Here is a 54181-nt window from a genome sequence, read left to right as displayed (position 1 = left end):
CTGCCAATCGACGCCGCGTTGGCGTTCTTCGAGGCGCTGTCGCTGCCGGGCTGGCGCGGCGAGATCGCCATCAAGATCGTCAAGGAGATCCGCGAACGCCTGGGCTTCCTGGTCGACGTCGGCCTCGATTACCTCACCCTGGAGCGCAAGGCCGACTCGCTCTCCGGCGGCGAGGCGCAGCGCATCCGCCTGGCCAGCCAGATCGGCGCCGGCCTGGTCGGGGTGATGTACGTGCTGGACGAACCCAGCATCGGCCTGCACCAGCGCGACAACGAGCGCCTGCTGGGGACGCTGACCCGGCTGCGCGACCTCGGCAACACCGTGCTGGTGGTCGAGCACGACGAGGATGCGATCCGGCTGGCCGACTACATCGTCGACATCGGCCCGGGCGCCGGCGTACACGGCGGCGAAGTCGTCGCCCAAGGGTCCCTGGCCGACGTGCTGGCGGCGCCGCGCTCGCTGACCGGGCAATACCTGTCGGGCAAGAAGGCGATCGAGGTGCCGGCGCGGCGGCACGCGCCCAACCGCAAGATGCTGCTCAAGCTGAAGGGCGCGCGCGGCAACAACCTCAAGGACGTCGACCTGGAGATCCCGGCGGGGCTGTTCACCGCGGTCACCGGCGTGTCCGGGTCGGGCAAGTCGACCCTCATCAACGACACGCTGTACGCGCTGGCCGCCAACGAGATCAACGGCGCCTCTCACACGCCCGCGCCGCATCGCGAGGTGGTCGGCCTGGACCTGTTCGACAAGGTGGTCGACATCGACCAGTCGCCGATCGGGCGCACCCCGCGCTCCAACCCGGCGACTTACACCGGCCTGTTCACGCCCTTGCGCGAACTGTTCGCGCAGGTGCCGGAGGCGCGCGCGCGCGGCTACTCGCCGGGCCGCTTCAGCTTCAACGTGCGCGGCGGTCGCTGCGAGGCCTGCCAGGGCGACGGCCTGATCAAGGTGGAGATGCACTTCCTGCCGGACGTGTACGTGCCCTGCGACGTCTGCCAGGGCAAGCGCTACAACCGCGAGACGCTGGAGATCCTCTACAAGGGCTTCAGCATCCACGACGTGCTGGAGATGACCGTCGAGGACGCGCTGGACCTGTTCGCGCCGGTGCCGAGCATCGCCCGCAAGCTGGAGACGCTGATGGACGTGGGCCTGAGCTACATCAAGCTGGGCCAGAGCGCGACCACCCTGTCCGGCGGCGAGGCGCAGCGCGTGAAGCTGTCCAAGGAGCTGTCCCGCCGCGACACCGGGCGCACGCTGTACATCCTCGACGAACCCACCACCGGCCTGCACTTCCACGACATCGAGCACCTGCTCGCGGTGCTGCACCGCCTGCGCGACGACGGCAACACGGTCGTCGTGATCGAACACAACCTGGACGTGATCAAGACCGCGGACTGGGTGGTCGACATGGGGCCGGAAGGCGGGCATCGCGGCGGCCAGGTGATCGCCACCGGCACGCCAGAACAGGTGGCCGCCAATGCGGCCTCGCATACCGGCCGATTCCTTGCGCCTTTGCTCCAAAAATCGGCGGCAAGCTCGGCTGCCCCCGCCAAGCGCCGGAAGAAGACCGCATGAGCCACGTGTTCCGCACCCCCGTCAGCCTGCGCTGGAGCGACCTCGACGCATTCAACCACGTCAACAACTCGCGCTACCTGACCTTCCTGGAGCAGGCGCGCATCGAGTGGTTCGAGACCCTCGACGAACCGTGGATGGACGACCACAGCGCGCCGGTGGTCGCATCGGCGACCCTGAACTTCAAGCGGCCGATCGCATACCCGGCGCAGGTCGCGGTGGAACTGTTCACCGACAAGCTGGGCACCAGCAGCGTGGTGATCGGCCATCGCATCGTCGCCGCCGACGGCACCGTGCATTGCGACGGCCAGGTCGTGGCGGTGTGGGTCGACCGCCAGACCGGCAAGCCGACGCCGCTGCCGCTTGGCGTGCGTCGCGCCTCCGAACGCCTGCTGCCCGCCGCTTGAGCCACGCCACGAGGACACCCGCATGCCCCTGATCGAGACCACCCGCCACGGCGACATCCACGTGCTGCGCATGGCCCGCCCCCCGGTCAATGCGCTGGACCCGGCCCTGTGCCGCGCGCTCACCGCGGCGATCGCCGACGCGCTCGCGGAGGGTGCGCAAGGCCTGGTGCTGGCAGGCGGGCAGAAGGTGTTCTCGGCGGGACTGGACGTGCCGCACCTGCTGTCGCTGGGCGAGGACGGCGATGCCCTGCTCGGCGCCTGGACCGATTTCTTCGAGGCCGCGCGGGCGCTGCTGGGCGCGCCGGTACCGGTGGTCGCGGCGATGGCCGGGCACGCGCCCGCCGGCGGCTGCGTGCTGGCCCTGTGCTGCGACTACCGGATCATGGCCGAAGGACCGTTCCGCATCGGCCTGAACGAAACCCAGGTCGGGCTGGTCGCGCCGGAGGGCATCCAGGCGCTGCTTGCGCGCTGCGTGGGACGGCATCGCGCGGAACGCCTGCTGGTCGCCGGCGCGATGGTCGATGCAGCCGAAGCGTCGCGGATCGGCCTGGTGGACGAGCTCGCCGGCATCGACGAGGTCGAGGTGCGCGCCATCGCCTGGCTCCAGGGCCTGCTGCAACTGCCGCGCACGCCGATGCTGGAGACCCGCCGGATCGCACGCGCGGATGCGGTCGACTGCCTGCGCGCGGCGCGCATCGACCTGCCCCGCTTCGTTGCCGACTGGATGCAGCCCGATACCCAGGCCGGCCTGCGCGCGATGCTGGCGCGCATCGGCAAGTAACCGGCACTTGGCGCGCTAGAGCAGGTCGAGGACCCGTTCGGGCGGCCGGCACAGGCGCACGCCCTTGGGCGTGAACACGAAGGGCCGGTTGATCAGGATCGGCGCCGCGACCATCGCCGCCAACAAGGCGTCGTCCGCCAAGGCCGGATCGCCGAGGCCGCGGGCCGTGTAGTCCGGCTCCTTGTCGCGAATCGCCTCGCGCACGCCGAGCCCGGCCGCGGCGATCGCCGCGCGCAGCGCTTCCACCGACGGCGGATGCGCCACGTAATCGACGATCTCCGGCTCGATCCCGGCCGCGCGGATCAGCGCCAGCGCACCCCGCGCATTGCTGCACGCCGGGCGATGCCAGATCACCACCGACACCGGCTCAGCCCCCGGTCGCCACGGGACGCGCGGGATCGCTGATCCAGCCGCTCCACGAGCCGGTGTACAGGCGCCCACCCTTCAGCCCGGCGCGTTCCATCGCCAGCAGGTTGTGGCAGGCGGTGACGCCGGAGCCGCACATCGCGACCACGTCGCTGCCCGGGCGTTCGCCGAGCAGCGCGCGGAACTCGGCGGCAAGCTGCATCGCGCTCTTGAACTGGCCGTTCGCGAGGTTGTCGGCATACGGTCGGTTGACCGCCCCCGGCACGTGGCCGGCGATCCGGTCGAGCGGCTCCTGCTCGCCACGGAAGCGCGGCGCGGCGCGGGCATCGAGCAACATGCCGCCCCTCGCGAGATGGGCCTGGACGGCATCGGCATCGCACAAGCGCGCCGCATCGAAGCTGCCGGCGTAGGTACGCCGCGCCGGCGCTGAGGGCGCCGAGGACACCGGCAGTCCCAGCGCGGTCCAACGCGACCAGCCACCATCCAGGACCGCAGCCTTCGCATGCCCCAACGCGCGCAACAGGAACCACAGGCGCGCGGCGTGCGCGCCGTCGCCGTCGTCGTAAGCGACCACCTGGATGCGCGGATCGATTCCCCAGCGCGAGAGGCGCTCGCTGAACGCGGCTGCCGACGGCCACGGATGCCGACCCTCGCCATGGCGATCCATGTCCGACAGGTCGCGTTCGAGGTGCGCGTACACCGCACCCGGAAGGTGCGAGGTCAGGTAGGCCTGTTCGCCGGCCGCCGGGTCCAGCAGCGAGAAGCGGCAATCGACGATCGCCAGGTCGCCACGCCCCAGGCCGATCGCCAGGGTTTCGGGTTGCACCAGGGTTGTCCATCCAGCCATCGAGGCACCTCCTCAGGGGGCTCAGCCCCCGGCATGCGCCAGGCGTTCGCGCAGGTTGAACAGGATCGAGGCGGTCACGCCCCAGATCCGCTGTGGTGGGTAACGGTATTGGAGCACGCTGCGCGGCCTCCCGCCGAACTGGAGTTCGATCCGTTCAAGCCGGTCGGGGTCCAGCAGCAACGCCAGCGGGACCTCGAACACGTCGGCGACTTCGGCGGGATCGGGCACCGGCGTGAACTCCGCATCGATCATCGCCAGCACCGGCACCACGCGGAAGCCGGTGATCGTCAGCAGCGGATCGAGGTAGCCCAGCACGGTGGCCTGCACGGGGTCCAGGCCGACTTCCTCCGAGGCCTCGCGCAGCGCCGCCGCGGCGGGATCGCGGTCATCGGGTTCGATGCGGCCGCCCGGCAGGCTGACCTGCCCGGCATGGTGGCGCAGCCCGTCGTGGCGACGCGTCATCAGCACGCTCGGCGCGGAGGGCCGGTCGACCACGCCGAGCAGGACCGCGGCCTCCCTGGGCATGCCCGGGGAAAGCAGGCCTTGCAGTTCCTCGAGGTTCCAGGGATCGCCGCCCGGCGCCGCATCGAGCGGATGGACCGCACGCCGCAAGCGTTCGAGCAGGACCGGATCCGGCATCAGGCCGGCTTCCGCCCCGCCGCGCGCCGGGGCAGCACGTCTTCCATCAGGCGCAGGCGTGCATCGTCGTTCATCAGCGGCCAGTGCGCGATCTCGTCGCCGGTGCGATGGCAGCCCTTGCAGAAGCCGTCGTCGTCGATGGTGCAGATGCCGATGCAGGGGCTGAGCACGGCGCGGTATTGAAACGTCATGGCATTCCGGAAAACGCGATGCGCCGGGCGAACCGGCGCATCGGGAGCAGGCAGGTGCGCCCGCGGGTTACTTCACCGCGCCCAGCTCGACCTGGATGGCGATCGCCTGCTGGTTCAGCTGCTGGTTCTGGGCGCCCACGCCCTTGCCCGGCGGGACCACGATCTCCCAGACCGCGCCCTGCTGCATCAGCGGGATGGTTTCCTTCAGGGCCGGGATCGGCGCGTCGGCGACCTTGAACGGCTGCGGGGTCTGCACGTTGCTGAGCGGCACGCCGACCGCGGCGAGGAAGCTGCGGAACGCGATCTCGACCTGGCTGTTGGCGGTGGCCTTGGCGCCGGTGCCCGGCTTGGCCACGCGGTACATGATGCCGCTGGGCAGGGTGATGACGCCCTGCTGCGCCTTGTACTTGGTCACGAAGTCGGTGGACTGCGCCTGATTGTCGGCCAGCGCCTTGCGGAAGGCGGCCTCCATCTTCTGCTGGACGCGCTGCTGGAAGCCGGCGTAGGCCGCGCTCAGCTGCTCCTGCGTGTACGCCGGCTGCTTCTTGGCATAGGCGTCCTGCAGGCCGCGCACCGCGGCGGCGATGTCGACCGGCTCCTCGGTGTTCGCCAGTTCCTGGCCCAGCTGCCAGCCGAAGGCGTAGCTCGCGTGGCTCTTGTCGACGACCGGCGCGGCGGCGGGGGTGCCGGCCGGCTTCGCCGCGGGGGCCGGGCTGGCCGGCTTGGTCTGCGCCGACGCCAGGCCGACGGTGAGGGTCATGGCCGCGAGGGCGACCGCAAGCACGCGAAACTTCATCAACAACCTCGTCTCAGCTCAAAATTAGGGGCGGCTCGCGCCGCCCTCGAACCGCACGCAGGCCGCCGCGCGGTGCTTCATGTGACCCGCCGACCATGCCGGCAAGACACGCTAGGATACCGGCCACGGCGCTGCATCGCCACCGAAGCCGGTTGCTTGACCCGCCCGTCGCGGCGGAAGTTCCCGGCCACCCGTCCGCCCCCTGAACAAGACTCCGATGACCGAACCGCTGCTCCTCGTCGACGACGCCGATGGCATCCGCACCCTGCGCGTGAACCGCCCGGACAAGCTGAACGCGCTCAACGCCGCCACCCTCGACGCCCTCGACGCCGCCTTCGCCGCCGCCGCCGCGGACGACACCGTCCGCGTGGTGGTGCTCACCGGCGCGGGCCCAAAGGCGTTCGTCGCCGGTGCCGACATCGCCGAGATGAATGCGCTCACCCCGGTGCAGGGCCGCGACTTCTCGCTGCGCGGCACGCGGATGATGCGCCGGGTCGAACGCCTGCCCAAGCCGGTGATCGCGATGGTCAACGGCTTCGCCCTGGGCGGCGGCCTGGAACTGGCGATGTGCTGCCACCTGCGCATCGCCGCCGACACCGCCAAGGTCGGGCAGCCGGAGATCAACCTGGGCCTGATCCCGGGCTTCGGCGGCACCCAGCGCCTGCTGCGGCTGTGCGGCCGCGCGGCGACGCTGGAGCTGTGCCTGACCGGCGCACCGATCGGCGCCGAACGCGCCCTCCAGCTCGGCATCGTCAACCGGGTGGTGCCGGCGGCGGAGCTCGAGGCGGAGACCATGAAACTCGCCGCGCAACTGGCGTCGTCCGCCCCGCTCGCCCTGCGCGGGATGCTGGACTGCGTGAACGTCGGCGGCGAATGCGGGCTGGAGGAAGGCCTGGAGTACGAGGCCGCGCAGTTCGGCCTGGTGTTCTCCACGGACGACATGCGCGAGGGCACCGGCGCGTTCCTGGCCAAGCGCAAGCCCGCGTTCAGCGGTCGCTGATGACGCCCGCGGCCTGCCCGCATTGCGGCTGCAACGCCGACGCGGGCGCGCCGGCGCATGCGTTGCTGGCCCTGCTGGCGATGGATGCCATCGATGCCGCGCTCGACGCGGGGTTGCTGGAGGCCGCCGGCTGCGACGCCTGCCCGCCGGCTTGCAACGCCCGCCTGCATGCCGCCGCGCAGGCGCGCCGCAGCGCGCTTGCCGCCCGCGAACGGCATCGCGCGCGGACGCTGCGGCTGGCACGGCGCAAGGCCGAACGCGAGGCCGCGCGCAGCGCGCCCCTGCCACGCCTGGCCGAGGCGTCGGCGCACGCCGCCCCTGCCCTGCCCACTGCCGCCGCCGACGCGCTGGCGCGGGCCCTGGCCAAGGCCCGGGACCGCCGCGCATGAGCCCGGCGCAACCCGCGCGCGCGGTGCGCGGCAGCAAGCTCACCCGCGCGCAGATCGCCGAGCTGTTCACGCGCCTGCGCGACGCCAACCCGACCCCCACCACCGAACTCAACTACAGCTCGCCGTTCGAACTGCTGGTCGCGGTGGTGCTCTCGGCGCAGGCCACTGATGTCGGCGTGAACAAGGCCACCCGCCGCCTGTTCCCGGTGGCCAATACCCCGGCGGCGATCGTCGCGCTGGGCGAAGATGCGCTGAAGGCGTACATCAGCACCATCGGCCTGTTCAACGCCAAGGCGGCGAACGTGGTCGCGCTCTCGCGCCTGCTGCTGGAACGCCATGCCGGAGAGGTGCCGCGCAGCCGCGAGGCGCTCGAGGCCCTGCCCGGCGTGGGCCGCAAGACCGCGAACGTGGTCCTGAACACCGCGTTCGGCGAACCGACCATCGCCGTCGACACGCATATCTTCCGGGTCGCCAACCGCATCGGGCTGGCACCGGGCAAGGACGTGCGCACGGTCGAGGACAAGCTGGTCCGGCTGGTGCCCGCGGAATTCGCGCGCGACGCCCACCACTGGCTGATCCTGCACGGGCGCTACACCTGCAAGGCGCGCACCCCGGATTGCGCGCACTGCCTCCTGCACGACCTGTGCCGCTGGCCGGCGAAGGCTCCGCTGGCGCACCGCGACAGTGCATGGCGGCCGCATGTCGGGAAAAAGACAGCGCTGTCACAATAACGAAAGATTCACGCCCTAGGCTGCGCGCCAATGCGGCCCTGCGCCGCCTTTCCGACAAGGCCCCTTCCATGCTCCCCATCCGCCGCACCCTCCCGCTGGCCCTGCTGGCCGCGCTCGCCGCGCCCGCCGCCCAGGCCGAAGTGCCGATCGACGTCATCGGCGGTTCCGAAATCACCTTCGAAGGCCTGTTGCAGGCCGATGCCAACTGGTTCAACAGCGACTTCGCCAACCTCAACAGCGACCCGCAGGACGGTCGCGACGCCGATTTCGAGATGCGCCGTGCGGAGCTGGTGCTGAAGGGCAAGGGCCCGGGCAACTTCGAGTGGGTCGTGGGCTACGACGCCAAGGCCGACAAGTGGCTGGACACCAACGTCAAGTACAAGATCGGCGGCAACGGCAACCACTACCTGCAGTTCGGCCAGTTCAAGCAGCCGAACAGCCTGGAGGAGCTCAGCTCCACCAAGAACAACGACTTCGTCGCGAAGTCGATGATCACCAACACCTGGGGCATCGCGCGCCGCGTCGGCATTGGCTACGGCTATGGCGACGCGAACTGGGGCGTCAACGCCGCCTACTTCGACCGCGAGCTGAAGCACGGCCTCGCCGCCGGCCAGGGTTATGGCGTGCGCGGCACCTGGGCGCCGATCAACGAGGCCGGCAAGATCCTGCACCTCGGCCTGAGCTACGTGTCCTACAAGCCCGAACTCTCGACCCTGGGCGGCGCCAACCTCGACGACACCGCGCGCTGGCGCGCCCGTCCTGGCGCCGACCTGGCCGCTGCGCGCCTGGTCGACACCGGCAACCTGGTCGACGCCGACCGCAACACGACCACCGGCCTGGAGGCGTTCTGGGTCGGCGGCCCGGTCAAGCTGCAGGGCGAATACATGCGCACCCGCACCTCGCGCGGCGCCGGCCGCCCCGACTTCACCGGCAGCGGCGCCTACGTGGCCGCGGTCTGGAACATCACCGGCGAAACCTGGGGCTACAAGGCCGGCGTGCCGACCACGCCGCTGCCCAACGAACCCGCCACCGGCATGTGGCAGCTGGGCCTGCGCTACGACACCATCGACCTCGACGACGGCAACCTCGACACCTCCGGCGCCACCCCCGTGGTGACCGGCGTGCTCGGCGGCCAGATGGACACCTGGACCGTCGGCGCCAACATGTACTGGCGGTCGAACTTCAAGTTCGCCCTGAACTACGTGAAGGTCGACAGCAGCCGCTACATCAGCGCGCAGAAGCGCATCGTCGAGGACAACCCCAGCATCGTCGAGTTCCGCGCGCAGTTCTACTGGTAAGCGCGCCAACACCCGCTCGCGATGCCCGAAGGGCGCGGCAACAGCCGCGCCCTTTTTCGTGGCCGCGCGACGCGCCCTGTCATCGCACTGTCATCCCGCGTCCATGCGGGTGTCATGCAACGGTTATGCAATGGGCGCCAGCCGGGCATCGCCCCGGATCGCCCACCAGGAGTCCTCCGTGTCCAAGACCCCATTGTTCCGCCTCGCCGCCCTTGCGCTGGCGACCAGCCTCGCCGGCAACGCCATCGCGGCCGACGCCACCGGCGCCGGCGCCTCCTTCGTGTACCCGGTCATGTCGAAGTGGTCGGCGGACTACGCCAAGGCCACCGGCAAGAAGGTCAACTACCAGTCCATCGGCTCCGGCGGCGGCATCGCCCAGATCAAGGCCGGCACCGTCGATTTCGGTTCCTCCGACGCGCCGTTGAAGCCCGAGGAGCTGGACAAGTTCGGCCTCGCGCAGTTCCCGTCGGTGATCGGCGGCGTGGTGCCGGTGCTGAAGGTCCCGGGCATCCAGGCCGGCGCGATGAAGCTGGATGGCGACCTGCTGGCCGACATCTTCCTCGGCAAGGTCACCAAGTGGAACGACCCGCGCATCGTCGCCCTGAACGGCGGGCTCAAGCTGCCCGACCTCAAGATCACCGTGGTGCACCGCTCCGACGGTTCGGGCACCAGCTTCAACTTCACCAACTACCTGTCGAAGGTGAGCCCGGACTGGAAGGCGCAGGTCGGCGAAGGCACCGCGGTGCAGTGGCCGGTCGGCATCGGCGGCAAGGGCAACGAGGGCGTCACCGCCTACGTGAAGCAGATCAACGGCTCGATCGGCTACGTCGAGCTCTCGTTCGCGTTGCAGCAGAAGCTGACCTACAGCCGCCTGAAGAACGCGGCCGGCAACTACGTCAACCCGAACGACGACACCTTCTCCGCCGCCGCCGCCAACGCCGACTGGGGCAAGGTCCGCGATTTCTACCTGGTCATGACCAATGCCGCCGGCGAGAACAGCTGGCCGATCACCGCGACCAACTTCATCCTGATGCACAAGTCGCCGAAGAACCCGTCCGGCGCGGCCAACGCCAAGGCCTTCTTCGAGTGGGTGTACGCGAACGGCGACGGCCAGGCCAAGTCGCTGGACTACGTGCCGCTGCCGGACGCCCTGGTCCAGCAGATCGAAGGCTACTGGAGCAAGGAACTCAAGTACTGACCCCGCTGACCACGGGTGCATGTGCGGGCGGGCCTCCGGGCCCGCCCTTTTTTGTTGCATGACGCGCGCACCAACGCGGTCGATCGCTGTCATCGGCGTGTCACAAAAACATCATTTCATGTCGCAACCCACCCGAATGCCCGGATTCCCGCCATGACCGCGACCCTGCCCCGCCTTGCCACCCTCGGCCTCTGCCTCGCCCTCGGGCTGGCGGCCTGCAAGCAGGACGCCGCACCGGCCGCCGGCAACGCGCCGGGCGCCGCACCGACCGCCGATACCGCCCCGGCGGGCGACAAGGTCGCCGCGCACATCACCGGCGCGGGCGCGAGCTTCGTGTACCCGCTGATCTCCAAGTGGTCGGCGGACTACGCCAAGGCCACCGGCAACAAGGTCAACTACCAGTCGATCGGCTCCGGCGGCGGCATCGCCCAGATCAAGGCCGGCACCGTCGACTTCGGCTCCTCGGACAAGCCGCTGGCGCCGGAAGAACTGGCCCGGGACGGGCTGGTGCAGTTCCCCTCGACCATCGGCGGCGTGGTGCCGGTGGTCAACCTGCCGGGCATCCAGGCCGGCGCGCTGCGCCTCACCGGCGCCCTGCTCGCCGACATCTACCTCGGCAAGGTCACGATGTGGAACGACGCCGCGATCGCCGCCGCCAACCCGGGCGTGGCGCTGCCGGCGCTGAAGATCAACGTGGTGCGCCGCTCGGACGGCTCCGGCACCACCTTCAACTTCACCAACTACCTGAGCAAGGTCAGCGCGGACTGGAAGGCCAAGGTCGGCGAAGGCACCACCGTCGAATGGCCGGGCAGCAGCGTCGGCGGCAAGGGCAACGAGGGCGTCGCCTCCTACGTCAAGCAGCTGAAGGGCGCGATCGGCTACGTCGAGCTGTCCTACGCGCTGCAGAACAAGATGGCGCATGCCGACATGCAGAACGCCGCCGGCAACTGGGTGCAGCCCAGCGCGGCCTCGTTCGCCGCCGCCGCCGAGAGCGCCGACTGGACGTCCGCCAGGGACTTCAGCCTGGTGATCACCAACGCGCCAGGCGCACAGGCATGGCCGATCACCGCGACCAACTTCATCCTGATGCGCAAGCAGCCGCGCGACGCCGCCGCGGCCAAGGCCGCGCAGGACTTCTTCCGCTGGGCCTGGAAGGACGGCACCGGGCAGGCGAAGTCGCTGGACTACGTGCCGCTGCCGGCGGACCTGGTGCAGCAGGTCGAGGCGTACTGGTCGGAACAGCTGAAGTAACCCAGGCCCGCATCGCCCGCCGAGCACCCGCATGACGACCCTCGCCCCCCCTGCGTCGGCGCGCGACATCGCCGACGCGCGCGCCGACCGCCGCTTCCGCTGGATCCTGACCGCGACCGCGCTGTTCGTCCTGGTCACCCTGGCCGGCGCCGCCCTGTCGATGCTGTGGGGCGGCCGCAGCGTGCTGGCGCACGAAGGCCTCGACTTCTTCCTGTCCAGCGACTGGAACCCGGTCGAGGACAAGTACGGCGCGCTCGTGCCGATCTACGGCACCATCGTGACCGCGGTGATCGCGATGCTGATCGCGGTGCCGGTCAGCTTCGGCATCGCCTTCTTCCTGACCGAGGTCGCGCCGCGCTGGTTGCGCACGCCGATCGGGACCGCGATCGAACTGCTGGCCGGCATCCCCTCGATCATCTATGGCATGTGGGGCTTCTTCGTGCTGATGCCGGTCATGCGCGAGCACCTGATCCCGTGGCTGGACGCGCACGTCGGCCCGCTGCCGGTGGTCGGCGCGCTGTTCCGCGGCCCGCCGATCGGCGCCGGCATGCTGACCTCGGGCATCGTGCTGTCGATCATGGTGATCCCGTTCATTTCCTCGGTGATGCGCGAGGTGTTCCTCACCGTGCCCGCGCGCCTGAAGGAATCCGCCTACGCGCTCGGCGCGACCAAGTGGGAAGTGAGCTGGGACATCGTGCTGCCCTACACCCGCTCGGCGGTGATCGGCGGCGTGTTCCTCGGCCTCGGCCGCGCGCTCGGCGAGACCATGGCGGTCGCCTTCGTGATCGGCAACAGCGTCTCGTTCACCGCGTCCCTGCTGGAGCCGTCCACCACCATCGCCGCGCTGATCGCCAACGACTTTGGTGAGGCCACCGAGCAGTACCGATCGGCCCTGCTGCTGCTCGGCTTCGTGCTCTTCATCGTGACCTTCGTGGTACTCGCGCTGGCCCGCCTGATGCTGCTGAACCTGTCGCGCAAGGAAGGCAACCGATGAGCGCCTCCACCTCGCTCTACCGCCGCCGCCGCTTGGTCAATGCCGTCGCCATCGTGCTGGCCTGCGCGGCCGCGGTGTTCGGGCTGGCATTCCTGGCGTGGATCCTGTGGACCCTGCTGAGCAAGGGCCTGGCCAACCTCAACCTCGCGCTGTTCACCCAGGACCAGCCGCCGCCGCTGGAGGAAGGCGGCCTGCGCAACGCCATCGTCGGCAGCCTGATGATGTGCGGCATGGGCGTGCTGATCGGCACCCCGCTTGGCATCGCGGCCGGCACCTGGCTGGCCGAGGTCGGCAACAACCGCAGGCTGGGCACGGTGGTGCGCTTCGTCAACGACATCCTGCTGTCGGCGCCGTCGATCGTGCTGGGCCTGTTCGTGTACGCCGCCTTCGTGATGCAGACCGGCGGCAACTTCTCCGCGATCGGCGGCGCGCTGGCGCTCGCCTTCATCGTGCTGCCGGTGGTGGTGCGCACCACCGACGAGATGCTGCGGCTGGTGCCGGTGCAGATGCGCGAGGCCGCGCTCTCGCTCGGCGTGCCGCAGTGGAAGGTGACCATGCAGGTGCTGTACCGCAGCGCCCTGCCCGGCATCGTCACCGGCATCCTGCTGGCACTGGCGCGGATCAGCGGCGAGACCGCGCCGCTGCTGTTCACGGCCTTCGGCAACGAGTTCTTCAGCCTCGACCCGACCGGCGCGATGAGCGCGGTGCCGCTGGTGATGTACAAGTTCGCCGGCTCCGGCTACGAGAACTGGGAGCGCCTGGCCTGGGCCGGCGCGTTGCTGGTCACCCTGTTCGTGCTCGCCACCAGCCTGGGCGCGCGCGCGATCCTGCTGCGCAACAAGCCCGCCCATGACTAATTTCCCGCAGGCCCATGCCATGACCGACCTCCACCTCGATGTCGCCCCCCCGGCGCGCGGCGCGATACCGGCGCAGGCGCCCGCCACCAAGATCTCGGCGCGCGACCTGAACTTCTGGTACGACAAGTTCCATGCGGTGAAGCACATCCACCTGGACGTGCCGGAGAAGCGGGTGACCGCGCTGATCGGCCCGTCCGGCTGCGGCAAGTCCACCCTGCTGCGCGTGTTCAACCGCATCTACGCGCTCTACCCGAAGCTCGAGGCCAAGGGCCAGGTGCTGCTGGACGGCGAGGACATCCTCGACCCGAAGTACCCGATGAACCGGCTGCGCAGCAAGGTCGGCATGGTGTTCCAGAAGCCGGTGCCGTTCCCGATGACCATCTATGAAAACGTGGCTTACGGCATCCGCCACCACGAGCGCCTGGGCAAGGCCGAGATGGACGTCCGCGTGGAGCAGGCGCTGCGCCAGGCCGCGCTGTGGGACGAGGTCAAGGACAAGCTCAAGGAAAGCGGCCTGGGCCTGTCCGGCGGCCAGCAGCAACGCCTTTGCATCGCCCGCGCGGTGGCGCTGAAGCCGGACGTGCTGCTGCTCGACGAACCGACCTCGGCGCTGGACCCGATCTCCACCAGCCGCATCGAGCAGCTGGTCGAGGAGCTCAAGCGCGACTTCACGATCATGATCGTGACCCACAACATGCAGCAGGCCGCGCGCGTCTCCGACTACACCGCCTTCATGTACCTGGGCGACCTCATCGAGCACGGCGCCACCGAGCAGATTTTCTCCAACCCCTCGAAGCAACAGACCGAGGACTACATCACGGGCAGGTTCGGCTGATGAACGAGCACAACCACATCGTCAAGAGCTACGACCAGGAACAGGCCGCGCTGCTGGACGAGCTGATCTGCATGGGCGAAATGTCGGTGGCGCAGCTGGAAGCCGCGCTCGACGTGCTGGAGCGCCGCGACGACCGCGCCGCCGAGCGGGTGATCGCCAACGACGACGCGATCGACGCGCTGGAGCACCAGGTCAACCAGGACGTGGTGCGGCTGATCCGCCGCGGCCCGATGGCGACCGACCTGCGCATCATCCTCGCCGCGCTGCGGGTGGCCTCCGACATCGAGCGGATCGGCGACCTCGCGGCCAACATCGCCAAGCGCTCGATGGCACTGAACCTCGCCCCGCCGCTGCCGCACACCCGCGGCCTGGACGCGCTGGGCCGCCTGGCCGCGCGCCAGGTGCGCGAAGTGCTGGACGCCTACGCCCGCCGCGACGGCGAGGCCGCGCTGCGCGTGCGCGCCCACGACGCCGAGCTCGACACGCTGTACACCGGGCTGTTCCGCGAACTGCTGACCTACATGATGGAGGACGCGCGCGCGATCACCCCGTGCACGCACCTGCTGTTCATGGCCAAGAACCTGGAGCGGATCGGCGACCACGCGACCAACATCGCCGAGAACGTGTGGTTCCTGGTGCATGGCGACGATCTGATGCCGCCGCGCGACAAGCGGGACGAGAGCAGCACCACCGTGGTGTGAACGCATCACCCTGCGCCCGCCGCGCTGGCCCGCCGGCCCGGGGTCGCGCTAGGATCGCGTTCCCAGACCCCGACCGCATGCCAGGAGCCGCCATGTCCCGCACCCGCAAGCCGCTGTCCCTCGTCGTCGCCGTTGCCGCCGGCAGCCTGGTCGCCGGCAGCCTGTTCACCATGGAGGCCATGGCCCACGGCTACATGCAGGACGCCAAGCCCGCCGCCAAGGCCGCGGAAGGCAAGTGCGGCGAGGGCAAGTGCGGCGAAGGCATGTGCGGCGGCAAGCAGGCCGCGCCGAAGGCCGCCCACCACGGCATGGCCGACATGGATACCGACAAGGACGGCAAGCTGTCGCGCGCGGAATTCGCCGCGGCGCACGGCGGCAAGGACGACAAGTTCGCCGCCCACGACGGCAACGGCGACGGCTTCATCACCCAGGCCGAAATGGACGCCCACCACGCGCAGATGAAGGCCGGCGAAGGCAAGTGCGGGGAAGGCAAGTGCGGCGAGGGCAAGTGCGGCGCCAAGAAGTGAGCCTGCGTGGCTGAGGCGCTGCCCGCGCGCGCTGCCGGCCTCGGCCTGCGGCGCGCCCTGCTAGATGCATTGATCGAGGCGCCTGCGGGCGCCTTCGATTTTCTGGAGTGCGCCCCGGACAACTGGATCGGGGTCGGCGGCCGCGCCGGCGAACGCTTCGCCGCACTCGCGTCGCGGCATCCGCTGGCCTGCCACGGCCTGTCGCTCTCGCTGGGCGGGCCGGACCCGCTCGACACCGGCTTCCTGCGCCAGACCAGCGACTTCCTGGAACGCCACGACGTCGTCCTCTACAGCGAACACCTGAGCTACTGCAGCGCGGGTGGCCACCTCTACGACCTGCTGCCGCTGCCGTTCACCGACGAGGCGGTCCACCACGTCGCCGCGCGCATCCGCCGGGTGCAGGACGTGCTGGGCCGGCGCATCGCGGTGGAGAACGTCAGCTACTACGCCGCGCCGTGGCAGGCGATGCCCGAAGCCGACTTCGTGAACGCGGTGCTGTCCGAGGCCGGCTGCGACCTCCTGCTCGACGTGAACAACGTCTTCGTGAACGCGGTCAACCACGGCTACGACGCGCGCGCCTTCATCGACGCGCTGCCCGGCGCGCGGATCGCCAGCTACCACGTCGCCGGCCACTACGACGAGGCCGACGACCTCAAGATCGATACCCACGGCGCCGCGGTGAAAGACGACGTGTGGTCGCTGCTCGCGCATGCCTATCGCGCGCACGGGGTGCGCCCGACCCTGCTGGAGCGCGACTTCAACTTCCCGCCGTTGCCCGAGTTGCTGGCGGAACTCGCGCGGGTGCGCCAGCTGCAGGCGGCGGTCGCATGAACACGCTGCAGGCGCAATTGCACGCCCTCGCCGCGCACGTGCGCAGCCCGGCCACGCAACCGGTCCCGCCGGGCATCGAGGATCGCCGCCTGGCGGTCTACCGCGAGCTGGTGTTCAACAACATCGCCGGCTTGCTGGGCCATGGTTTCCCGGTGATCCGCGCCACCCTCGGCGAAGCGGACTGGGCGGCGCTGGTGCGCCGTTTCCTGGTCGAGCACGCCTGCCACACCCCGCTGTTTCCCGCGCTGGGCGGGGAGTTCGTCGGCTTCCTCGCGGAGGCGCAGGTCGATCCCGCCCGCCCCTGGCTGGCGGAGCTGGCGCATTACGAATGGGCCGAGGCCGACCTGCAGTCCAGCGACGCGCCGATGCCGCCGCACGACCCCGCGGGCGACCTGCTCGACGGCGTCCCGCTGCTGTCGCCGCTGGCCTGGCCGCTGGCGTATCGCTGGCCGGTCGACCGGATCGGGCCCGGCCACCAGCCCACCGACCCGCCCGCGTCGCCCACGCTGGTGTTGCTGCGCCGCGCGGCCTCCGGCGAAGTGCGCTTTTCGACGCTGTCGCCGTTGCTGTACCAGCTGCTGGAATCGATCGCCGCGAACCAGGATCTCAGCGGTCGCGCGCTCCTGCGGTCGCTCGCCGCCGGCATCGGCCATGCGGATGCCGAGGCCTTCATCGACGAGGCGCGGCCGATGCTTGCGCGCCTGCGCGAGGAAGGCGTCCTCCCCGGCACGCGCATCGACTGATGCGCATCGATTAACCTGTCGCGATGACAGACCTCGACAACACCCCGGCCGTCGGCCACGACGGCCATTCCGCGATGGCCGCGCGCTTCCGCGGCTACCTGCCGGTGGTGGTCGATGTCGAGACCGGCGGCTTCGACTGGAACCGCCATGCCCTGCTGGAAATCGCCGCAGTGCCGATCGAGCTGGATGCCGAGGGCCGCTTCGTGCCGGGCGAGGTGGCGCATGCGCACCTCGACCCCGCGCCGGGCACCAGCGTGGACCCGAAGTCGCTGGAAGTCACCGGCATCAAGCTGGGGCATCCGCTGCGCTTCGCGGTGGACGAACGCACCGGGCTGGACAAGGTGTTCGTGCCGGTGCGCGCCGCGGTCAAGCGGCACGGCTGCCAGCGCGCGATCCTGGTCGGGCACAACGCGCACTTCGACCTGAATTTCCTCAACGCCGCGGTCGCGCGGGTGCAGCACAAGCGCAACCCGTTCCATCCGTTCAGCGTGTTCGACACCGTGACCATGGCCGGCCTGGCCTACGGGCAGACCGTGCTGGCGCGCGCGGTGCATGCGGCCGGCATTCCGTGGGACGGGCGCGAGGCGCATTCGGCGGTGTACGACGCCGAGCGCACCGCCGAGCTGTTCTGCGCGATCGCGAACGCCTGGCCTAGCCCCGCGGCGCCGGCGGCTGCTTGAACGAACGGACGATGCCGTAGGCGCTGATCGCAACCCAGGTGGCCTCGAGCAGGAACACCGAGATGTTGAAGCTGCCCCACAACGAGACCAGGATGCCGCCCGCGCCGCACAGGTTCATCAGCTGGTAGGTCAGCCGGTTGCCGTGCAGGCGCCCGGCCTGCAGCAGGAAGAAGGCCGCGACCACCAGCACGGTGCCGCCCATCCCGACCCAGTCGTACCACTGCAGGTTCATCGCCTACTCCCCCTTGTCGTCATTGCCGCTGCCGCACCGCTTCGAACAAGGCCACGCCGGTGGCCACCGACACGTTCAGGCTCTCGAACCCACCCGGCATCGGGATCTTGACCAGCTGGTCGCAGTTGTCGCGGGTCAGCCGGCGCAGGCCATCGCCCTCGCCGCCCATCACCAGCGCGACGTTGCCGGTCAGGTCCAGCGCGTACAACGATGCGTCCGCCTCGCCGGCGAAGCCGTAGATCCACACCCCCGCCTTCTGCAGGTCGCGCAGGGTGCGCGAGAGGTTGGTGACGCTGAACACCGGCAAGGTGTCGGCGGCGCCCGCCGAGGTCTTGCGCACGGTGGCGTTGAGCTGGACCGCCTTGTCCTTCGGGAACACCACCGCGGTCGCGCCGGCGGCGGCGGCGCTGCGCAGGCAGGCACCCAGGTTGTGCGGGTCCTGCACGCCATCCAGCACCAGCACCAGCGCGCGACCTTCGGCGGCCTCGACCAGTGCCGGCAGCTCGTGCTCGTCCCAGGTCTTCGCCGCCGCATAGCGCGCGGCGGCGCCCTGGTGGCGCACGCCACCGGCCACGCCGTCCAGCGCCTGACCCGCGACGCGACGCACGTCGATGCCGAGCCGGCGCGCCTGGCTCTCGATCTCGACGATGCGCGGGTTCTTGCCGCCGGCTTCCAGCAGCACCTCGCGCACGTGTTCGGCATCGTGCTCCAGCGCGGAGGCCACCGCGTTCAGACCGACGATCCATTGGGATTGCTTGCTCATGCGCGCATTGTGCCTTCACGGGTGGCCGCGTGCGCAGGCGTGTCGAGCCGCTTGTGCGAACGTCCTGTTCGATGCGCGGACGCCGACCATCCATGGCCGGCTCTCGACACGCCTCGCGCACACGGCCTTGCGGAATCCTCGCGGCTCAATACGTCTGCTTCGGCCGCTTGGCCGGCTTGCCGCGCTCCGGCAGCGGCTTCGCGCCGCCCTCGTCCTCGGCCAGGCGGAAGTCGATCTTGCGGTCCTCGACGCTGGCCTTGAGGACCACGATGCGGACCCGGTCGCCGAGGCGGAACTCGCGGCCGCGCCGTTCCCCGGTCAGGGTCTTGCGCACCGCGTCGAAGTGGTAGAAGTCGCGCGGCAGCTGGGTCACGTGGACCAGGCCGTTGACCTTCGACTCGTCGAGTTCGACGAACAGCCCGAAACTGGTGACGCCGCTGATGGTGCCGTCGTACTCCTTGCCCACGTGGCCTTCCATCCACGCCGCACGGTAGCGCTCGTCCACCTCGCGCTGCGCCTCGTCGGCGCGCCGCGAACGCTCGGAGCACTGCAGCGACAACGCGGCCATGTCGTGCGGCGAATAGACGTACGCCTCCGGCCTGCCGCCGGCCAGCGCATGCTTGATCGCACGGTGCACCAGCAGGTCCGGGTAGCGGCGGATCGGCGAGGTGAAGTGCGCGTAGGCCTCCAGCGCCAGTCCGAAGTGGCCGATGTTGTCGGGCGCGTACACCGCCAGCGACTGGCTGCGCAGGATCACCGACTCCAGCAACGTCGCGTCGGGCCGCTCGCGGATCTTCTCCAGCAGCGCGCGGAAGTCCTTCGGCTTCACCTTGCCCCACGGCGGCAGGCGGAGCGCGAATTCCTTGAGGAACTCCTCCAGGTCCGCGTACTTGGATTCCGGCGGCTTGTCGTGGTCGCGGTACGGCGCGGGGATGCGCGCTTCCAGCAGGTGCAGCGCGGCCTGCACGTTGGCCGCGATCATGCATTCCTCGATCAGCTTGTGGGCATCGTTGCGCTGGAGCATGCCGGCCTGGGTCACCGCCCCCTGCGCATCCAGCACGAAGCGGACTTCGCCGCTCTCGAACTCGATGGCGCCACGCTTGGCCCGCGCCTTGTCCAGCACCCTGTACAACTGGTGCAGGCGCTGGACGTGCGGCAGCAGCGGGCCGATCTTCGCCAGCGCCGCCGCGTGGTCGTCCTCCGGGATGCCCTCGCCTACCGCGTTCCACACGTCGGTGTAGGTCAGGCGCGCGTGCGAGTGCATCACCGCCTCGTAGAAGCGCGACTCGCGCACGCTGCCGTCGCGCCCCACCTGCATGTCGCAGCAGAAGCACAGGCGGTCGACCTTGGGGTTGAGCGAGCAGATGCCGTTACTCAAGGTCTCCGGCAGCATCGGCACCACGAAGCCGGGGAAATACACCGAGGTCGCGCGCAGCTGCGCCTCGTCGTCGAGCGGCGTGCCCGGCCGCACGTAGTGCGAGACGTCGGCGATCGCGACGATGAGGCGGAACCCGTCCTTGTTGGTTTCGCACCAGACCGCATCGTCGAAATCCTTGGCATCCTCGCCGTCGATGGTCACCAGCGGCACGCCGCGCAGGTCGACCCGGCCGGCGATGTCCGCCGGCTGCACCTCCAGCGGCACGGCAGTGGCCTGCGCCAGCACGTCGGGCGGGAATTCGTGCGGGATGTCGTGGCCGTGGATCGCGGCCTCCACCGCCTGCGAGGCGGTGAGCTTGTCGCCCAGCACCGCCAGCACGCGGCCGATCGGCGGCCGGTGCGCATCGGGCGGGGTGGTGATCTCGGCCACCACCAGTTGCCCGGCGCGCGCGCCGTTGCGCGCATCCTGCGGGATCATCACGTTGCGCTGGATGCGCTTGTCGTCCGGCACCACGTAGCCGATGCCGAGCTCCTCCGCATAGCGGCCGAGCAGGCGGGTCAGCCGGCGCTCGAGGACCTCGACGATGCTCGCCTCGCCACGCCCGCGCCGGTCCATCCCGGTGATGCTCACCAACACGCGGTCGCCGTGACTGACCTTGCGCATCTCGTAGGGCGGCAGGAACAGGTCGTCGCCGCCCTGCTCCCGGCGCAGGAAGCCGAAGCCGTCCGGATTGGCGATGACCGTGCCGGGGACGAGGTCGGCGCGCGCAGCGGGCACGTAACCGCCCCGGCGGTTCTGCAGCAGTTGGCCCTCGCGCAGCATCGCCGACAGCCGCTTCTGCAGGGCGTCGAAGCGATCCGGCGCGTCCAGCGCCAGCTTGGCCGCGAGGGCGTCGGCATCCATCGGACCATCCGCCGCGGCGAGGACCTGCAGGATCATCTCGCGACTGGCGATCGGGTTGGCGTAACGCTGCGCCTCGCGCTGGGCATGGGGATCGAAGCCGGGCGCGCGTGGCGGCTGCGGACCGGTGCGCTTCCCTTCCGCGGGGGCCGGCAGGTCGGGCATCCAAGGCGGGCGCCTGCCTGCAGATGCAGTGCCCGCGCGCTTGAAGCCGCTGGGCTTGGGCGCATCGCTGCGCGGACCGGGGCGGTTGCCGCCGGGACCCTTGCCGCGGCTGCCGCCGCGCTTGCTCGGGGGTTTGCTCATGCGGCGATGGTAAACGCCTGCGCGTGCAGGCCACGCGTTTCACCGCGGGCGTTGACAAGCGCCACCTGCATGCCCAGAATGCGCGGCTCCGAACGCCCAGGTGGCGGAATTGGTAGACGCACTAGTTTCAGGTACTAGCGGGTAAAACCGTGGAGGTTCGAGTCCTCTCCTGGGCACCACGTTCGGAACAGAGAAACCCGCCGCTGGCGGGTTTTTTGTTGGGCGATCGCCGGGTCAGGCGGCACCGAGCGGCGCGTCGTAGTTCAGGCGGGGCGCGTCGGCCGCGAGCATCGCCTCGCGCACCGCGGGCTCGCGCCCGTCGGCGACATCGACCAGCACCAGGATGCGGCCGGCGGCGATCTCGTCCTCGAACTGCTGTCGCACCGGGTCCGGCAGCGACGCACCGACCATCGCCGAGGACCAGCCGCCGACCAGCGCGCCGATGGCCCCGATCGCCGCGGCACCCGCGAGAGTCACGCCCAGCGGCGTGAAGACCGTCGCGACCAGCCCGGCGAGCAAGCCCGATGCGCCGCCCACGCCCATCCCGCGCAGCGCGGCAGGCACGGCGTCGGTGTCGGCTTCCTTCATGCTGTCCGGGATGCGCTCGAGTTCGATGTCCGAGCGGGCCACCAGCGAGATCGCCTCGTTGCCGATGCCCTGCATGTGCAGGGTGGAGAGGGCTTCGCGGGCGTGCGCGAGGTCGCGCGTGAGATGGACGTGGCGGGTCATCGGCGTGCTCCTGGGGTGGCGGCAGGTTGCACGCACCGGGGTGAAGCCGGCGTCCAGCGTAGCGCCGGCTGTCACCGAATCGTCATGATGTTCGATAATTCTGGAAGCATGGAAACATCACAGGCCCTCACCGCACTGTCCGCGCTCGGCCACGCCTCCCGCCTGGCCGCGTTCCGCTCGCTGGTGCAGGCAGGCCCCGACGGCCTGAGCGTGGGCGACCTGCGCGAGCGGCTGGCCCTCGCCCCGGCCACCCTCAGCGCCCACCTCAACGTGCTGCGCGCATCCGGCCTGGTGCAGGACACCCGCGAGGGACGGGTGATCCGCGTGCGCGCCGACTTCGCGCGGATGAACGCGTTGCTCGCCTACCTGACCGACAACTGCTGCGGAGGCACCGCGGCGTGCACGCCGCCCGCCTGCCTGCCCTGCGCCCACGAAACCAGCGACGAGGACCACGCCCGATGACCCACCCGCCGTTCAACATCCTGTTCCTGTGCACCGGCAACAGCGCGCGCAGCATCCTCGCCGAGGGCCTCGCGAACCACCTGTCGGCAGGACGCCTGCGCGCCTACAGCGCCGGCAGCCAGCCGATGGGGCGGGTCAATCCACTCGCGCTCGACACCCTGCGCGAGCTCGGCTGCGCGACCGAAGGCATGTCCAGCAAGTCCTGGGACGTGTTCGCGACGCCCGATGCGCCGGCGATGGACTTCGTGGTCACCGTCTGCGACAGCGCCGCGGGCGAGGCCTGCCCGTACTGGCCGGGCGCGCCGGTGACCGCGCACTGGGGCTTCGCCGATCCGTCGCACGTGGAGGGCGACGACGCGACCCGCCGCGCCGCCTTCGCGAAGACCGCGCAGGACATCGCACACCGATTGCGCTTGTTCCTGTCGCTGCCGCTGGACAAGCTCGACCGTATGTCGTTGCAGCACGAAGTGCGCGCGATCGGCACCGGCGCATGAGCCTGGCACGACGCCTGCTCGCCGAGGCGGTGGGCACCACCGCCCTGCTCGCGACCGTGGTCGGGTCGGGGATCATGGGCACGCAACTGGCCGCCGGCAACGATGCGATCGCCCTGCTCGCGAATGCCGCGGCCACCGCCGGCGTCCTGTACGTGGCGATCGTCGTGCTCGGGCCGCTCTCCGGCGCGCACTTCAACCCGGCGGTGACGTTGGCCATGCGCTTGCGCGGCGAGCTGGACACGCGCGCCACCCTCGCCTACATCGGCGTGCAGTGCGTGGCGGCGATCGCCGGCGTGGTGCTGGCCCATGCGATGTTCGACCTGCCGCTCCTGCAACCGGGCACGCATGCGCGCACCGGCGCCGCGCAATGGCTGAGCGAGGCGGTGGCCACCTGCGGCCTGCTGCTGACCATCCTGCTCGGCCTGCGTGCGCGGCCCGCCGCGATCCCCGCGCTGGTGGCCGCCTACATCTTCGCGGCGTACTGGTTCACCGCCAGCACCTCGTTCGCCAACCCGGCGGTGACCCTGGCCCGGGCACTGACGCAGACCTTCGCCGGGATCCGCCCGATCGACGCGCCCGGTTTCATCCTCGCCCAGCTCGTGGGCACCGCGCTGGCCTTGCTGCTGGCCGCATGGCTGGGGCGGCGCACGCCCGCGGCCGCCGGCTGATCGCTACAGCCAGCGACGCACCCTGCGCAGGTAGTCGGCGTAGGGCGCGCCGAACGCCGCGCGCAAGGCGCGTTCCTCGGGGACGATCTGGAACCGGGTGACCCAGGCGACGAACAGCACCGGCCCGGCGAGCGCCAACGGATGCGCCAACCACGCCGCCAGCCCCGACAGCGAGCAGGCCAGGCCCAGGTACATCGGGTTGCGGGTGACGCGATACGCGCCGCCGCGCACGATGGACGAGGTGCGCGCGGGCGCCAACGGGTTGATCGTGGTCCGCGCCCGCAGGAATGCGACCAGGGCGGACAGGTCGAGCGCCAGACCGATGGCGACCAGGCCGCCGGCCAGCCAGTGCCGCCCCGGCCACGGCAGCGTCCATGCGGGGAGCGCCACGCTGAGGCGCCACGCCAGCAGCGCGCACGCCAGCGCGACCACCGGTGGCGGGACCTTCAATTCCAGCGGATGGGGCAGCGGCGGGGTCATGCCCGCCATTGCACGCGCAGCCGGGATCGCACGCAAGCGCTCAGCGCGACCCCAGCCGCTGCAGCTTCTGCGCCAGCCCGGCCTCGGTAAGCTCGCCCATGTGGGTGTCCGCCAGCCGCCCCCGGGCATCGAAGAACAGCGTGGTCGGCAGGCCGCGCGAACCGGCTTCCACCATCAGCCGCGACCCGTCGTCGCGCAGCACGTTGCGCAAGGCGAATGGCTGCCGGCGCAGGAAATCCTCGACCTCGGCCGCGGATTCGCCCTGGTTGGCGAAGGCGAACACCACGTCGGCATGCGCGGCCTGCGCGCGCGCGAGCACCGGCATCTCGCGACGGCAGGGCGGGCACCAGGTCGCCCACAGGTTGACCACCAGCGGCTTGCCGCCGGCGATCGTGGCCAGGTGCGTCGTGGACCCGGGCGTGGCCTCCGGGGGCGTAGGGCCATGCGCTACCAGCGGCACCCCCGGCATCGCCACGCCGGCCTGCATCCGCGCCATGCCGAGGCCGAGCAGCAGCCACGCGGCCAGGCCGGCCCCGCTGCCCCAGGCCAGGGGCATGCGCAGGCCCGGGGTGCGGCGCGTGCGCCAGGCACCGAAGGCGAGCGCCGCCGCCACCCCGACCCAGCCCAGGTAGCCGCCATCGCCGAGGCGCAGGATCGCCATCGGCTCGGCTGCGTATTGCGGCCACCAGCGCAGGACGAACCCCAGCCGCGCCGCGGCGACGCCGACCAGCAGCATGTCGAGCAAGACCGCACCGACCGGGGGGCGCGGCGGCGGCAGGCGTGCGGCGATGCCCCGTCCAATGCCCGCCGCCAGCGCAAGCGCGAGCACCAGCAGGACCGCGGAGATCGGGAAGGGCCCAAGGCTGGTCAACATCGGACGCGGGCACCTGCAGGAGGACGCGCTAGGCTACGGCAGGTCCAAGCTCGCGGAGGCCGACCCATGCGCCATTGGTGGTTGCCGTTCATGCTGCTGGCCGGTGCGCTGCATGCGCAGTCGGCGCCGGAGACCGGCCACTGGCGCGGCAGCGCGCGGTTCTTCGAAACCAACACCAGGCAGGCGCTGGGCGCGTTGCCGGTCGAGCTGCGTTTCGACGCCGATGGACGCCTGCAGGGCCGCATCGGCGATGGTGCCTTCGCGGCGACTGCGCCGGAGCCCGGGCGCGGCCCGCCACGGGTCTATCGCCTGCTGCTGGACGCAGCGGCCTCCGCGCGCGACCCACGCGCACGCCGGCATGTGGTGGTGCTGGTCATGCCCTCGCCGCCGGGCACGCTGGACGCGGACTTCCACCTCAAGTCGCGCTTCGCCCTCGACCTGCGGATGAACGTGGGGCACCTCGACGTCGCGCCGCTTGCCGGTCCGCCCTGAGCCTTCCACCTTCGCACGCCCTCGCCCGCCATCCGTGCATGAACGCCACGCCGCGCCCCCGCCTGCGCAAGCTGCCCGCCCGCCACGCGCGGGTGGTCACGCCGCTGTTGCTCTCCATCCTCATGACCTGCGTGGTCTCGCTGGTCAGCACCCTCACCGGGGTCGGCGGCGGGCCGGGCTTCCTCGCCGCATGGCTGGAGGCCTAGGGCGTCTCCTGGCTGATCGCGTTCCCGGTGCTGCTGGTGGTACTGCCGCTGGTGCGCCGGCTCACCGCCCTCATCGTCGAGACGCCCTGAGCGCAGCCACGCCCTGCGACGGTCAGCCGCGGCCGACCGTCCAGAGCGCATACAGCGCAAGCCCACCGAAGACCAGCTTGGCGAGCACCACCGCCAGCAGGTCCAATGGCAGGCGCGGGCGACGCCGAGAGGCGAGTGGTTGCAGGCGTGGATCGGGAGAACGCATGGCGTGCGGCGCCCGCAGGCTGGACCTGCAATCCGTACGACCCCAGGCACCGCGCGGATGCGCCCGGATGGCGATCAGCCGTCGCTGCGGACGTGCGGCAGCAGGAAGCGCATGTAGTCGGCCTTGCCGACCGGCACGCCGAGCATCCGCAGGATCGCGTAGGTCGTGGTGATGTGGAAGTAGAAGTTGGGCAGCAGGTATTCGCTGACGTACCCGTGGCCCGGCAACTCGCAGTACAGGGCGCCGCCCAGTCCGATCCGCTTGGTCTCCTCGAGCTTGCCGTCGTCGCAGGCGATCGCCAGCACCCGCGCACGGGTGTCGGCGATGTGCGCCCGGGCGATCTCCAGCGACGGCACCGCGGGGTCGAGGTTCTGCACCGGCTCGCCCGCGCACCATTGCGAGAAGCCGCGCGGCTGGTTGCAGGCGAAGGCGACCTGCGTGCCCAGCGGCAGCATGTCCGGCGCCAACCGCGCCTGGCCCACGTCGAGGGCCGCACCGAGGTGCGCCGCGCCGGCATCGAGGATGTGCGAGAGGGTATCGAGACGGGACACGAACACGCGCTGCAACTCGCGGATCTGCGGACCAGGCATGGCGAGGCTCCGATGGCGGGTGGCCAGTATCGCGCGCCGGGTTGCCACGCGCGCGTTGTCACCGCGCGGTCATTGCACCGCCATGCCGCGGTCACCGGGGCGCGGCAGGCTGCCGCAAACGCGGAGTCGCGCATGCGCTACGGCATCGTCACCGAGACCTACCCGCCCGAAGTGAATGGCGTGGCCCTCACCGTGCAGGGCCTCGAACACGGGTTGCGCGAACGCGGGCACGCGGTGGACCTGGTGCGCCCACGCCAGCCCACCGACGGCATCGCCCCCGCGCATGCCCTGCTGGTCCGCGGCGCGGCACTCCCGCGCTACCCGGGCTTGCGCTTCGGCCTGCCGGCCACCGCGACCCTGCGCCGCCAGTGGCGGCAAGCGCGCCCGGACGCCGTCTACGTCGCCACTGAAGGTCCACTGGGCTGGTCGGCGCTGCGCGCCGCGCGCCAGCTCGGCATCCCGGTGGCCACCGGCTTCCATACCCGCTTCGACCACTACATGCGCGACTACGGCGCGTCGTGGCTGCAGGGCGCGGCGCTGCGCTGGATGCGCCGCTTCCACAACGGCGCGCAGGCGACCCTGGTCCCCACCACCGAATTGCAGGACAACCTGCAGCGGCTGGGCTTCGCCAACGTGGTGCGGCTGGCGCGGGCGGTGGATACCGCGCAGTTCGACCCGGCCCTGCGCGATCCCGCCCTGCGCGCCCGCTGGGGCCTGCGCGATGGTGAGCTGGCCGCGATCCACGTCGGCCGCATCGCCGCGGAAAAGCACCTGGGGCTGGCGGTCCGCGCCTTCCGCGCACTGCAGGCGGTGCGCCCGCAGGCGCGCTTCGTGTGGGTCGGCGATGGTCCGGCCCGCGGGGCGCTGCAGTGCGACAACCCCGACTTCATCTTCTGCGGCGTGCAGCGCGGCGAGGCCCTCGCCCGCCATTTCGCCAGCGGCGACCTGTTCCTGTTCCCCAGCCGCAGCGAGACCTTCGGCAACGTGACCCTGGAGGCGCTGGCCAGCGGCGTGCCCACGATCGCCTTCGACTACGGCGCCGCGCGCGAGGTGCTGCGCGATGGCGTGCATGGCGCCGCGATCGCCTGCACCGGCGATGCAAACCACGACGATGCCGGCTTCATCGCCGCGGCGATGCGCCTCGGCGCCGACGACGCCCTGCGCATGCGCATGCGCGATGCCTGCCGCGACGCGGTCGCCGCGCTGCGCCCGGCCCAAGTCGCCGAGGACTTCGACCGACTGCTGCGTACCCTCGCCGATGCCGGAGCCCCGCATGCCGCTGCCCTCGCCCGCTGACCGGCTGATCGCGACCGAACACGGCTGGTGCCTGCGCGCCAACCGGATCTGCACGCAGCAGGCCGCGCTGCGCTACTTCGCCACGGTGAGCCGGCTCGGCGATGGCATCGCCTGGTATGCGCTGATGGGCGCGCTGGTGCTGCTCGACGGCATGCATGGGTTGCGCGCGTCGCTGCACCTTGCCGCGACCGGCGTGGTCGCGCTGGCGCTGTACAAGGGTCTCAAGCGCTGGACGCGGCGCCCGCGGCCGTTCGCGCGCGACGTGCGCATCCATGCATGGGTGGCGCCGCTCGACGAGTTCAGCTTCCCCTCCGGCCACACCCTGCACGCGGTCGCCTTCAGCCTGGTGGCGATGGCGCATGTCCCCGCGCTGGCGTGGTGGCTGGTGCCGTTCACCGCGAGCGTCGCGGTCTCGCGGGTGGTGCTGGGCCTGCACTATCCCTCCGACGTGCTCGCCGCGACCGCGATCGGCAGCCTGCTCGCGGCCGTGTCGCTGTGGCTGGTGCCGGGGGTCTCGCTGTTCGCGTGAACTGCTAGCGCACTGCGCCGCGACCGCCAGGCTGGGGAGCGGCCGCCGCTTAGGCTCCGCATCCAGCTTCGATGCGCGGGCGCAGGCCCTCCATGGCCTGCTCGGCCGCTCCCCAGCCTGGCGATCCCGACGCATGGAGTCCCTGCCGCGCTCGACCAAAAAGAAGGGCCGGCATGGCCGGCCCTCCGTGGATCGCATCGCGTCGCGGATCAGTCCTCGACCAGCATCTTGCGCGGCAGCTTGCCCGGTCGCTGCGCCGTGTTGTAGACGAACGAGGCGACGATCGCCGACGCCTGCTTGAGGTCGTCCGCCACTGCGTGGTCCTGCACGTCCAGGTGCGTGTGGTGGACGTGGCTGAAGTAGTCCAGCTGGTCCTGCACGAACTGGAAGCCCGGGATGCCGACGCGGTCGAAGCTGATGTGGTCGGTGCTGCCGGTATTGCGCTGGGTCACCGTGGTCGCGCCGACGTCATGCCAGGGCTTCAGCCATTCCTCGAAGATCGGGCCGGCCGCGAGGTTTTCCTGCGCGTAGATGCCGCGGATCTTGCCGCTGCCGTTGTCGAGGTTGAAGTAGGCCGAGATCCTGCCGTACTCCGGGGTGCGCACCAGCTTGCCCTTGTTGGTGCGGAACGCCGCCGGCAAGGCCTTCTGCTCGGGATCGGTGGGTTCCGGGTAATGCGCGAAGTGCTTGGCGACGTAGGCCTGCGAGCCGATCAGCCCCTGCTCCTCGCCGGTCCACAGCGCGACCCGGATCGTGCGGTTGGGCTTGGCGCCGACCGCCTTCAGGATGCGCATCGCCTCCATCATCACCGCCACGCCGGCGCCGTTGTCGTTCGCGCCGGACCCGGTGTGCCAGGAGTCCATGTGCGCGCCCAGCATCACCACCTCGTCCTTCTGCGGGCCGGTGCCCGGGATCTCCGCGATGGTGTTGTAGCCCGGCATGTTGGCGTCGTCGGTGAAGCGCGCATCGACCTTCAGCCGCAGCCGCACCGGCTCCTTGCGCTCCAGCGCGCGCATCACCGTGTTGTAGTGCTCGGCCATCATCACCAGCGCGGGCACGCCGGTCGACTCGCCGGCCTTGCGCGAACCGCCACCCATCACCCGCACGATGCCGTCGTTCCAGCTGCTGATCGACATCGTCGCGACCACGCCCTCGTCGACCAGGAACTGGTTGAGCAGCGGCGCGAACTCCTGGCGCTCGCGGAACTGCGCCAGCATCGCGGCGTCGCCGCGGCGCTCGGTCGGCATCGGCGAGGACATCAGTTCTTCCAGGCTGTCGTGGTCGTGGCGCTGGAAGTCGGACTTCTCGTTCGGCTTGTAGGCGCGCAACTCGTCGGTGAACAGCACCTTGCCGCGCAGCTTGCCCTTCCACTTCTCGAGATCGGCCTTGTTGGAGAGTTTGGCGTAGATCGCCTCGCCCTCGACGTTGCCGGCGGTGCCCGGCGTCCACGCCTTGGGCAGCGCGTGCAGCGGCATCACCCGCGGGCTGAGCATCTCGACGCTGGCGTCGGTGAAGGCCCAGCCGCGGCCGAAGTCCTCGACCGCCTCGTCGTGCACGTTCGACAGGCCCCACTCGGTGAACTTCGAGCGGGTCCAGCGGTTCGCCTCCGCCATCGACGGCGAATTGGTCAGGCGCGGGCCGATTACGTCCGTCAGGTGGTTCAGCGTCGCCATCACCTGCGAGCGGTAGAACGCCTCCTGGCGGATGCGCGCGGTCATGTCGAGGTCGACGCGCTCCTGCGCGAATCCCGGCGGCACGCTCCCGATCCCGGCCACCAGCAAGGCGGCCGTGCACAACATTCGCTTCATCGTCTTCCCCGGACGTGGTTGAACCTTGGAGTCTAGGCGGCGCGGGCAGTGCGCGGCCTAGGCCATCGGTCATGCCCCCCGTGGTTCCGCGGCCCCGGCGTGACCGTCGACACGTTCCAGCCGCGCGCGTTGCAGGGCGGGCATCGCCTGGCCCGGCCAGTCGCGGTCGTTGGCGACCTGCGCCCGCATCGCGCTCGCCTCCAGGGCGGCGACGTCGAGCTCGGCAATCGCCCACGCGGCATCGCCGCGGGTCTGCGCCAGCACCCCGTCCGCCGGCAAGCCGACATCCATCGGCGCAAGCAACGCGGCCTCGCCGGTGTTGACGTCGAGCGCCGGGCTCCACGGCGCCTCGCCGGCGGTGACCGCCTGCGCCACGAACATCCGGTTCTCCAGCGCGCGCGCCAGGCAACCCACGCGCACGCGGGTCGCGCCGGCCTCGGTATCGGTGCAGCTCGGGACCAGCAGCAGGCGGGCCCCGGCCTCGCGCTGCGCGCGCACCGGCAGCGGGAATTCGCTGTCGTAGCAGACCGCGATCCCGGCCCGCGCGCCGCAGACCTCGAACACCTTCAAGGCCTCGCCCGGCGCGATCACCCGCGCCTGCCGCTCGAAGCCGGTCAGCCGCAGCTTGTCCTGCCAGGCATGGCCGCCATCCGGCGCGAACAGGTCGCTGCGGTTGCGATAGCGGCCATCGCCGGTGGCCAGCAGGAAACTGCCGGCGTTGATCCACAACCCGAGGTCGCGCGCCAGCCGCGCGTACAGCGCCAGCCATGCCGCGCGCAACGGCTGCAGCGCCGCCAGCGACGCGTGCAGGTCGGCGCGCGTGCCTGCATCGAACATCGCCGCCAGCTCCAGCGCGAGGTACTCCGGCAGCACCGCGACCTGCGCGCCGCCCGCCTTCGCCTCGCCCAGCAGCGCCGCCTGCTTCTCCGCGAACGCGTCGAAGTCGCGCGGCTCGCCGACCAGGTACTTGCAGGCGGCCACCTTCATGCGACGGCCTCCAGCGGTCGCAGCCAGAAGGTCAGCGGGTGGACGACGTCGCCGACGCCGACTTCGTTCCAGTGCAATTGCATCGTCATTCCCGGCTGGCGCACGTAGCCGCGCTTGCCCCAGAACGCCTCGTTGCCGCGATGCCCGGGCGGACGCCGCGGATCGCCGTCGTCGCGATCCACCGCGGCGAACGCGCACCACGCGAACCCGCCCAGCGCCCGCGCATGCGCCTCGCGCGCATCGAAGAAGGCATGGCCGATGCCGCGCCCGCGGTACGCCGGCAGCAGCACCGATTCGCCGCAATAGAACACCGTGGCGGGATCGATGCCGCATGCGCGCCAGGGCGCCTGGAATTCGGCGCCATCCTCGGCGAGCGGCAGGCCGGTGCTTGCGCCGACCACCGCTTCGCCGTCGCGGGCCAGCACCACCACGCTGCGCGGCGAGCGCGCATAGGCCTCGAGGTACTCGCGTTCGTAGGCCACGTCGCCGTCGTACAGGTAGGGCCAGTCGCGGAACACCGCGATGCGCAGGGCCGCCAATGCGTCGAGGTGCGGCCGCAGGGCCGCACCCGACAGGGATTCGAGGGAGATCGCCGCGTGCATGCGGCGATTCTATCGGCAGCTCAGGGCGGCATCGGCTTGGGCGCGGTGCCGATCCGCGCACCCACCTGGTACCAGTCCACCTTGCGGGTGGCGACCATGACCGCCGCCAGGACCACGAACAGCAGGCCCGCACCCAGCACCAGCGCGTTGTCCTCGGACATCAGCAAGCCGTAGAGCGCCGCGTACAGCAGGCCGAGCATCGCCGCGAACCCCAACCCGCGGACGCGGCTGCGCAGCACGTGGCCGACGTAGTACCCGATCAGGCCGAGGCAGGCCAGCGCCGCCGCCAGGTAGGCCAGGCCGAACGCGACGTGCTCGGACAGGCTCAGCAGCAGCAGGAAGAAGATCGCCAGCGCCAAGCCGACCAGCGCGTACTGGATCGGGTGGATCGGCAGCTGCTTGATCGTTTCGAACATGAAGAAGGCGACGAAGGTCAGCAGCACGAACAGCAGGCCGTACTTGCTGGCGCGATCGACCTTGGAATACAGGTTCACCGGCTCGACCAGCGACAGCCCGACCTGGTCGATGCCGGCCGGCGCCGCCACCGCCGCCACGATGCCGTCGCGCCCCGGCACGGGCCTGGGCTTGCCCATCGCCGCATCGCCGCCTTCGCGGTACTGCGCCTGTGCATTGCTGGCCAGCGACGATACGTCCCATTCGGCATGGAAGCCGGTGCCATCCACGCGATGCGTGCGCGGCAGGAAGTCGCCGTTGAATTGCGGGTGCGGCCAGGGCGAGTCGAGCACGATGCGGTTGGCGTCGGCCAGCGGCACGATCGCCAGCGCCTCGGTGCCGCGCAGGGCGAAGCCGAATTGCACGGGGAACGCGATGCGCCCGCCGGCGACCAGCGCCGCGGGCAGCGCCGCGTGCACGCCACCGCCGCCGCGGCCCTTCTGGCCCTGCAGGATCGGCGTGGCGATCCCGGCCACGCGCAGCGTCGGCGCGCCCACCAGCCCGCGCACGTCGGCGATGCCGATGTTCAACCACGGCGTCCCGAGCGTGCGCGGTCGCGCCGGATCGGCGTCCGGCAGGCGTACGTCGAAGCCGGCGTCGAGGCTGCCCTGCCATTCGTAGACCCGCACCTGGTGCAGCCCGCGCTTGCGGATCGAGGGCTGCACGCGTCCGTGCGCGCGCAGCGTCTTCGGGAAGAACAGCCATTCGCGATCGACCTCGCGCAGTTCCTTGCGCGGCACGCCGTTGGCATCGCGTTCCTCGACCTGCACCTGCTCGCGATACGGCACCACCAGCACCGGCCCGGCGATGCCCTGCCCACCGGCGTAACTGCGGGTGACCTCGTCCACCGCCTGCTGGCGGTATTGCGAGCGTTCGGCGATGGTGCCGCGGATCATCGCCAGCGGAATCAGGATCGCCAGCACCAGCACGATCACCATCGCGATCTTCAAGCCCAAGCGCATCACGCCTCTCCCGTCCCGTGGAGGGGGAATGCTGGCGCGGGCCCGTGAGCGGTCGCGGTGCTGGCGATGAAGCGTGTGTGAAGTCAGGCCTGCGGCAACGACAGGGTGGCGATCGCCCCTCGCGGCGGAAAGTTCGCGAGCGTCACGCTGCCACGATGCAGTTCCGCCACTTGCGAGACGAACGGCAGGCCCAGCCCGCTGCTGCGGCTGCCGCCTTGCGGGCGCGGCAGCGAATAGAACCGTTCGAACACGCGCGGCAGCGCATAGTCGGGAACCCCCGGACCGCTGTCGATCACGCGGACGACGCACATTCCCTGGTCGCGCGAGACATCCACCTCGACCTTGCCTCCGGCAGGCGAGAACGAAACCGCGTTCTCCACCAGGTTGGCGATGGCTTGTCGCAGGAGGAATGCATCGCCTTCCACCACGCTCGCGGATCCGTTGACGGTGATGCGGATATCGCCGGCATCGCATTGCGCCGCCACCTCCCCCGCCAGCGCATACAAGTCCACGCGTTCGCACGCCTCGATTGCTTGCCGATGCTCGACCGCGGCCAGCGCCAGCAGCTTGTCGACCATCTGCGCCATGCGCTCGCCCTGCGCGGCGATGCTGGCGACGAAGCGCGCGCGGTCGGCCTCCGGCAACGGCGCCTCCAGCAGTTCGGCGGCTCCGCGGATCGCGGCCAGCGGGCTCTTCAACTCGTGGGTCAGCGCATGCACGTACTGCTCGACGTACTGCTTGCCCTCCAGCCGCGTGCGCATCTCGTGCAGGGCGCGGCCCAGGTCGCCGAACTCACCGGCAGCGGCCGGCGGGGTCGCGCGTTCGCCCGCGGTCACCGCATCGGCATAGGCGCGCAATGCGCCGAGCTGGCGCGACAGCCACCACGCCGCCGCCAGCCCGACCAGCAACGCGCTGCCCATCAGCACCAACCCCCAGCGCATCACGATCTGCTGGCTGCGCGTGATGAACGGCGCCATCGCGCGGTTCGGCTTGGCCACCGTGAGCACGCCGGCGATGCGCCCGTCGGGTGCGTGGATCGGCGCGGCGACGTGCATCACCGTGCTCGCCTCGTCGGCGGGGTCGTCGCGGGTGGAGCGCGCCCCGTACTGGCCGCGCAGCGTGCGATAGACATCGTTCCAGCGCGCATTGTCGCGCCCCAGGTCGCGGCCTTCGGAATCGAACACCACGATCCCGCGCGCGTCGGTCACCGTCACCCGGAACCCGCTGCGGTCCTTGGCCAGGCCCCAGACCTCGGCACCGACGTGGCGCTGCTGCACCGCGCGCACCCGCCGCGCGAACGCGCCGTCGGCGATGCGCCCGGCCAGCAAATCGTCCGTGGCCAGTTCGGCCAGGGTGTTGGCGGTGTCGATCAGGGTGCCTTCCATCGCCTGCCGCACGCCCGGCTTCACCTGCTCCAGGAACACCCGCCCGACCAGCAGCGCGGCCAGCGCCACGATCAGGAAGTAGCCCAGCAGGACCCGCAGCCCGATCTTCACGCGCACTCAGCCATCGACGTGGATCGCGTAGCCGATCCCCCGCACCGTGCGGATCGGGTCCGCGGCCGGGGCGATCGCGCGCAGCTTGGCGCGGATGGTCTTCACGTGGGTATCGACGGTGCGCTCGCCGGATTCCAGCGCATCGGTCCACACCCGGTCCATCAGCCGGGCGCGCTCCAGCACCGCGCCGGGCCGCGCCAGCAGCGCTTCCAGCAGGCCGAATTCATAGCGGGTCAGTTCCAGCGCGACGCCGTCGAAGCGCACGCGGTGGCCGCCGGCATCCAGCTCGAAGCGGCCCAGCCGTCGCCAGCCGGCGTCGCCGGCCGCATGCCGGCGCAGGCGCGCGCGCACCCGCGCCACCAGCTCGCGCGGCGAGAACGGCTTGGCCATGTAGTCGTCGCCACCCAGCTCCAGGCCCAGCACGCGGTCGGCCTCGCCGTCGCGCGCGGTCAGGAACAGCACCGGCACCGCGCTCTCCGCGCGCAGCTCGCGGCAGACGTCGAAGCCGCTGCGGTCGGGCAGGCCGACGTCGAGCACCACCAGGTCGATGCCGCCGCGCCGCAGCCGCGGCAGCACCTCGCCGCCCAGCAGCACGTGCTCGGCGGCGAAACCGTCGGCGCGCAGCGCATACAGCACGGTCTCGGCGATCGCGTGCTCGTCTTCGGCGAGGAGGATGGTGCCGGGCATGCCCGCATGCTACCTGCCCGCGCCGCGGGGTTTGCGTGGCGGGCGTGAAGTCGGCCGCGGATGCCACAATCCGCGCATGAACTACCGCCACGCCTTCCATGCCGGCAACCATGCCGACGTGCTCAAGCACATCGTCCTGCTGGCGTTGTGCGATGCCCTCGTCGCCAAGCCCGGCGCCTGCTTCGCCCTGGACACCCACGCCGGGCGCGGCCTGTACCGGCTCGATGGCGAGGCCGCCGGCAAGACCGGCGAGGCGCTGGACGGGATCGCCCGGTTGCAGGCGGAAGCCCCGCACGAACCGCTGGTGCAGCGCTACCTCGCCGCGGTGCGCGCCTGCCGGCAGCGCCACGGCGCGCATGCCTACCCGGGCTCGCCCTGGCTGCTGGCCCATGCGCTGCGCGCGCAGGACCGGATCGCCGCCTGCGAGCTGCATCCCGAGGAAGCGCACGTGCTGCGCGAGCAGTTCGCCAGTGATCCCCGCGTCGCGGTGCACCAGCGCGACGGCTACGCCGCGCTGAAGGCGCTGCTGCCGCCTCGGCAGGGCGAGACCCGCTTCGGCCGCGGGCTGGTGCTGGTCGACCCGCCCTACGAGGCGCAACTGGACGAATTCGACATCGCCCTGGCCGCGCTGCGCGAGGCCCTGGCGCGCTGGCCGCAGGGCATGGTCGCGCTGTGGTACCCGATCAAGCAGCGCCGCGCGCTCGCCGCGATCCAGCGGCGCTTCGCCGCGCTGGAGGCGAAGTCCATCCTGCAGGCGGAACTGCTGGTGCGCCCGGACGACTCGCCGCTGCGCATGAACGGCAGCGGCATGCTGCTGCTCAACCCGCCGTGGCAGTTCGAGCGCACGCTGGCACCGGCGCTGGAGGCCATCCGCGCGGCGCTGGGCGAGGCCGGGGCGTCCACCCGGCTCGCGTGGCTGCGGACGCCCCCCTGAGGAAAAGCGGCCGTATGCGAAGATTCCCGGCCGCCGCCATCGCCTGATCGCCATGCCCTCCAGCTTCTTCGCCCTGTTCGACGACATCGCGACCCTGCTCGACGACGTCTCGGTGATGACCAAGGTCGCCACCAAGAAGACCGCCGGGGTGCTGGGCGACGACCTCGCGCTGAACGCGCAGCAGGTCAGCGGCATCAACGCCGACCGCGAACTGCCGGTGGTCTGGGCGGTGGCCAAGGGCTCGCTGGTCAACAAGGCCATCCTGGTCCCCGCGGCGCTGGCGATCGCCGCGCTCGAGGCCTGGCTGAAGGGGCGCGGCATCCACGTCCCGCTGATCACCCCGCTGCTGATGATCGGCGGTGCCTTCCTGTGCTTCGAGGGCGTGGAGAAACTGGTCCACAAGTTCCTGCACAAGGCCGAGGACCAGGCCCACCACGACGCCCTGGTGCATGCGGTGGCCGACGCGCAGGTCGACATGGTCGCGTTCGAGAAGGACAAGATCAAAGGCGCGGTGCGCACCGACTTCATCCTCTCCGCCGAGATCATCGTGATCTCGCTCGGCACGGTCGCCACCCAGCCGTTCACCAAGCAGCTGGCGGTGCTGGTGGCGATCGCCCTGATCATGACCGTGGGCGTGTACGGCCTGGTCGGCGCGATCGTGAAGCTGGACGACGTCGGCCTGCACCTGTCGCGCCGCGGCGGCGCGCGGGCCGCGCTGGGCCGGGGCATCCTCGCCTTCGCCCCGAAGCTGATGAAGTTCCTGTCGATCGCCGGCACCGCGGCCATGTTCCTGGTCGGCGGCGGCATCCTGGTCCACGGCATCCCGGTCCTTCACCACTGGGCCGAAGCCGCCAAGGCCCTGCCGCCGGGCTGGCTGTGGGAGAACCTGTTCAACGCCGGCGTGGGCATCGTCGCCGGCGGGCTGATCGTGGCCGCGCTTGGGCTGTTCAAGCGCCTGCGCGGGGGCGGCGGCCACTGAGTCCGATCATCCTGCATTCATTTTCTTAACCCCCCAGCGGCCATGATGCCGGGATGACAGCCCGCAACCGCCTGCCGCCCTGGCACGAGGAGATCCGCCTCCGCAACGGACGCGAGATCCTGGTCCGCCCGATCCGCCCGGAAGACGCCGGCCCGCTGCGCGCCAGCTTCCCGCTGCTGCAGCCGGACGAAGTTCGCCAGCGCTTCCTGCACCCGGTGAAGGAGCTCAGCGCGGACCTCGCCGAGCGCCTGACCCGGCCCAACCCGCGCCGCGAGTTCGCCCTGGTCGCCGCCGAACCGCTGCCGCCGGGCGAGGCCCTGGTCGGGGCGGTGGCCCGCCTGGCGGTGGACGACGACGGCGAGAACGCCGAATTCGCGATCCTGGTCAGCCATTACGTCGCCGGCATGGGCCTGGGCCGCCACCTGATGCGCCGCCTGGTGCGCTGGGCCAAGGGCCGCAAGCTGCGCCGGATCTACGGCGACGTGCTGGACAGCAACCTGCCGATGCAGGCGCTGGCGGCCTCGCTGGACTTCCGCCGCGAGCACGCCGACACCCCCGGCCTGGTGCGGATGGTGCTGGACCTGCCGCCGCCCAAGCCGCGCGCGCCGGCCCGGTTGCCGCTGGCCGCCGGGTAGAATCCACCCCCACTTCCACGACCCCGCACGCGCTGGCGCCCCGCGCCCGGCGCTGGTTGCCTGTTGATGCCGTCCCCCTCGCACCCGCTCGCCTTCCCCGTTCCCCTGCCGCGCAGCGGCCAGTCCCGCGCCTGGTGGCGCGCGCCGGCGTCGTCCACCGCGCTGGCGGTGGCGGTGCTCGCCGCCGCGCGCCAGCACACCGGCCCGGTGCTGCTGGTCGCCCGCGACAACCACGCCGCGCACCAGCTGGAATCCGACCTGCGGGTGCTCACCGGCGACGACCCCGCGCTGCCGGTGCTCGGCTTCCCCGACTGGGAAACCCTGCCCTACGACCGCTTCAGCCCGCATCCCGACATCACCAGCCAGCGCCTGGCCACCCTCGCCCGCCTGCCGTCGCTGGCCCGCGGGATCGTGGTGGTGCCCGCGGCCACCCTGATGCAGCGCTTGGCGCCGCCCGCGCACGTGCTCGGCAAACGCTTCGACCTCGCCGCCGGCCAGCGCCTCGACCTCGACGCCGAAAAGCGCCGGCTGGAAGCCGCCGGGTACCGCCACGTGCCGCAGGTGTTCGATCCCGGCGATTTCGCGGTGCGCGGCGGCCTGCTCGACGTCTACCCGATGGGCAGCGAGGCGCCCTACCGGATCGAGCTGCTCGACGACGACATCGAATCGATCCGCGTGTTCGACCCCGAGTCGCAGCGCTCGCTGGAGCGGATCGCGCGGATCGAGCTGCTGCCCGGCCGCGAAGTCCCGATGGACGACGCGCCGCTGCGTCGCGCCCTCGACGCGCTGCGCGAGCGCTTCGACATCGACACCCGGCGCAGCGCGCTGGTGCAGGACCTGAAGGCCGGGCTGGCGCCGGCCGGCATCGAGTACTACCTGCCGCTGTTCCACGCCGACACCGCGACCGTGTTCGACTACCTCCCCGCCGGCGTGCTGCCGGTGGTCGGCGACGGCGCATCCGAAGCGGCCGACCAGGCCTGGACGCAGATCGGCCAGCGCTACGAGCAATTGCGCCACGACCTCGAGCGCCCGCTGCTGCCGCCCGCCGAAGTCTGGCTGCCGCCGGACGCGCTGCGCGCGCTGCTCAACCACGGCGAACGCATCGACGTCTGCGGCCCGGCGCACCCGCGCCACGCCGAGGCGCATGCACTGCCCCTGCAGCCCGCGCCGACCCTGCCGCTGGCCGCCCGCGACCACGCCCCGGCGCAGGCCCTGCGCGATTTCCTCGCCGCCTATCCCGGCCGGGTGCTGGTCGCCGCCGACTCCCCCGGCCGCCGCGAAGCCCTGCTCGACGTGCTGCAGGCGGGCGGCCTGCAACCCGTCGTGGTGCAGGACTGGCAAGCGTTCGGCGCCCTTCCCCCTCTCCCGCTTGCGGGAGAGGGTCGGGGTGAGGGCCGCGCCGGGCACAACCCCTCATCCGGCCCTCCGGGCCACCTTCTCCCGCAAGCGGGAGAAGGGAAATTCTGCATCGCCGTCGCCGCCTTCGACGATGGCTTCGCCCTCGACGCACCGGCACTGGTGGTGCTCACCGAGCGCCAGCTGTTCCCCGAACGCGCCGCCCAGCCGCGCCGCCGCAAGCGTGCCGGGCGCGACCCCGACGCGATCATCCGCGACCTCGGCGAACTCTCGCTCGGCGCTCCGATCGTCCACGAGGACCACGGCGTCGGCCGCTACCGCGGCTTGGTCGCGATGGACATCGGCGGCATGCCCGGCGAGTTCCTCGACATCGAATACGCCAAGGGCGACCGCCTGTACGTGCCGGTCGCCCAGCTGGACCGTATCAGCCGCTATTCCGGCGCCAGCCCGGAGACCGCGCCGCTGCACAGCCTCGGCGGCGAGCAATGGGCGAAGGCGAAGAAGAAGGCCGCCGACAAGGTCCGCGACGTCGCCGCCGAACTGCTCGAGATCCAGGCCAGGCGCCACGCCCGCCAGGGCCTGGCGATCGACGTCGACCGCGCGATGTACGAGCCCTTCGCCGCCACCTTCCCGTTCGAGGAAACCCCCGACCAGCACGCCGCCATCGAAGCGGTGCTGCGCGACCTCGCCAGCAGCCAGCCGATGGACCGCGTGGTCTGCGGCGACGTCGGCTTCGGCAAGACCGAAGTCGCGGTGCGCGCCGCGTTCGCCGCCGCCAGCGCCGGCAAGCAGGTCGCGGTGCTGGTGCCGACCACCCTGCTCGCCGAGCAGCACTACCGCAATTTCCGCGACCGCTTCGCCGACTGGCCGCTCAAGGTCGAGGTGCTGTCGCGCTTCAAGTCGAAGAAGGAGATCGAGGCCGAGCTGCGGAAACTCGCCGAGGGCAAGCTCGACGTGATCGTCGGCACCCACCGCCTGCTGCAGCCGGACGTGGCGTTCGCCGACCTCGGCCTGGTGATCGTCGACGAGGAACAGCGCTTCGGCGTGCGCCAGAAGGAGGCGCTGAAGAAGCTGCGCGCCAACGTGCACCTGCTGACCCTGACCGCCACGCCGATCCCGCGCACCCTCAACATGGCGATGACCGGCCTGCGCGACCTCTCGATCATCGCCACCCCGCCGGCCAACCGCCTCGCCGTGCAGACCTTCGTCCACGCCTGGGACGACGCCCTCCTGCGCGAGGCCTTCCAGCGCGAGCTCAGCCGCGGCGGCCAGGTGTACTTCCTGCACAACGACGTCGAGAGCATCGGCCGCATGCACGACCAGTTGCAGGCGCTGGTGCCCGACGCGCGCATCGGCATCGCCCACGGGCAGATGCCGGAGCGCGAGCTGGAGCGGGTGATGCTCGACTTCCACAAGCAGCGCTTCAACGTGCTGCTGTCGACCACGATCATCGAATCCGGCATCGACATCCCCAACGCCAACACCATCATCATCCACCGCGCCGACAAGTTCGGCCTGGCCCAGCTGCACCAGCTGCGAGGCCGGGTCGGGCGCAGCCACCACCGCGCCTACGCCTACCTGCTGGTGCCCGATGCCCGCAGCATCACCGCCGACGCGCGCAAGCGGCTGGACGCGATCAGCGCGATGGACGAGCTCGGCGCCGGCTTCACCCTCGCCACCCACGACCTCGAGATCCGCGGCGCCGGCGAACTGCTGGGCGAGGACCAGAGCGGGCAGATGGCCGAAGTCGGCTTCAGCCTGTACACCGAGCTGCTGGAACGCGCGGTGCGCAGCATCAAGCAGGGCAAGCTGCCCGACATCGACGGCGATGACCGCCACGGCGCCGACGTCGACCTGCACGTGCCGGCGCTGATCCCCGACGACTACCTGCCCGATCCGCATGCGCGCCTGACCCTGTACAAGCGCATCAGCGCCGCCCGCGACGCCGATGCCCTGCGCGAGCTGCAGGTGGAGATGATCGACCGCTTCGGCCTGCTACCCGACGCCGCCAGGCACCTGTTCGCCACCGCCGAACTCAAGTTGCAGGCGACCGCGCTCGGCCTGCGCAAGCTCGACCTCGGCGCCGGCGGCGGCCGGCTGCAGTTCGTGGAGAAGCCCAACGTCGACCCGATGGCGGTGATCCGGCTGATCCAGGGCCAGCCGCAGCACTACCGGATGGACGGCCCCGACAAGCTGCGCATCACCCTCGACCTGGCGGACGCCGCCGCCCGCTTCCAGGCCGCGCGCGGGTTGCTCACCGCCCTGCAGCCGGGCTGAGCGCTATGCTGCGCCACATGCGCCTCGCCCTCCTGCTCGCCTGTTCCCTGCTCGCCGGGTGCGCCAGCACGCCCACACCGGACACGGCGGTGGCCAGCTTCGTGGTCGTCCGCCATGCCGAAAAGGTCGACGCCAGCCGCGATCCCGACCTCGCGCCCGCGGGCCACGCGCGCGCGGTCGCCCTCGCCGGGGTGTTCGCCGACCGCGCGCCCGACGCGATCTACACCACCGACTTCCGCCGCACCCGCCAGACCGTGCAGCCCACCGCCGCCGCGCACGGGCTGGCCCCGCGGGTCTACGACGCCAACCAGTCCGCCGAGGCCTTCGCCGCCGCGTTGAAGGCCGCCCACCCGCGCGGCCGCGTCCTCGTCGCCGGCCACAGCAACACCGTGCCCGGCATCGTCGCCGCGCTATGCGCCTGCGCGGTGCCGGCGATGGCCGACACCGAGTACGACCGCCTGAGCGTGGTCGAGGTGGACGCCGCCGGCCACGCCCGCCTGCGCAGCACGCGCTACGGCGCCGCCAGCCCGTGAGCGGGCGCTGGGACGGCGACACCGCGGCGCTGCGCGCGCAACAGAACGGCCTCGCCGGCGACGTCGTTCTGCGCGACGGCTTCCCGACCCCGCTGCGCACCATCGCCGGCTTCGACGTCGGCTTCGAGGACGATGGCGCCACCACCCGCGCCGCGGCGGTCCTGCTCGATGCCGACACCCTGGCGGTGATCGACCAGCAGGTCGCGCGCCGCCCCACCGCGATGCCCTACATCCCCGGCCTGCTCAGCTTCCGCGAGCTGCCCGCGCTGCTCGATGCGCTGGCACGGTTGCCACGCGCCCCCGACCTCACCTTCATCGACGGCCACGGCATCGCGCATCCGCGCCGGCTCGGCATCGCCGCGCATTTCGGCGTCGCCACCGGCCTGCCCGCCATCGGCGTCGCCAAGAAGATCCTGGTCGGCGCGCCGCGCATGGCCCTGCACGACATGCGCGGCGCCTTCACCCCGCTGCGCGACGGCGCCGCCCAGATCGGCTGGCTGCTGCGCAGCAAGCCCGGCTGCCTGCCGCTGGTGGTCTCGCCCGGGCACCGCGTCGCCATGGCCTCCGCACCGGAACTGGTGATGCGCTTCACCCGCGGCTACCGCCTCCCGGAGCCGACCCGACTCGCCGACCGCCTCGCCTCGCGCCGCGACCACGACGCGGCCTGAGCACGCCGCGTTCATCGCCGGGACCGTAGCCTGCATAACGCCCCGCCCGGAGGATGCCCATGCTGCGCACGCTCGCGACCCTCGCCCTCGCCGCCGGCCTCGCCGGATGCGCCACGCCCTACAACGTCGGCATCCCGGTCGCCGATGGCGGCACCGTGGCCCTGCTGCCCGGGGAATCGGCGTCGCTGCCGGATGGCCTGCTGCGCTACGTGCGCCTGGTCGGCGATTCGCGCTGCCCGCCCGACGTGCAGTGCGTCTGGGCCGGCGATGCCAGGATCGAACTGGAATGGCGGCCCGGCACCGGCGCCAGCCGGACGCTGACGCTGCACCTGAACCCCCAGGCCGGCCCCGACCGTGCCGCGCTCGACGGCCGCAGCGTCGCCTTCACCGCCCTCGCCCGCGACACCGCCCGCGCCAGCCTGCAGGTCACCCGCACGCCCTGAGCCTCAGAATCGATCCAGCGGGCTGGTCGCGCCGCGCGCGGCATCGCGCACATGGGTGTAGACCATCGTGGTGTCGAGGTGGCGATGCCCGAGGAGCTGCTGGATCGTGCGGATGTCGGTGCCCTGCGCGAGCAGGTGCGTCGCGAAGCTGTGGCGCAAGGTGTGCAGCGACGCATGGCGATGGATGCCGCAGGCCAGCAGCGCCGCCTTGAACGGTTCCTGGATGCTCGATGGCGACACATGCCAACGCCCGCGCCGGCCGCTGTCGGGGTCCACGCGCTCCACATGCGAGGCGAACAGGAACTGCCAGCCCGGCGCACGCGGCGCCGACGGGTACTTGCGCGCCAGCCGGTGCGGCATCGGCGCATGTCCGCCCCCTGCCAGCAGGTCGCGCCGATGCAGGGCGATGCGGCGCAACGCCAACCGCTGCAACGGCGACGACAGCCGCGCCGGCAATACCGTCATCCGGTCCTTCGCACCCTTGCCCGAGCGCACCACGATCGTGCCCGCACGGAAATCGAGGTCCTGCACGCGCAGCGCCACGCATTCGCCCACCCGCATCCCGCTGCCGTACAACAGCGCCGCCACCAGCCGCGGCATCCCGCGCATCGCGTTCAGTGCCGCACGCACCTCGTCAGGCGACAGCACCTCCGGCAACCGCTGCGGGCGACGCACCCCGCGCCGCCGCTCCAGCAGGCGCGTACCGGCCGCGCCGAGCACCTCCCGCTGCAGGAACAGCAGCGCATTGATCGCCTGCAGGTGCGAGCTGGTCGCCACCTCGCCCCGCTCCACCAGGTGATCGAGGAAGCGGCAGGCCGCGGCCTCGTCCCCCGCCGCGCTCCGCCGCAGCCCGAGGAAGCGCCGGTAGCGCGCCACCCAATGCACGTACGCCGCTTCGGTATTGCGGCTGAGCTGCCGCGCCCGGCATGCCCTGCGCACGCCCGCCACCGCATCCTCGCCATCAACGCCCGGTTCCAGACCCCCTCATCGCACCACCTCCATCGCGTTGGGAAAAACCCAAGCCTACCGCCCGCTAGCGATCCAGCGGACTGAGCACCGCGTGCGGCCCCCGGTTCAGGACATGCGTATAGATCTGCGTGGTCGCGACATCTTTGTGCCCCAGCAGCTCCTGGATCGTGCGAATGTCGTAGCCCGCCTCCAGCAGGTGCGTCGCGAAGGAATGCCGCAGCGTATGCGCGGTCACGTGCTTGGCGATCCCGGCCCGGTCGCGCGCCCGCTTCAGGCTGCGCGAGACGAACTCCGCGTCGACATGGTGCCGACGCTCGAGGTCGTCGCGCGGATCCATCGACCGGCGCAGCGCGGGGAACACGTACTGCCAGCCGAACTCGCGCGCCGCCGACCGGTACTTGCGCGCGAGCGCATGCGGCAACCACACCTCGCCGAACCCGGCCTGCACGTCCGAGGCGTGCAGCACCCGCGCACGCTCGACCTCGACCTGCAACGGCTCCACCAGGCTACGCGGCAACAACGTGCGCCGATCCTTGCCGCCCTTGCCATCGCGCACCACGATCTCGCAACGCTGGAAGTCGACGTCCTTCACCCGCAGCCGCAGGCACTCCATCAGGCGCAACCCCGTGCCATACAGCACCGAGGCCAGCAGCCACGCGCGTCCGTCCAACTGCGCCAGCAGCATCCGGACCTCCTCGCGCGACAGCACCACCGGCAACTTGCGCTGGGGCTTGGCCCGGACCACTTCCTCCATCCACGGCAACTGCACCCGCAACACGTCCCGGTACAGGAACAACAACGCGCACAGCGCCTGGTTCTGCGTCGCCGGCGCCACCCGCCCCTCGACCGCCAAGCGCGTCAGGAAGGCCTCGACCTCGCGATGCCCCAACTCCAGCGGATGCCGCAGCCGATTCGCCAAGATGAACCGCTTGATCCACCCGAGATACGCGCCCTCGGTCCGCACGCTGTAGTGCCGGGCCACCAACGCGCGGCGAACGTCGCCGACCAGCGCCGAAATGCGCGCCAACTGCGACTCCTCGCCCGACTCCGACCACTCCGCGATGGCACCCCCAAACTCCGCACTTTTGACGAGATAAAACATATGCACGCACATCCTCGGATTCCCGCACCGAGCATGGCGCCTTCCCACGACCCTCAACCCACGCAAACCACTGATATTTGGGTAGGATTTCCACTAACCAAACCCACTCATCCCGCAAGACGGGTGTCATATCCCGTCCTTTTATTTCCCAATAATTGTTAGACCGCCCCAAGATCATGGCGCTGTACGCACATAAAAAGCCCGGCATTCACCGGGCCCATTCCTTACCCGTTACAACAACTACCACATGGCGCTACAACACAATCCGCACACCACCAAGGACCATTACCACACTGTATGCAACAAACTCCTGGGGCACGCACTTGTTGACTTGGAAGTAGCTTTCCATTGCTATCCGTCGCGCAGTTCACGACAGGAACCTTAGCGAGGGCCAAACCAAATTCATTGGCGGCCTCGACAGTCAATTTCTTTTCTTCCTCAACTAAGTTGTTCAAATTTTCGCTATCTTCTACAGAAGCTGAGAACAACATTTTTTCGACTTTGAACCCATTCTTGCCAACAACAAGAGTACCAAGTCGAGAAAGACTTGAGTCGGGAATTTTCTCGCCACTTCGAGCAGCAACTAAGGCGCTTTCTGAGAGCTTCAGTATTTCTACCGAACGACCATCTTCTGACGCTCTTACAGCAAAACTCTTACCTTTCCCCATTGAAAAATAACCAATCCCACCCGGCTTCAAAGCCAAAACAAAAGGCTGAGCCGCATCATCCTGACTAATTTTCACTGCAATTAGAGGTTTTGCAGCAACCCCAAAGCTAACCACAAGCAGCAAGAAGAAAACAATCTTACGTAGCATGGCTCTACTCCCCCGGGTCGTGACTTGCAAAGCGCAAGCTACGCCTCAAAATTTTACCCGTCAAGTATTCCGCTGGGGTCACCTTCTTCGACCGCAGCGCCCCGTACACCAGCTACAAAGGCACAGCTACGCAGCGGTCTAACAATTCATTCAAGCCGACTCCGCTTCGTTCCGGTGACGGGCATGGCAATAAAAGCTTGCCATGCCTGTCACCTCCACTGCGCTACGCGGCTTAATTCAGGCGTTAGGTCGTTCACAGACACTCCAGCAGTTGACATTCACAGGAGCCGGCTGTTATCAGTTGTGAGCCTCAGGAAGAGGCGTCAAGGGGAGTTTGTTTTGAAAAACTTACTATTGATCGCTGCATACCTCATCTGCGGAACCGCAAGCCAAGCCGTACTTGCACAAGGCAAAAATGCGGCCAGTCCAACTGCCATCTGTACTACTTGCGACTTCGACGAGTCGGGTGGAAACGGCGGAGAAATTCGAGCCACCGAAACCTTCTCTCCAACTACGGGTATCTACGAAGCTGATTTGGTAGATGGAATTGCTGTAGCGATCGACAGACAAACAGGTCGCTTATACGTTCAGAACGTGCAAGGCATTCAGGACATCGCAATTACCGATCAGGCACTCGCAGACGCAGGAATCACCCGGCAACAATTCGATGAAATGCTCTCAGCGTATGCACCGGCATACCAGTCGGCATACGACTTGAATGGTGATGGGTTACGGAACGATGGAGCCAACCTGAACACGTGCGCTGGTGCGAGCTGCTCTCCCTGGACACCCGTCTCATATAACAGCAGCGAATCCCTGACTTTTGACCGAGTTCAGTTGCTGTCACAAGGCTCAGCCGCATACAAGAATTCCGCGCAAGGAATGACCTTGGCTGCGAGTACGGCTTGTCGCGACCTACGTGACTATTCCTATATGGGATTGAAGGCCGCCGTGGTTGTTGGCGTCGCATGTGCCGTCACAGTTGGACTGGGGTGCGCTTCTGCTGTTGCCGGTCTTGCTTATTACACATATAGGCGACAACAAGCTTTCGCGCAGTGCAGGTAGAAACAACTATGGATAAATTTCTGTCCACAAATTCTGGGTATACGATCGCAGTAATAATTGCCATAGTAGCGGGCGCACTCATCGGCGCAATTTGGGCTAAGAATCGCGGCGCCGCCGATAAGAAACGCCTCTCTGTGGGAGTTGCAATCTTCGTAGCCGCCTCATTTGCAGCGGATGCTATCTACTTCATGATTAGAAGCTAGCTGAAAATTCAGAGCCGATCAGTTAGCCCCCGTCACAGGGGGCTATTTTCTCAGGAACGACCTAACAATTCGTTCAAGCCGAACCCGCTTCGTAGCGTCGCCTGCGTGCCTGCGCTACGCTTGCACGCATTCGCCGCCACTGCGCGTGTCGGCTTAACTCAGGCGTTAGGCGGCTCATGAAGAAGATCGGCAGGCGACGATTCATGGAAGCCACTCTGCTCGGTGCTGCTGTGCTTGCTCTTCCCGCATGCGCTACACAAATTGGATCAACATCCATGTACGGACTGATCGGCAAAATGAAAGCCATCTCGGGGCACCGTGACGCGCTTGCCTCGATCCTCCTCGAAGGCGTTTCTGAAATGCCCGGGTGCCTCAGCTATGTCGTTGCCCACGACCCAAGTGATCCAGATGCAATCTGGGTTACAGAGGTCTGGGACAGCCAGGAAAGTCACAAATCGTCGTTGTCGCTTCCATCTGTCAGGGACGCTATTACGCGCGGGAAACCGCTGATTGCATCGTTTGACCAGTTCATCGAGACCACGCCGATTGGCGGTCACGGTCTTAGAGCCGCCGCCTAACAATTCGTTCAAGCCGAGTCCGCTTCGCGGCCTCGGCGCTGGCGCTAAGATTGTCCCAACGCCGCGGCCGCTCATCGGCCCGGCTTAACTCAGGTGTTAGCCCTGCAGAGCCACAACATCGGCAAAGAGCCCAGCAAGAGCTTCCCTGGCCCACTCTTGCCCAGGCTCCGGCCATAACTCGGGGGTTATGGCCTGCACCTGGTGAGAGTTGTTGAGTGTGGAAGTTCCACACGGGCACCAGAGGTTCTGGCAAGCATCTTTGGCTCAGTCCACAAAAGCAGATCTGCGGGCTAACAATTCGTTCAAGCCGAGTCCGCTTCGCGGCCTCGGCGCTGGCGCTATGATCGTCCCATCGCCGCGGCCGCTACGCTGCCCGGCTTAACTCAGGTGTTAGGCAGCGAGCAGAGAATTTCGCACATGAAAGATTGGTTTCTCGCTGTACTCGCAATTTTCGGCGCGTTTTTCATCGCCGGATTGGCGGGCTCTTTCATTACGGATTATTTCGGCCTTTGGCATCTCCCAGGTGCAGGTTTCGCTGCTGCGCTTGCAGTTGTCGTGACCGCCTACGTGGCCTCACCAAGCCACAAGCTCAGATCCTCATTCGTAGCATTGCTCGTTGGCGCCTTCGTTGCCTGGGTTTTTATCGAGCCGTACTGGTACCCAGAGACCGCGAACTACGGTGACCTCGCTTATCAGCCAACTCATCTTCCGTTCGTAGCAACACTAGCCGGTGGAGTTCTTGGGCTGTTGAGTGCATTCCTGCTCAGGTCAAGAGCCGCTGCCTAACAATTCGTTCAAGCCGAGCCCGCTTCGCGGGCTCGGCGCTGGCGCTATGATTGAACCATCGCCGCGCCCGCTCAGCGGGCCGGCTTAACTCAGGCGTTAGCTTGTAAATACGGGCATCCAGAGTCTGGTCGATTTCCTCTCAAGTGCTTTCCTGCCCCACGCCACGGGTATGCGTACTCCCCATCTTTTGCAATCTTGTTCGGCGCGTCCTGTGCTGCACAATAGAGGTAATGGACATCGTGGACTCCAAGATGCTTGCACTGAACCGACCCGTATCCGCACAGCATTGTTTCATCGTCCAAGTCTCCGCCGCAGTTGGTTCTCACGGGGCCGTCAACCAACTGCAAGCTAACGACTCGTTCAAGCGGATGCCGCATCGTAGTTTCTCCAAAGGTGTGAGTGCCTAGCTGCGGCACCGCTTAACTCAGGTGTTAGCGCCTTACCTGCCCAAAGCAACGCGCAGGCTCATGTGCTTTTCCAGCGGATCGCCCTGATCGCATACCTTGATTGCCTCGGCTTCGATCCGTTGCAGGCGCGTGATTTCCTCTGCGGCCGCCTCCATCTCCTTGCAAAGCCATTCCGGGAATTGCGTTCGCATTTGCGCGGTGTCCAGCAGTCGTTGAACTAGTGCCATCTCTGCGCCCTCCACGGCGCTAACAATTCGGTGCAGGCGAGGCCGGTTCATTGCCTCGCCTAGTTGTGGGTTCACGCCGGCCCGCCTGACCTCAGGCGTTAGCTTGTAAATACGGGCATCCAGAGTCTGGTCGATTTCCTCTCAAGTGCTTTCCTGCCCCACGCCACGGGTATGCGTACTCCCCATCTTTTGCAATCTTGTTCGGCGCGTCCTGTGCTGCACAATAGAGGTAATGGACATCGTGGACTCCAAGATGCTTGCACTGAACCGACCCGTATCCGCACAGCATTGTTTCATCGTCCAAGTCTCCGCCGCAGTTGGTTCTCACGGGGCCGTCAACCAACTGCAAGCTAACGACTCGTTCAAGCGGATGCCGCATCGTAGTTTCTCCAAAGGTGTGAGTGCCTAGCTGCGGCACCGCTTAACTCAGGTGTTATGCCGCACGGGTCGCGGCGATCAGGAAATCCCATGCGTGCTTCGGGTTCCCGGTTTCTGCAACTCCGGCAATTGCTGCCCGTCCCAGTACGTCATGCGGTAATTCAGCCGGGACAACCGCAAAGCCCGCACGGGTCAAGGCCGCAATCAGCCTCATCGGCCAGTCCTCAAGCGGCACGTCTTGGTTGTCCATCGCGCAGGCCGCTTCGTAGAGCGCTTCGCGCGGGGTTGCAAACACGCTGTAGTAGCCTTGTTCCATGTCGTTCTCCGGTAGTTCGGCATAACAATTCAATCAACCGGAAGCCGCTTCGCGGCTCCGGTTATTTCAGGCGTTAGCGCCGTTCATCGCGGCACCGTTTACAGAAACGTCGCCCACGTAGCATCTCAGTGAGAACTGATTGCCACGCAAGATCGAAAGCGCCAGCCGCAGCCGGTCGGGCCAGTAGCGGATGCGCGTCGTGACCGTGATGCTTGCCGGTTCGGGTGTCGCGGTGTGGTCTGTCATTTCATTGGTCATGCCCACGGCACCCATCCTTCGCCTTCGCACTCGGGGCATAGCAAAACGTAGTCGTTTCCGGGATCGCAGCCGTCGCCATTGCAAAGCTGGCATGGCTGGCGGTCGGTGTCGTCGTAATCCGGAAGTTCGTCGTCTTCCATCGCTTCGCCTCCTACGGCGCTAACAGGTCGGTCCAGCCGACGCCGGTTCGTGTTTCGATCAACCGTCTGCCTTGGCGGCGCGGCTGACCTCTGCGTTAGCGCTCAGAAGAAGTGATCGGGGTGAGGAGCGTGATTCGTCGGGCAAGCCCATCCGCGTCTCGCGCTTTCAGGAAGAGCAGTTGGGGTTCTCGGCCCGCGCTCCGGCATATTTCGGACCTAATACGCCTCCGCGCGGCGACGCTTTCTTTGTCCTGCCGCCATCTGCTAGCACATGGGCTCCGCAGCATCAGAGCCAGCTTCATCGCGCTAACAATTCGCTCAACCCGACGCCGCTTCGGGTTGTCTCGCATGTGAAGCGCCAAGACGGCGGCGCGGGTTAGCTCAACCGTTAGCTGGGACCAGAGTCGGGTTCAGCACTTTGAGTTCAATGACAAAGCCCAGGATCAAGGGCATTTCCTACGCTGTGCATTTTTGCCAAGAGCAGTTGCCCTCCTCTCTCGCTAAAGCGGCTTGCCGGCCCGGACCGAGCGCTACCAGAATTGGCTCTGGTTGCAACCGGACAAAGAGCGATCAACGGCTGGTCTCCCAGCTAACAATTCGTTCAAGCCGACGCCGCTTCGCGGCGTCGTGGTAGCTTTCCCGCATTCGCTGTTGTCCGCTTCGGCTACACCACGTTGCGGCGCGGCTTAACTCAGGTGTTAGCTGGCGTGTGCACTGGCCGCTTCATCCCACGCCCAATGGGTTTCGTCGACGAGCCATTCTTGCGGAAATTTAAGCGCGGCATTCGCAGCTTCGGCGAGCTCGGTTGCCGTTTCGTGGTCGCCAGCATTCAAGCGCATCCATCTCCGCACCTCTCGACGTGTCGGCGCGGGATCGATGGCGATGACTGGTTTGCGGTGCGCGTGATGGCGGCCCAGCACTTCGCGTTGGCGGCGAATGTCTTCGTCAGCCTGCGCTTCGGCGATCAAGCGGCGTTTCCAACGGTTTTCCATTGCGACTGACATTTATTACTCCGGCGCCAGCTAACAATTCATTCAAGCCGACTGCGCTTCGTGGCTTGATCGGGGTTTGTGTTCTGCCGCAGCGCAGCGGCTTAATTCAATCGTTAGCTGGGACCAGAGTCGGGTTCAGCACTTTGAGTTCAATGACAAAGCCCAGGATCAAGGGCATTTCCTACGCTGTGCATTTTTGCCAAGAGCAGTTGCCCTCCTCTCTCGCTAAAGCGGCTTGCCGGCCCGGACCGAGCGCTACCAGAATTGGCTCTGGTTGCAACCGGACAAAGAGCGATCAACGGCTGGTCTCCCAGCTAACAATTCGTTCAAGCCGACGCCGCTTCGCGGCGTCGTGGTAGCTTTCCCGCATTCGCTGTTGTCCGCTTCGGCTACACCACGTTGCGGCGCGGCTTAACTCAGGTGTTAGGTTGCTCATGGATTTGGATCAAGTGAAATCCAGCCAAGACCGCGACACCGTGAGCAAGATCTACTCCTGGTCGGTGGCGCAATCCTCTGCCGAAGGAATTGAGCAAATTGCCAACTGGGACCAGCACTCTCCTTGGCATAACTCGCTATTCGTTCACCACAGAACCGGGAAGCGGTGGATTATTTATCTGCCAGACCAAGCGTGGGCAGGTGAAGTCAGGGTGATGCCCTAGCCATGAGCAACCTAACAATTCGTTCAAGCCGAGTCCGCTTCGCGGCCTCGGCGCTGGCGCTATGATCGTCCCATCGCCGCGGCCGCTACGCTGCCCGGCTTAACTCAGGTGTTAGGCGCAATGAAGAATTTCGCTGGTGGTTTTCTTCTTGGTGCACTCTTGGTCTCTGCAATTGCATGGTTCTTTGTGATCCCACAGACAAGAGCCAGCTACAAGGCCGTCGGATACAACGACGGACAAATTTATGCACGCTGGAAAATTGCGGATCAAGTCTCCAACCTACTTGGAGACGACTTGCTGACGTCCGAATCTAAAGACCTCCTATTCAACGTCAAATCACGCTCAGTAGTCATCGTTGAACGGAATGGCGTAAAAACGCTACGGACGATCAAGTAGAGTTTGCGCCTAACAATTCGTTCAAGCCGAGTCCGCTTCGCGGCCTCGGCGCTGGCGCAAAGATTGTCCCAACGCCGCGGCCGCTCATCGGCCCGGCTTAACTCAGGTGTTAGCTGGGACCAGAGTTGGGTTCAGCACTTTGAGTTCAGTGACAAAGCCCAGGATCAAGGGCATTTCCTGCGTTGTGCATTTTTGCCAAGAGCAGACGCCCTCTTATCTCGCTAGAGCGGCTTGCCGGTCCGGACCAAGCGCCACCAGAATTGGCTCTAGTTGCAACCGGGCAAAGAGCGATCAACGGCTGGTCTCCCAGCTAACAATTCGTTCAAGCCGACGCCGCTTCGCGGCGTCGTGGTAGCTTTCCCGCATTCGCTGCTATTCGCTTCGGCTACTCCACGTTGCGGCGCGGCTTAACTCAGGTGTTAGCTGGGGCCAGAGTTGGGTTCAGCACTTTGAGTTCAGTGACAAAGCCGAAGATCAAGGGCATTTCCTGCGTTGTGCATTCTTGCCAAGGGCAGTCGCCCTCTTCTCTCGCTAAAGCGGCTTGCCGGCCCGGACCAAGCGCCAACAGAATTGGCTCTGGTTGCAACCGGGCAAAGAGCGATCAACGGCTGGTCTCCCAGCTAACAATTCGTTCAAGCCGAGCCCGCTTCGCGGTCTCGGCGCTGGCGCTAAGATTGTCCCAACGCCGCGCCCGCTCAGCGTGCCGGCTTAACTCAGGTGTTAGCACTCATGAAAAGATTCTTCGCGATCGCCGGGCTTTCAATCGCTTCCGTTCTGGTGATCGCGAACGCGGACCAAGGAAAAGATTACAAGTGGTCTTTGTCTCGTAGCTTGCAGATGGATCTGGACAGGAACGGGCAAACAGACTCTGCGCAACTACGCATTGGACCTGACCAAGTAGGCCTGCTAATCAAGCTCAACAAAAAACCGCTCCCCGTCATCGAGATTCCTATTGACGGATCGAAACAGTTTGGGATCTGCCCTGGTTCCAGGCCCGAGATCAGTGTAGTGCCGCAATCAGAAGCGCCACTCAACGCTTTAGGTGAGACCCCCGAGGGCTACAAAACATGTCCGACCTGCGTCGAGATCGTCATAGACGGCGGTGAGTGTGACTCACTTCAGTTCTACTGGAACTCCGTGACTAAAAAAGTGGCGTGGTGGCGGGCCTGAGTGCTAACAATTCGTTCAAGCCGAGTCCGCTTCGCGGCCTCGGCGCCCGTTGCTACGATTGAACCATCGCCGCGGCCGCTGCGCTGCCCGGCTTAACTCAGGTGTTAGACCTCATGTGGAAGTACGTCGCGCTAGCGGGGGCCTTCCTGCTGTTTGGTTGCTCTACCACCAACTGGCAGCGAGCTGCACAAGCGATGCATCAGCAACAAGGCATTCTGTACTGCTGGTCGAAATCCGAGACCTACAGCATGACCCAGTGTGACGGGCACGAAGAAGCCTCGGGTCAAGAGAGCCTGTGTGTTTCCGAGCTAGCGGCTGGCCAATCGTTCCCTGGAACTCTTGACGCTCAACGTCAGACCGAAAGTTGCATGAGAACTGCGGGCTGGAGACTCGTTCCATTCCCCTATGCTGTTGACATTATTGAGTCCAAACGCACCTCGAACTGCTCCACTGACATGGGTGTGGAGCGCTGCAAGTATGAGGACAAATGAGGGGTGAATTAACACTCCAAGTGCAACACCCCTGAGAGTTGTTGCATGCGCTGGATCGGCGTCTGGAAGCCATAGCGTTTTCTCGGTCGTGAGTTGAGTTTAGCGGCCACTTGGTCGCAA

General features: G+C 68.6%; 60 protein-coding genes, 1 tRNA gene and 3 pseudogenes (1 of these 64 cut by a window edge). 38 read left to right on the top strand and 26 right to left on the bottom strand.

The features are described 5' to 3' along the window. The 3 genes in view from uvrA to ON759_RS00305 are tightly spaced (at most 22 nt apart) and all read left to right on the top strand, a layout consistent with a single transcriptional unit that may run on beyond the window. Positions 1-1575, top strand: partial view of an excinuclease ABC subunit UvrA gene (gene uvrA, locus ON759_RS00315; protein WP_425608421.1) — the 3' portion only. 1320 nt of this gene lie to the left of the window's left edge; the window shows 1575 of its 2895 coding nt (coding positions 1321-2895); the start codon falls outside the window, past its left edge; the stop codon is at positions 1573-1575. Beyond that, positions 1572-1979: an acyl-CoA thioesterase gene (locus ON759_RS00310; RefSeq protein ID WP_271678369.1), complete on the top strand. Its 408-nt coding sequence runs from the start codon at positions 1572-1574 to the stop codon at positions 1977-1979. Before uvrA ends, ON759_RS00310 begins: the two co-directional genes overlap by 4 nt. Before the next feature lie 22 nt (positions 1980-2001). Then, the gene (locus ON759_RS00305) at positions 2002-2760 is read left to right on the top strand and encodes an enoyl-CoA hydratase/isomerase family protein (RefSeq protein WP_271678368.1); all 759 of its coding nucleotides are present in this window, start codon (positions 2002-2004) and stop codon (positions 2758-2760) included. Positions 2761-2778: 18 nt separating this feature from the next. Here ON759_RS00305 and arsC read toward each other — a convergent pair. From arsC to ON759_RS00285, 4 genes and pseudogenes are all read right to left on the bottom strand, one after another. Next, positions 2779-3123 (bottom strand): annotated as a pseudogene (arsC, locus tag ON759_RS00300) (arsenate reductase (glutaredoxin)); the annotation flags it as partial. Between the two features lie 4 nt (positions 3124-3127). Next, a complete protein-coding gene (locus ON759_RS00295) occupies positions 3128-3973 on the bottom strand; it encodes a sulfurtransferase (protein ID WP_271678366.1) in 846 nt (281 codons plus the stop codon). Between the two features lie 21 nt (positions 3974-3994). Continuing rightward, positions 3995-4803, bottom strand: a pseudogene (locus tag ON759_RS00290) (CoA pyrophosphatase). 67 nt (positions 4804-4870) lie between these two features. After that, complete coding sequence (locus tag ON759_RS00285) at positions 4871-5599, bottom strand: FKBP-type peptidyl-prolyl cis-trans isomerase N-terminal domain-containing protein (RefSeq protein ID WP_271678365.1); 729 nt, start codon at positions 5597-5599, stop codon at positions 4871-4873. A 217-nt stretch (positions 5600-5816) separates the two neighbouring features. On the opposite strand from ON759_RS00285, the gene ON759_RS00280 reads away from it, so the two are divergent. The 14 genes from ON759_RS00280 to rnt all read left to right on the top strand — a co-directional run bounded on the left by ON759_RS00280 (position 5817) and on the right by rnt (position 17634). Continuing rightward, on the top strand, positions 5817-6599 hold the full coding sequence (locus ON759_RS00280; protein ID WP_271678364.1) for an enoyl-CoA hydratase/isomerase family protein: 783 nt from the start codon (positions 5817-5819) through the stop codon (positions 6597-6599). Continuing rightward, the gene (locus ON759_RS00275) at positions 6599-6988 is read left to right on the top strand and encodes a hypothetical protein (protein WP_425608420.1); all 390 of its coding nucleotides are present in this window, start codon (positions 6599-6601) and stop codon (positions 6986-6988) included. Before ON759_RS00280 ends, ON759_RS00275 begins: the two co-directional genes overlap by 1 nt. Further along, the gene (gene nth / locus ON759_RS00270) at positions 6985-7719 is read left to right on the top strand and encodes an endonuclease III (protein WP_271678363.1); all 735 of its coding nucleotides are present in this window, start codon (positions 6985-6987) and stop codon (positions 7717-7719) included. Before ON759_RS00275 ends, nth begins: the two co-directional genes overlap by 4 nt. Before the next feature lie 68 nt (positions 7720-7787). Further along, positions 7788-9017, top strand: a complete 1230-nt coding sequence (locus ON759_RS00265) for an OprO/OprP family phosphate-selective porin (RefSeq protein WP_271678362.1) — start codon at positions 7788-7790, stop codon at positions 9015-9017. A gap of 130 nt (positions 9018-9147) precedes the next feature. Further along, a complete protein-coding gene (pstS, locus tag ON759_RS00260) occupies positions 9148-10215 on the top strand; it encodes a phosphate ABC transporter substrate-binding protein PstS (protein ID WP_374381859.1) in 1068 nt (355 codons plus the stop codon). A 153-nt stretch (positions 10216-10368) separates the two neighbouring features. Continuing rightward, complete coding sequence (gene pstS, locus ON759_RS00255) at positions 10369-11466, top strand: phosphate ABC transporter substrate-binding protein PstS (RefSeq protein ID WP_271678361.1); 1098 nt, start codon at positions 10369-10371, stop codon at positions 11464-11466. A gap of 31 nt (positions 11467-11497) precedes the next feature. Further along, a complete protein-coding gene (pstC, locus tag ON759_RS00250) occupies positions 11498-12460 on the top strand; it encodes a phosphate ABC transporter permease subunit PstC (RefSeq protein ID WP_271678360.1) in 963 nt (320 codons plus the stop codon). Further along, the gene (gene pstA, locus ON759_RS00245) at positions 12457-13317 is read left to right on the top strand and encodes a phosphate ABC transporter permease PstA (protein ID WP_271678359.1); all 861 of its coding nucleotides are present in this window, start codon (positions 12457-12459) and stop codon (positions 13315-13317) included. The genes pstC and pstA overlap by 4 nt, the downstream gene beginning before the upstream one ends. 19 nt (positions 13318-13336) lie before the next feature. Then, on the top strand, positions 13337-14152 hold the full coding sequence (pstB, locus tag ON759_RS00240) for a phosphate ABC transporter ATP-binding protein PstB (RefSeq protein ID WP_271678358.1): 816 nt from the start codon (positions 13337-13339) through the stop codon (positions 14150-14152). Continuing rightward, positions 14152-14853: a phosphate signaling complex protein PhoU gene (gene phoU, locus ON759_RS00235; RefSeq protein ID WP_271678357.1), complete on the top strand. Its 702-nt coding sequence runs from the start codon at positions 14152-14154 to the stop codon at positions 14851-14853. The genes pstB and phoU overlap by 1 nt, the downstream gene beginning before the upstream one ends. 92 nt (positions 14854-14945) lie before the next feature. Then, complete coding sequence (locus ON759_RS00230; RefSeq protein ID WP_271678356.1) at positions 14946-15380, top strand: HvfA family oxazolone/thioamide-modified RiPP metallophore; 435 nt, start codon at positions 14946-14948, stop codon at positions 15378-15380. A gap of 6 nt (positions 15381-15386) precedes the next feature. Continuing rightward, entirely contained in the window at positions 15387-16211 is an 825-nt protein-coding gene (locus tag ON759_RS00225; RefSeq protein ID WP_271678355.1) for an HvfB family MNIO-type RiPP peptide maturase, read from the top strand. Further along, a complete protein-coding gene (locus ON759_RS00220) occupies positions 16208-16954 on the top strand; it encodes an HvfC family RiPP maturation protein (protein ID WP_271678354.1) in 747 nt (248 codons plus the stop codon). The genes ON759_RS00225 and ON759_RS00220 overlap by 4 nt, the downstream gene beginning before the upstream one ends. Positions 16955-16977: 23 nt before the next feature. Continuing rightward, positions 16978-17634 (top strand): ribonuclease T, encoded by a 657-nt coding sequence (gene rnt, locus ON759_RS00215; protein WP_271678353.1) that lies wholly within the window; start codon positions 16978-16980, stop codon positions 17632-17634. Here rnt and ON759_RS00210 read toward each other — a convergent pair. The 3 genes from ON759_RS00210 to rnr all read right to left on the bottom strand — a co-directional run bounded on the left by ON759_RS00210 (position 17606) and on the right by rnr (position 21213). Continuing rightward, the gene (locus ON759_RS00210; protein WP_271678352.1) at positions 17606-17866 is read right to left on the bottom strand and encodes a CBU_0592 family membrane protein; all 261 of its coding nucleotides are present in this window, start codon (positions 17864-17866) and stop codon (positions 17606-17608) included. The genes rnt and ON759_RS00210 overlap by 29 nt on opposite strands. A 19-nt stretch (positions 17867-17885) precedes the next feature. Next, on the bottom strand, positions 17886-18629 hold the full coding sequence (rlmB, locus tag ON759_RS00205) for a 23S rRNA (guanosine(2251)-2'-O)-methyltransferase RlmB (RefSeq protein WP_271678351.1): 744 nt from the start codon (positions 18627-18629) through the stop codon (positions 17886-17888). A gap of 145 nt (positions 18630-18774) precedes the next feature. After that, positions 18775-21213, bottom strand: coding sequence for a ribonuclease R (rnr, locus tag ON759_RS00200; RefSeq protein WP_271678350.1), 2439 nt, complete (start codon positions 21211-21213; stop codon positions 18775-18777). Positions 21214-21307: 94 nt separating this feature from the next. Between rnr and ON759_RS00195 the strand changes: the two genes are divergently transcribed. Further along, positions 21308-21392: transfer RNA gene (locus tag ON759_RS00195), tRNA-Leu, on the top strand. A 55-nt stretch (positions 21393-21447) separates the two neighbouring features. Here ON759_RS00195 and ON759_RS00190 read toward each other — a convergent pair. Next, on the bottom strand, positions 21448-21942 hold the full coding sequence (locus ON759_RS00190) for a hypothetical protein (protein ID WP_271678349.1): 495 nt from the start codon (positions 21940-21942) through the stop codon (positions 21448-21450). 108 nt (positions 21943-22050) lie between these two features. Here ON759_RS00190 and ON759_RS00185 point away from each other — a divergent pair, with 108 nt between their 5' ends. From ON759_RS00185 to ON759_RS00175, 3 genes are read left to right on the top strand one after another with little or no spacing between them, the layout of a single operon-like run. Beyond that, complete coding sequence (locus ON759_RS00185; RefSeq protein ID WP_271678348.1) at positions 22051-22404, top strand: ArsR/SmtB family transcription factor; 354 nt, start codon at positions 22051-22053, stop codon at positions 22402-22404. Further along, positions 22401-22898, top strand: a complete 498-nt coding sequence (locus ON759_RS00180) for an arsenate reductase ArsC (RefSeq protein ID WP_271678347.1) — start codon at positions 22401-22403, stop codon at positions 22896-22898. Before ON759_RS00185 ends, ON759_RS00180 begins: the two co-directional genes overlap by 4 nt. Further along, positions 22895-23566: an aquaporin gene (locus tag ON759_RS00175; RefSeq protein ID WP_271678346.1), complete on the top strand. Its 672-nt coding sequence runs from the start codon at positions 22895-22897 to the stop codon at positions 23564-23566. The genes ON759_RS00180 and ON759_RS00175 overlap by 4 nt, the downstream gene beginning before the upstream one ends. Positions 23567-23569: 3 nt before the next feature. Here the strand turns inward: ON759_RS00175 and ON759_RS00170 are convergent, their stop codons facing one another. After that, complete coding sequence (locus tag ON759_RS00170) at positions 23570-24046, bottom strand: methyltransferase family protein (protein ID WP_271678345.1); 477 nt, start codon at positions 24044-24046, stop codon at positions 23570-23572. Positions 24047-24086: 40 nt separating this feature from the next. Beyond that, entirely contained in the window at positions 24087-24920 is an 834-nt protein-coding gene (locus tag ON759_RS00165) for a TlpA disulfide reductase family protein (protein WP_271678344.1), read from the bottom strand. Positions 24921-24986: 66 nt separating this feature from the next. On the opposite strand from ON759_RS00165, the gene ON759_RS00160 reads away from it, so the two are divergent. Both ON759_RS00160 and ON759_RS00155 read left to right on the top strand, forming a co-directional pair. Continuing rightward, on the top strand, positions 24987-25412 hold the full coding sequence (locus ON759_RS00160; RefSeq protein ID WP_271678343.1) for a hypothetical protein: 426 nt from the start codon (positions 24987-24989) through the stop codon (positions 25410-25412). 38 nt (positions 25413-25450) lie between these two features. Then, a complete protein-coding gene (locus tag ON759_RS00155; RefSeq protein ID WP_486679365.1) occupies positions 25451-25618 on the top strand; it encodes a DUF2798 domain-containing protein in 168 nt (55 codons plus the stop codon). Positions 25619-25730: 112 nt separating this feature from the next. Here the strand turns inward: ON759_RS00155 and ON759_RS00150 are convergent, their stop codons facing one another. Next, positions 25731-25874: a hypothetical protein gene (locus ON759_RS00150; RefSeq protein ID WP_271678342.1), complete on the bottom strand. Its 144-nt coding sequence runs from the start codon at positions 25872-25874 to the stop codon at positions 25731-25733. 74 nt (positions 25875-25948) lie between these two features. Then, the gene (locus ON759_RS00145; RefSeq protein WP_271678341.1) at positions 25949-26464 is read right to left on the bottom strand and encodes a DUF1993 domain-containing protein; all 516 of its coding nucleotides are present in this window, start codon (positions 26462-26464) and stop codon (positions 25949-25951) included. 132 nt (positions 26465-26596) lie between these two features. Between ON759_RS00145 and ON759_RS00140 the strand changes: the two genes are divergently transcribed. Together ON759_RS00140 and ON759_RS00135 are read left to right on the top strand one after the other, a co-directional pair. After that, positions 26597-27760, top strand: coding sequence for a glycosyltransferase family 4 protein (locus ON759_RS00140; protein ID WP_271678340.1), 1164 nt, complete (start codon positions 26597-26599; stop codon positions 27758-27760). Continuing rightward, the gene (locus ON759_RS00135) at positions 27738-28289 is read left to right on the top strand and encodes a phosphatase PAP2 family protein (RefSeq protein ID WP_271678339.1); all 552 of its coding nucleotides are present in this window, start codon (positions 27738-27740) and stop codon (positions 28287-28289) included. The genes ON759_RS00140 and ON759_RS00135 overlap by 23 nt, the downstream gene beginning before the upstream one ends. A 209-nt stretch (positions 28290-28498) precedes the next feature. On the opposite strand, the gene ON759_RS00130 is transcribed toward ON759_RS00135, so the two are convergent. From ON759_RS00130 to creB, 6 genes are all read right to left on the bottom strand, one after another. Beyond that, positions 28499-30088 carry a M20/M25/M40 family metallo-hydrolase gene (locus ON759_RS00130; protein WP_271678991.1) on the bottom strand — a complete coding sequence of 530 codons (1590 nt, stop codon included), beginning with the start codon at positions 30086-30088 and terminating at the stop codon, positions 28499-28501. A gap of 78 nt (positions 30089-30166) precedes the next feature. Beyond that, the gene (locus ON759_RS00125) at positions 30167-31084 is read right to left on the bottom strand and encodes a carbon-nitrogen hydrolase family protein (RefSeq protein ID WP_271678338.1); all 918 of its coding nucleotides are present in this window, start codon (positions 31082-31084) and stop codon (positions 30167-30169) included. Then, positions 31081-31686, bottom strand: a complete 606-nt coding sequence (locus ON759_RS00120) for a GNAT family N-acetyltransferase (protein WP_271678337.1) — start codon at positions 31684-31686, stop codon at positions 31081-31083. The genes ON759_RS00125 and ON759_RS00120 overlap by 4 nt, the downstream gene beginning before the upstream one ends. 20 nt (positions 31687-31706) lie before the next feature. Beyond that, the gene (gene creD, locus ON759_RS00115; protein WP_271678336.1) at positions 31707-33101 is read right to left on the bottom strand and encodes a cell envelope integrity protein CreD; all 1395 of its coding nucleotides are present in this window, start codon (positions 33099-33101) and stop codon (positions 31707-31709) included. An 83-nt stretch (positions 33102-33184) separates the two neighbouring features. Continuing rightward, positions 33185-34597: a two-component system sensor histidine kinase CreC gene (creC, locus tag ON759_RS00110; protein WP_271678335.1), complete on the bottom strand. Its 1413-nt coding sequence runs from the start codon at positions 34595-34597 to the stop codon at positions 33185-33187. Positions 34598-34603: 6 nt separating this feature from the next. After that, entirely contained in the window at positions 34604-35284 is a 681-nt protein-coding gene (creB, locus tag ON759_RS00105) for a two-component system response regulator CreB (protein WP_271678334.1), read from the bottom strand. 76 nt (positions 35285-35360) lie between these two features. Here creB and ON759_RS00100 point away from each other — a divergent pair, with 76 nt between their 5' ends. The 7 genes from ON759_RS00100 to ON759_RS00070 all read left to right on the top strand — a co-directional run bounded on the left by ON759_RS00100 (position 35361) and on the right by ON759_RS00070 (position 43109). Next, the gene (locus ON759_RS00100) at positions 35361-36218 is read left to right on the top strand and encodes a 23S rRNA (adenine(2030)-N(6))-methyltransferase RlmJ (RefSeq protein ID WP_271678333.1); all 858 of its coding nucleotides are present in this window, start codon (positions 35361-35363) and stop codon (positions 36216-36218) included. A gap of 52 nt (positions 36219-36270) precedes the next feature. Continuing rightward, positions 36271-37197, top strand: coding sequence for a DUF808 domain-containing protein (locus ON759_RS00095; RefSeq protein ID WP_271678332.1), 927 nt, complete (start codon positions 36271-36273; stop codon positions 37195-37197). 53 nt (positions 37198-37250) lie between these two features. Next, positions 37251-37832, top strand: coding sequence for a GNAT family N-acetyltransferase (locus tag ON759_RS00090; protein ID WP_271678331.1), 582 nt, complete (start codon positions 37251-37253; stop codon positions 37830-37832). A gap of 66 nt (positions 37833-37898) precedes the next feature. After that, a complete protein-coding gene (gene mfd, locus ON759_RS00085) occupies positions 37899-41465 on the top strand; it encodes a transcription-repair coupling factor (RefSeq protein WP_271678330.1) in 3567 nt (1188 codons plus the stop codon). A 17-nt stretch (positions 41466-41482) separates the two neighbouring features. Then, the gene (locus ON759_RS00080; RefSeq protein WP_271678329.1) at positions 41483-41998 is read left to right on the top strand and encodes a SixA phosphatase family protein; all 516 of its coding nucleotides are present in this window, start codon (positions 41483-41485) and stop codon (positions 41996-41998) included. Next, on the top strand, positions 41995-42666 hold the full coding sequence (nfi, locus tag ON759_RS00075) for a deoxyribonuclease V (protein ID WP_271678328.1): 672 nt from the start codon (positions 41995-41997) through the stop codon (positions 42664-42666). Before ON759_RS00080 ends, nfi begins: the two co-directional genes overlap by 4 nt. A gap of 59 nt (positions 42667-42725) precedes the next feature. After that, complete coding sequence (locus tag ON759_RS00070; RefSeq protein WP_271678327.1) at positions 42726-43109, top strand: hypothetical protein; 384 nt, start codon at positions 42726-42728, stop codon at positions 43107-43109. Positions 43110-43112: 3 nt separating this feature from the next. Here the strand turns inward: ON759_RS00070 and ON759_RS00065 are convergent, their stop codons facing one another. The 3 genes from ON759_RS00065 to ON759_RS00055 all read right to left on the bottom strand — a co-directional run bounded on the left by ON759_RS00065 (position 43113) and on the right by ON759_RS00055 (position 45995). Then, a complete protein-coding gene (locus ON759_RS00065) occupies positions 43113-44048 on the bottom strand; it encodes an integron integrase (RefSeq protein ID WP_271678326.1) in 936 nt (311 codons plus the stop codon). A gap of 94 nt (positions 44049-44142) precedes the next feature. After that, complete coding sequence (locus ON759_RS00060; RefSeq protein WP_271678325.1) at positions 44143-45105, bottom strand: integron integrase; 963 nt, start codon at positions 45103-45105, stop codon at positions 44143-44145. A 299-nt stretch (positions 45106-45404) separates the two neighbouring features. Further along, positions 45405-45995, bottom strand: coding sequence for a hypothetical protein (locus ON759_RS00055; RefSeq protein WP_271678324.1), 591 nt, complete (start codon positions 45993-45995; stop codon positions 45405-45407). A gap of 303 nt (positions 45996-46298) precedes the next feature. On the opposite strand from ON759_RS00055, the gene ON759_RS00050 reads away from it, so the two are divergent. The 3 genes from ON759_RS00050 to ON759_RS00040 all read left to right on the top strand — a co-directional run bounded on the left by ON759_RS00050 (position 46299) and on the right by ON759_RS00040 (position 48627). Continuing rightward, the gene (locus ON759_RS00050) at positions 46299-47060 is read left to right on the top strand and encodes a hypothetical protein (protein ID WP_271678323.1); all 762 of its coding nucleotides are present in this window, start codon (positions 46299-46301) and stop codon (positions 47058-47060) included. Positions 47061-47439: 379 nt separating this feature from the next. Beyond that, positions 47440-47841: a putative quinol monooxygenase gene (locus ON759_RS00045; RefSeq protein ID WP_271678322.1), complete on the top strand. Its 402-nt coding sequence runs from the start codon at positions 47440-47442 to the stop codon at positions 47839-47841. 417 nt (positions 47842-48258) lie between these two features. Then, positions 48259-48627, top strand: a complete 369-nt coding sequence (locus ON759_RS00040; RefSeq protein ID WP_271678321.1) for a hypothetical protein — start codon at positions 48259-48261, stop codon at positions 48625-48627. 439 nt (positions 48628-49066) lie between these two features. Here ON759_RS00040 and ON759_RS00035 read toward each other — a convergent pair whose 3' ends face one another. The 4 genes from ON759_RS00035 to ON759_RS00020 form a co-directional block, all read right to left on the bottom strand. Beyond that, complete coding sequence (locus ON759_RS00035) at positions 49067-49336, bottom strand: hypothetical protein (RefSeq protein WP_271678320.1); 270 nt, start codon at positions 49334-49336, stop codon at positions 49067-49069. Positions 49337-49694: 358 nt separating this feature from the next. Then, positions 49695-49955 carry a hypothetical protein gene (locus tag ON759_RS00030; RefSeq protein ID WP_271678319.1) on the bottom strand — a complete coding sequence of 87 codons (261 nt, stop codon included), beginning with the start codon at positions 49953-49955 and terminating at the stop codon, positions 49695-49697. 66 nt (positions 49956-50021) lie between these two features. Beyond that, complete coding sequence (locus ON759_RS00025; protein WP_271678318.1) at positions 50022-50219, bottom strand: hypothetical protein; 198 nt, start codon at positions 50217-50219, stop codon at positions 50022-50024. Then, positions 50210-50353, bottom strand: a complete 144-nt coding sequence (locus ON759_RS00020) for a hypothetical protein (protein WP_271678317.1) — start codon at positions 50351-50353, stop codon at positions 50210-50212. The genes ON759_RS00025 and ON759_RS00020 overlap by 10 nt, the downstream gene beginning before the upstream one ends. A gap of 737 nt (positions 50354-51090) precedes the next feature. Here ON759_RS00020 and ON759_RS00015 point away from each other — a divergent pair. The 3 genes from ON759_RS00015 to ON759_RS00005 all read left to right on the top strand — a co-directional run bounded on the left by ON759_RS00015 (position 51091) and on the right by ON759_RS00005 (position 53570). Next, positions 51091-51354 carry a hypothetical protein gene (locus tag ON759_RS00015; protein ID WP_271678316.1) on the top strand — a complete coding sequence of 88 codons (264 nt, stop codon included), beginning with the start codon at positions 51091-51093 and terminating at the stop codon, positions 51352-51354. Positions 51355-52124: 770 nt separating this feature from the next. After that, on the top strand, positions 52125-52400 hold the full coding sequence (locus ON759_RS00010) for a hypothetical protein (RefSeq protein ID WP_271678315.1): 276 nt from the start codon (positions 52125-52127) through the stop codon (positions 52398-52400). Positions 52401-53129: 729 nt separating this feature from the next. After that, on the top strand, positions 53130-53570 hold the full coding sequence (locus ON759_RS00005; protein WP_271678314.1) for a hypothetical protein: 441 nt from the start codon (positions 53130-53132) through the stop codon (positions 53568-53570). 499 nt (positions 53571-54069) lie between these two features. Here the strand turns inward: ON759_RS00005 and ON759_RS13965 are convergent. Then, positions 54070-54181 (bottom strand): annotated as a pseudogene (locus ON759_RS13965) (IS30 family transposase); the annotation flags it as partial.

Origin of the sequence: Thermomonas mangrovi, assembly GCF_028201335.1 — a bacterium.
Classification (GTDB): Bacteria; Pseudomonadota; Gammaproteobacteria; order Xanthomonadales; family Xanthomonadaceae; genus Thermomonas; species Thermomonas mangrovi.
This window is presented reverse-complemented; position numbering and strand designations above follow the sequence as displayed.

Coding starts and splice junctions, on each gene's coding strand:
- ON759_RS00310 (WP_271678369.1), top strand. CDS start 1,572: ATGAGCCACGTGTTCCGCACCCCCGTCAGCCTGCGCTGGAGCGACCTC.
- ON759_RS00305 (WP_271678368.1), top strand. CDS start 2,002: ATGCCCCTGATCGAGACCACCCGCCACGGCGACATCCACGTGCTGCGC.
- ON759_RS00295 (WP_271678366.1), bottom strand. CDS start 3,973: ATGGCTGGATGGACAACCCTGGTGCAACCCGAAACCCTGGCGATCGGC.
- ON759_RS00285 (WP_271678365.1), bottom strand. CDS start 5,599: ATGAAGTTTCGCGTGCTTGCGGTCGCCCTCGCGGCCATGACCCTCACC.
- ON759_RS00280 (WP_271678364.1), top strand. CDS start 5,817: ATGACCGAACCGCTGCTCCTCGTCGACGACGCCGATGGCATCCGCACC.
- ON759_RS00275 (WP_425608420.1), top strand. CDS start 6,599: ATGACGCCCGCGGCCTGCCCGCATTGCGGCTGCAACGCCGACGCGGGC.
- nth (WP_271678363.1), top strand. CDS start 6,985: ATGAGCCCGGCGCAACCCGCGCGCGCGGTGCGCGGCAGCAAGCTCACC.
- ON759_RS00265 (WP_271678362.1), top strand. CDS start 7,788: ATGCTCCCCATCCGCCGCACCCTCCCGCTGGCCCTGCTGGCCGCGCTC.
- pstS (WP_374381859.1), top strand. CDS start 9,148: ATGGGCGCCAGCCGGGCATCGCCCCGGATCGCCCACCAGGAGTCCTCC.
- pstS (WP_271678361.1), top strand. CDS start 10,369: ATGACCGCGACCCTGCCCCGCCTTGCCACCCTCGGCCTCTGCCTCGCC.
- pstC (WP_271678360.1), top strand. CDS start 11,498: ATGACGACCCTCGCCCCCCCTGCGTCGGCGCGCGACATCGCCGACGCG.
- pstA (WP_271678359.1), top strand. CDS start 12,457: ATGAGCGCCTCCACCTCGCTCTACCGCCGCCGCCGCTTGGTCAATGCC.
- pstB (WP_271678358.1), top strand. CDS start 13,337: ATGACCGACCTCCACCTCGATGTCGCCCCCCCGGCGCGCGGCGCGATA.
- phoU (WP_271678357.1), top strand. CDS start 14,152: ATGAACGAGCACAACCACATCGTCAAGAGCTACGACCAGGAACAGGCC.
- ON759_RS00230 (WP_271678356.1), top strand. CDS start 14,946: ATGTCCCGCACCCGCAAGCCGCTGTCCCTCGTCGTCGCCGTTGCCGCC.
- ON759_RS00220 (WP_271678354.1), top strand. CDS start 16,208: ATGAACACGCTGCAGGCGCAATTGCACGCCCTCGCCGCGCACGTGCGC.
- rnt (WP_271678353.1), top strand. CDS start 16,978: ATGACAGACCTCGACAACACCCCGGCCGTCGGCCACGACGGCCATTCC.
- ON759_RS00210 (WP_271678352.1), bottom strand. CDS start 17,866: ATGAACCTGCAGTGGTACGACTGGGTCGGGATGGGCGGCACCGTGCTG.
- rlmB (WP_271678351.1), bottom strand. CDS start 18,629: ATGAGCAAGCAATCCCAATGGATCGTCGGTCTGAACGCGGTGGCCTCC.
- rnr (WP_271678350.1), bottom strand. CDS start 21,213: ATGAGCAAACCCCCGAGCAAGCGCGGCGGCAGCCGCGGCAAGGGTCCC.
- ON759_RS00190 (WP_271678349.1), bottom strand. CDS start 21,942: ATGACCCGCCACGTCCATCTCACGCGCGACCTCGCGCACGCCCGCGAA.
- ON759_RS00185 (WP_271678348.1), top strand. CDS start 22,051: ATGGAAACATCACAGGCCCTCACCGCACTGTCCGCGCTCGGCCACGCC.
- ON759_RS00180 (WP_271678347.1), top strand. CDS start 22,401: ATGACCCACCCGCCGTTCAACATCCTGTTCCTGTGCACCGGCAACAGC.
- ON759_RS00175 (WP_271678346.1), top strand. CDS start 22,895: ATGAGCCTGGCACGACGCCTGCTCGCCGAGGCGGTGGGCACCACCGCC.
- ON759_RS00170 (WP_271678345.1), bottom strand. CDS start 24,046: ATGACCCCGCCGCTGCCCCATCCGCTGGAATTGAAGGTCCCGCCACCG.
- ON759_RS00165 (WP_271678344.1), bottom strand. CDS start 24,920: ATGTTGACCAGCCTTGGGCCCTTCCCGATCTCCGCGGTCCTGCTGGTG.
- ON759_RS00160 (WP_271678343.1), top strand. CDS start 24,987: ATGCGCCATTGGTGGTTGCCGTTCATGCTGCTGGCCGGTGCGCTGCAT.
- ON759_RS00155 (WP_486679365.1), top strand. CDS start 25,451: ATGAACGCCACGCCGCGCCCCCGCCTGCGCAAGCTGCCCGCCCGCCAC.
- ON759_RS00150 (WP_271678342.1), bottom strand. CDS start 25,874: ATGCGTTCTCCCGATCCACGCCTGCAACCACTCGCCTCTCGGCGTCGC.
- ON759_RS00145 (WP_271678341.1), bottom strand. CDS start 26,464: ATGCCTGGTCCGCAGATCCGCGAGTTGCAGCGCGTGTTCGTGTCCCGT.
- ON759_RS00140 (WP_271678340.1), top strand. CDS start 26,597: ATGCGCTACGGCATCGTCACCGAGACCTACCCGCCCGAAGTGAATGGC.
- ON759_RS00135 (WP_271678339.1), top strand. CDS start 27,738: ATGCCGCTGCCCTCGCCCGCTGACCGGCTGATCGCGACCGAACACGGC.
- ON759_RS00130 (WP_271678991.1), bottom strand. CDS start 30,088: ATGTTGTGCACGGCCGCCTTGCTGGTGGCCGGGATCGGGAGCGTGCCG.
- ON759_RS00125 (WP_271678338.1), bottom strand. CDS start 31,084: ATGAAGGTGGCCGCCTGCAAGTACCTGGTCGGCGAGCCGCGCGACTTC.
- ON759_RS00120 (WP_271678337.1), bottom strand. CDS start 31,686: ATGCACGCGGCGATCTCCCTCGAATCCCTGTCGGGTGCGGCCCTGCGG.
- creD (WP_271678336.1), bottom strand. CDS start 33,101: ATGCGCTTGGGCTTGAAGATCGCGATGGTGATCGTGCTGGTGCTGGCG.
- creB (WP_271678334.1), bottom strand. CDS start 35,284: ATGCCCGGCACCATCCTCCTCGCCGAAGACGAGCACGCGATCGCCGAG.
- ON759_RS00100 (WP_271678333.1), top strand. CDS start 35,361: ATGAACTACCGCCACGCCTTCCATGCCGGCAACCATGCCGACGTGCTC.
- ON759_RS00095 (WP_271678332.1), top strand. CDS start 36,271: ATGCCCTCCAGCTTCTTCGCCCTGTTCGACGACATCGCGACCCTGCTC.
- ON759_RS00090 (WP_271678331.1), top strand. CDS start 37,251: ATGACAGCCCGCAACCGCCTGCCGCCCTGGCACGAGGAGATCCGCCTC.
- mfd (WP_271678330.1), top strand. CDS start 37,899: ATGCCGTCCCCCTCGCACCCGCTCGCCTTCCCCGTTCCCCTGCCGCGC.
- ON759_RS00080 (WP_271678329.1), top strand. CDS start 41,483: ATGCGCCTCGCCCTCCTGCTCGCCTGTTCCCTGCTCGCCGGGTGCGCC.
- ON759_RS00070 (WP_271678327.1), top strand. CDS start 42,726: ATGCTGCGCACGCTCGCGACCCTCGCCCTCGCCGCCGGCCTCGCCGGA.
- ON759_RS00055 (WP_271678324.1), bottom strand. CDS start 45,995: ATGCTACGTAAGATTGTTTTCTTCTTGCTGCTTGTGGTTAGCTTTGGG.
- ON759_RS00045 (WP_271678322.1), top strand. CDS start 47,440: ATGAAGAAGATCGGCAGGCGACGATTCATGGAAGCCACTCTGCTCGGT.
- ON759_RS00040 (WP_271678321.1), top strand. CDS start 48,259: ATGAAAGATTGGTTTCTCGCTGTACTCGCAATTTTCGGCGCGTTTTTC.
- ON759_RS00030 (WP_271678319.1), bottom strand. CDS start 49,955: ATGGAACAAGGCTACTACAGCGTGTTTGCAACCCCGCGCGAAGCGCTC.
- ON759_RS00020 (WP_271678317.1), bottom strand. CDS start 50,353: ATGGAAGACGACGAACTTCCGGATTACGACGACACCGACCGCCAGCCA.
- ON759_RS00015 (WP_271678316.1), top strand. CDS start 51,091: ATGGGTTTCGTCGACGAGCCATTCTTGCGGAAATTTAAGCGCGGCATT.
- ON759_RS00010 (WP_271678315.1), top strand. CDS start 52,125: ATGAAGAATTTCGCTGGTGGTTTTCTTCTTGGTGCACTCTTGGTCTCT.
- ON759_RS00005 (WP_271678314.1), top strand. CDS start 53,130: ATGAAAAGATTCTTCGCGATCGCCGGGCTTTCAATCGCTTCCGTTCTG.